Annotated in this window: 53 protein-coding genes, 1 tRNA gene and 1 riboswitch (2 of these 55 cut by a window edge); of the genes, 35 read left to right on the top strand and 19 right to left on the bottom strand. The window is 61.7% G+C overall.

Features of this window, described 5'->3' with window-relative positions; all coding sequences use genetic code 11:
- From Q1A52_RS02680 to Q1A52_RS02670, 3 genes are all read right to left on the bottom strand, one after another.
- Positions 1–430: the start of a CmpA/NrtA family ABC transporter substrate-binding protein gene (locus tag Q1A52_RS02680; protein WP_300010477.1), read on the bottom strand. It extends 938 nt beyond the left edge of the window; 430 of the gene's 1,368 nt are visible here — the first part of the coding sequence; its start codon is at positions 428–430; the stop codon falls past the left edge of the window.
- Between the two features lie 269 nt (positions 431–699).
- Positions 700–1,869: a CmpA/NrtA family ABC transporter substrate-binding protein gene (locus Q1A52_RS02675; RefSeq protein ID WP_300010474.1), complete on the bottom strand. Its 1,170-nt coding sequence runs from the start codon at positions 1,867–1,869 to the stop codon at positions 700–702.
- Complete coding sequence (locus Q1A52_RS02670; RefSeq protein WP_300010471.1) at positions 1,866–2,453, bottom strand: ANTAR domain-containing response regulator; 588 nt, start codon at positions 2,451–2,453, stop codon at positions 1,866–1,868. The genes Q1A52_RS02675 and Q1A52_RS02670 overlap by 4 nt, the downstream gene beginning before the upstream one ends.
- Positions 2,454–2,853: 400 nt before the next feature.
- On the opposite strand from Q1A52_RS02670, the gene Q1A52_RS02665 reads away from it, so the two are divergent.
- From Q1A52_RS02665 to rpoN, 14 genes are all read left to right on the top strand, one after another.
- Positions 2,854–3,792, top strand: coding sequence for a sigma 54-interacting transcriptional regulator (locus Q1A52_RS02665; protein WP_300010468.1), 939 nt, complete (start codon positions 2,854–2,856; stop codon positions 3,790–3,792).
- Positions 3,793–4,029: 237 nt separating this feature from the next.
- A complete protein-coding gene (locus Q1A52_RS02660; protein WP_299780582.1) occupies positions 4,030–4,404 on the top strand; it encodes a DUF3467 domain-containing protein in 375 nt (124 codons plus the stop codon).
- A 5-nt stretch (positions 4,405–4,409) separates the two neighbouring features.
- The gene (locus Q1A52_RS02655) at positions 4,410–9,188 is read left to right on the top strand and encodes a papain-like cysteine protease family protein (RefSeq protein ID WP_300010465.1); all 4,779 of its coding nucleotides are present in this window, start codon (positions 4,410–4,412) and stop codon (positions 9,186–9,188) included.
- 12 nt (positions 9,189–9,200) lie between these two features.
- Positions 9,201–10,292: a hypothetical protein gene (locus tag Q1A52_RS02650; RefSeq protein WP_300010462.1), complete on the top strand. Its 1,092-nt coding sequence runs from the start codon at positions 9,201–9,203 to the stop codon at positions 10,290–10,292.
- A complete protein-coding gene (locus Q1A52_RS02645) occupies positions 10,289–10,537 on the top strand; it encodes a hypothetical protein (protein ID WP_300010459.1) in 249 nt (82 codons plus the stop codon). The genes Q1A52_RS02650 and Q1A52_RS02645 overlap by 4 nt, the downstream gene beginning before the upstream one ends.
- Complete coding sequence (locus Q1A52_RS02640) at positions 10,534–11,361, top strand: hypothetical protein (RefSeq protein ID WP_300010456.1); 828 nt, start codon at positions 10,534–10,536, stop codon at positions 11,359–11,361. The genes Q1A52_RS02645 and Q1A52_RS02640 overlap by 4 nt, the downstream gene beginning before the upstream one ends.
- Positions 11,358–12,806: a S8 family serine peptidase gene (locus Q1A52_RS02635; protein ID WP_300010453.1), complete on the top strand. Its 1,449-nt coding sequence runs from the start codon at positions 11,358–11,360 to the stop codon at positions 12,804–12,806. The genes Q1A52_RS02640 and Q1A52_RS02635 overlap by 4 nt, the downstream gene beginning before the upstream one ends.
- Positions 12,807–12,862: 56 nt before the next feature.
- Positions 12,863–14,614, top strand: a complete 1,752-nt coding sequence (locus Q1A52_RS02630) for a hypothetical protein (RefSeq protein WP_300010450.1) — start codon at positions 12,863–12,865, stop codon at positions 14,612–14,614.
- Positions 14,615–14,635: 21 nt separating this feature from the next.
- Positions 14,636–15,667, top strand: coding sequence for a hypothetical protein (locus Q1A52_RS02625; RefSeq protein ID WP_300010447.1), 1,032 nt, complete (start codon positions 14,636–14,638; stop codon positions 15,665–15,667).
- 17 nt (positions 15,668–15,684) lie between these two features.
- Positions 15,685–17,064 (top strand): hypothetical protein, encoded by a 1,380-nt coding sequence (locus Q1A52_RS02620; protein WP_300010444.1) that lies wholly within the window; start codon positions 15,685–15,687, stop codon positions 17,062–17,064.
- A 12-nt stretch (positions 17,065–17,076) separates the two neighbouring features.
- Entirely contained in the window at positions 17,077–18,303 is a 1,227-nt protein-coding gene (locus Q1A52_RS02615; protein WP_300010442.1) for a hypothetical protein, read from the top strand.
- Entirely contained in the window at positions 18,303–19,334 is a 1,032-nt protein-coding gene (locus Q1A52_RS02610; RefSeq protein ID WP_300010439.1) for a hypothetical protein, read from the top strand. Before Q1A52_RS02615 ends, Q1A52_RS02610 begins: the two co-directional genes overlap by 1 nt.
- Positions 19,335–19,338: 4 nt before the next feature.
- Entirely contained in the window at positions 19,339–20,799 is a 1,461-nt protein-coding gene (locus tag Q1A52_RS02605; protein ID WP_300010436.1) for a hypothetical protein, read from the top strand.
- A gap of 64 nt (positions 20,800–20,863) precedes the next feature.
- Positions 20,864–22,117, top strand: a complete 1,254-nt coding sequence (gene rpoN / locus Q1A52_RS02600; protein ID WP_300010432.1) for an RNA polymerase factor sigma-54 — start codon at positions 20,864–20,866, stop codon at positions 22,115–22,117.
- Between the two features lie 22 nt (positions 22,118–22,139).
- Here the strand turns inward: rpoN and Q1A52_RS02595 are convergent, their stop codons facing one another.
- Positions 22,140–24,674: an HWE histidine kinase domain-containing protein gene (locus Q1A52_RS02595; RefSeq protein ID WP_300010429.1), complete on the bottom strand. Its 2,535-nt coding sequence runs from the start codon at positions 24,672–24,674 to the stop codon at positions 22,140–22,142.
- Between the two features lie 183 nt (positions 24,675–24,857).
- Between Q1A52_RS02595 and Q1A52_RS02590 the strand changes: the two genes are divergently transcribed.
- From Q1A52_RS02590 to Q1A52_RS02570, 5 genes are all read left to right on the top strand, one after another.
- Positions 24,858–25,232, top strand: a complete 375-nt coding sequence (locus Q1A52_RS02590) for a response regulator (protein ID WP_300010426.1) — start codon at positions 24,858–24,860, stop codon at positions 25,230–25,232.
- Positions 25,233–25,408: 176 nt separating this feature from the next.
- Positions 25,409–26,896, top strand: a complete 1,488-nt coding sequence (locus tag Q1A52_RS02585; protein WP_300010423.1) for an FAD-dependent oxidoreductase — start codon at positions 25,409–25,411, stop codon at positions 26,894–26,896.
- Positions 26,893–27,297, top strand: coding sequence for a hypothetical protein (locus Q1A52_RS02580; RefSeq protein WP_300010420.1), 405 nt, complete (start codon positions 26,893–26,895; stop codon positions 27,295–27,297). Before Q1A52_RS02585 ends, Q1A52_RS02580 begins: the two co-directional genes overlap by 4 nt.
- A complete protein-coding gene (locus Q1A52_RS02575) occupies positions 27,294–28,340 on the top strand; it encodes a hypothetical protein (protein WP_367277981.1) in 1,047 nt (348 codons plus the stop codon). Before Q1A52_RS02580 ends, Q1A52_RS02575 begins: the two co-directional genes overlap by 4 nt.
- On the top strand, positions 28,330–28,611 hold the full coding sequence (locus tag Q1A52_RS02570) for a hypothetical protein (protein ID WP_300010417.1): 282 nt from the start codon (positions 28,330–28,332) through the stop codon (positions 28,609–28,611). The genes Q1A52_RS02575 and Q1A52_RS02570 overlap by 11 nt, the downstream gene beginning before the upstream one ends.
- Before the next feature lie 75 nt (positions 28,612–28,686).
- On the opposite strand, the gene Q1A52_RS02565 is transcribed toward Q1A52_RS02570, so the two are convergent.
- The gene (locus tag Q1A52_RS02565) at positions 28,687–29,466 is read right to left on the bottom strand and encodes a LytTR family DNA-binding domain-containing protein (RefSeq protein WP_300010414.1); all 780 of its coding nucleotides are present in this window, start codon (positions 29,464–29,466) and stop codon (positions 28,687–28,689) included.
- A 93-nt stretch (positions 29,467–29,559) separates the two neighbouring features.
- On the opposite strand from Q1A52_RS02565, the gene Q1A52_RS02560 reads away from it, so the two are divergent.
- Positions 29,560–30,771 (top strand): serine hydrolase, encoded by a 1,212-nt coding sequence (locus Q1A52_RS02560; protein WP_300010411.1) that lies wholly within the window; start codon positions 29,560–29,562, stop codon positions 30,769–30,771.
- 89 nt (positions 30,772–30,860) lie between these two features.
- On the opposite strand, the gene Q1A52_RS02555 is transcribed toward Q1A52_RS02560, so the two are convergent.
- The 3 genes from Q1A52_RS02555 to Q1A52_RS02545 all read right to left on the bottom strand — a co-directional run bounded on the left by Q1A52_RS02555 (position 30,861) and on the right by Q1A52_RS02545 (position 33,905).
- Positions 30,861–31,163 carry a chorismate mutase gene (locus Q1A52_RS02555; RefSeq protein ID WP_300012138.1) on the bottom strand — a complete coding sequence of 101 codons (303 nt, stop codon included), beginning with the start codon at positions 31,161–31,163 and terminating at the stop codon, positions 30,861–30,863.
- Between the two features lie 399 nt (positions 31,164–31,562).
- Positions 31,563–33,074, bottom strand: coding sequence for a methyl-accepting chemotaxis protein (locus tag Q1A52_RS02550; protein WP_300010408.1), 1,512 nt, complete (start codon positions 33,072–33,074; stop codon positions 31,563–31,565).
- A 9-nt stretch (positions 33,075–33,083) separates the two neighbouring features.
- The gene (locus Q1A52_RS02545) at positions 33,084–33,905 is read right to left on the bottom strand and encodes a hypothetical protein (RefSeq protein WP_300010405.1); all 822 of its coding nucleotides are present in this window, start codon (positions 33,903–33,905) and stop codon (positions 33,084–33,086) included.
- 410 nt (positions 33,906–34,315) lie between these two features.
- Between Q1A52_RS02545 and Q1A52_RS02540 the strand changes: the two genes are divergently transcribed.
- Entirely contained in the window at positions 34,316–35,857 is a 1,542-nt protein-coding gene (locus Q1A52_RS02540) for an ankyrin repeat domain-containing protein (protein ID WP_300010402.1), read from the top strand.
- An 18-nt stretch (positions 35,858–35,875) separates the two neighbouring features.
- Here the strand turns inward: Q1A52_RS02540 and Q1A52_RS02535 are convergent, their stop codons facing one another.
- The 7 genes from Q1A52_RS02535 to Q1A52_RS02505 all read right to left on the bottom strand — a co-directional run bounded on the left by Q1A52_RS02535 (position 35,876) and on the right by Q1A52_RS02505 (position 42,220).
- Positions 35,876–36,643 (bottom strand): LamB/YcsF family protein, encoded by a 768-nt coding sequence (locus Q1A52_RS02535; RefSeq protein ID WP_300010399.1) that lies wholly within the window; start codon positions 36,641–36,643, stop codon positions 35,876–35,878.
- 10 nt (positions 36,644–36,653) lie between these two features.
- Positions 36,654–37,676 (bottom strand): biotin-dependent carboxyltransferase family protein, encoded by a 1,023-nt coding sequence (locus Q1A52_RS02530; RefSeq protein WP_300010396.1) that lies wholly within the window; start codon positions 37,674–37,676, stop codon positions 36,654–36,656.
- On the bottom strand, positions 37,673–38,404 hold the full coding sequence (locus tag Q1A52_RS02525; RefSeq protein ID WP_300010393.1) for a carboxyltransferase domain-containing protein: 732 nt from the start codon (positions 38,402–38,404) through the stop codon (positions 37,673–37,675). Before Q1A52_RS02525 ends, Q1A52_RS02530 begins: the two co-directional genes overlap by 4 nt.
- 1 nt (position 38,405) lies before the next feature.
- Positions 38,406–39,332 (bottom strand): hypothetical protein, encoded by a 927-nt coding sequence (locus Q1A52_RS02520; protein ID WP_300010391.1) that lies wholly within the window; start codon positions 39,330–39,332, stop codon positions 38,406–38,408.
- A complete protein-coding gene (locus Q1A52_RS02515; RefSeq protein ID WP_195819537.1) occupies positions 39,333–40,640 on the bottom strand; it encodes a TRAP transporter large permease in 1,308 nt (435 codons plus the stop codon).
- A gap of 4 nt (positions 40,641–40,644) precedes the next feature.
- Positions 40,645–41,169: a TRAP transporter small permease gene (locus Q1A52_RS02510; protein WP_300012135.1), complete on the bottom strand. Its 525-nt coding sequence runs from the start codon at positions 41,167–41,169 to the stop codon at positions 40,645–40,647.
- A 70-nt stretch (positions 41,170–41,239) separates the two neighbouring features.
- Positions 41,240–42,220, bottom strand: a complete 981-nt coding sequence (locus tag Q1A52_RS02505; RefSeq protein ID WP_195819539.1) for a TRAP transporter substrate-binding protein — start codon at positions 42,218–42,220, stop codon at positions 41,240–41,242.
- A 204-nt stretch (positions 42,221–42,424) separates the two neighbouring features.
- Between Q1A52_RS02505 and Q1A52_RS02500 the strand changes: the two genes are divergently transcribed.
- Positions 42,425–42,940: a winged helix DNA-binding protein gene (locus tag Q1A52_RS02500; RefSeq protein ID WP_300010387.1), complete on the top strand. Its 516-nt coding sequence runs from the start codon at positions 42,425–42,427 to the stop codon at positions 42,938–42,940.
- On the opposite strand, the gene Q1A52_RS02495 is transcribed toward Q1A52_RS02500, so the two are convergent.
- Positions 42,934–44,148: a crosslink repair DNA glycosylase YcaQ family protein gene (locus Q1A52_RS02495; protein WP_300010384.1), complete on the bottom strand. Its 1,215-nt coding sequence runs from the start codon at positions 44,146–44,148 to the stop codon at positions 42,934–42,936. The genes Q1A52_RS02500 and Q1A52_RS02495 overlap by 7 nt on opposite strands.
- Positions 44,145–45,188, bottom strand: a complete 1,044-nt coding sequence (locus Q1A52_RS02490; protein ID WP_300010381.1) for a LacI family DNA-binding transcriptional regulator — start codon at positions 45,186–45,188, stop codon at positions 44,145–44,147. The genes Q1A52_RS02495 and Q1A52_RS02490 overlap by 4 nt, the downstream gene beginning before the upstream one ends.
- A gap of 121 nt (positions 45,189–45,309) precedes the next feature.
- Here Q1A52_RS02490 and Q1A52_RS02485 point away from each other — a divergent pair.
- The 4 genes from Q1A52_RS02485 (at position 45,310) to Q1A52_RS02470 (ending at position 47,141) form a co-directional block, all read left to right on the top strand.
- Positions 45,310–45,386, top strand: a tRNA-Arg gene (locus tag Q1A52_RS02485).
- Between the two features lie 155 nt (positions 45,387–45,541).
- Entirely contained in the window at positions 45,542–46,324 is a 783-nt protein-coding gene (locus tag Q1A52_RS02480) for a hypothetical protein (protein ID WP_300010378.1), read from the top strand.
- Positions 46,325–46,392: 68 nt separating this feature from the next.
- Entirely contained in the window at positions 46,393–46,866 is a 474-nt protein-coding gene (gene mobC, locus Q1A52_RS02475; protein ID WP_300010375.1) for a plasmid mobilization relaxosome protein MobC, read from the top strand.
- A complete protein-coding gene (locus Q1A52_RS02470; protein ID WP_300010372.1) occupies positions 46,860–47,141 on the top strand; it encodes a hypothetical protein in 282 nt (93 codons plus the stop codon). The genes mobC and Q1A52_RS02470 overlap by 7 nt, the downstream gene beginning before the upstream one ends.
- Here Q1A52_RS02470 and Q1A52_RS02465 read toward each other — a convergent pair.
- Positions 47,138–47,305 (bottom strand): hypothetical protein, encoded by a 168-nt coding sequence (locus Q1A52_RS02465; protein WP_300010369.1) that lies wholly within the window; start codon positions 47,303–47,305, stop codon positions 47,138–47,140. The two genes, Q1A52_RS02470 and Q1A52_RS02465, sit on opposite strands and share 4 nt — an antisense overlap.
- Positions 47,306–47,371: 66 nt before the next feature.
- Here Q1A52_RS02465 and Q1A52_RS02460 point away from each other — a divergent pair, with 66 nt between their 5' ends.
- From Q1A52_RS02460 to cobJ, 8 genes are all read left to right on the top strand, one after another.
- Positions 47,372–47,527 (top strand): hypothetical protein, encoded by a 156-nt coding sequence (locus Q1A52_RS02460; RefSeq protein ID WP_300010366.1) that lies wholly within the window; start codon positions 47,372–47,374, stop codon positions 47,525–47,527.
- A gap of 48 nt (positions 47,528–47,575) precedes the next feature.
- A riboswitch (cobalamin riboswitch) is annotated at positions 47,576–47,784 on the top strand.
- Positions 47,785–47,878: 94 nt separating this feature from the next.
- A complete protein-coding gene (locus tag Q1A52_RS02455) occupies positions 47,879–48,277 on the top strand; it encodes a DUF1636 domain-containing protein (RefSeq protein ID WP_299859431.1) in 399 nt (132 codons plus the stop codon).
- A complete protein-coding gene (gene cobW / locus Q1A52_RS02450) occupies positions 48,270–49,328 on the top strand; it encodes a cobalamin biosynthesis protein CobW (RefSeq protein ID WP_300010363.1) in 1,059 nt (352 codons plus the stop codon). Before Q1A52_RS02455 ends, cobW begins: the two co-directional genes overlap by 8 nt.
- A gap of 6 nt (positions 49,329–49,334) precedes the next feature.
- Positions 49,335–52,628 carry a cobaltochelatase subunit CobN gene (gene cobN / locus Q1A52_RS02445; protein ID WP_300010360.1) on the top strand — a complete coding sequence of 1,098 codons (3,294 nt, stop codon included), beginning with the start codon at positions 49,335–49,337 and terminating at the stop codon, positions 52,626–52,628.
- Positions 52,625–53,758: a cobalamin biosynthesis protein CobG gene (locus Q1A52_RS02440; RefSeq protein ID WP_300010358.1), complete on the top strand. Its 1,134-nt coding sequence runs from the start codon at positions 52,625–52,627 to the stop codon at positions 53,756–53,758. The genes cobN and Q1A52_RS02440 overlap by 4 nt, the downstream gene beginning before the upstream one ends.
- Entirely contained in the window at positions 53,758–54,387 is a 630-nt protein-coding gene (locus tag Q1A52_RS02435; protein WP_300010355.1) for a precorrin-8X methylmutase, read from the top strand. Before Q1A52_RS02440 ends, Q1A52_RS02435 begins: the two co-directional genes overlap by 1 nt.
- Positions 54,384–55,112: a precorrin-2 C(20)-methyltransferase gene (gene cobI / locus Q1A52_RS02430; RefSeq protein WP_300010351.1), complete on the top strand. Its 729-nt coding sequence runs from the start codon at positions 54,384–54,386 to the stop codon at positions 55,110–55,112. The genes Q1A52_RS02435 and cobI overlap by 4 nt, the downstream gene beginning before the upstream one ends.
- Positions 55,109–55,861 (top strand): precorrin-3B C(17)-methyltransferase, encoded by a 753-nt coding sequence (gene cobJ, locus Q1A52_RS02425; RefSeq protein WP_300010349.1) that lies wholly within the window; start codon positions 55,109–55,111, stop codon positions 55,859–55,861. The genes cobI and cobJ overlap by 4 nt, the downstream gene beginning before the upstream one ends.
- Here cobJ and Q1A52_RS02420 read toward each other — a convergent pair.
- Entirely contained in the window at positions 55,834–56,589 is a 756-nt protein-coding gene (locus Q1A52_RS02420) for a cobalt-precorrin-6A reductase (protein ID WP_300010346.1), read from the bottom strand. The two genes, cobJ and Q1A52_RS02420, sit on opposite strands and share 28 nt — an antisense overlap.
- Between Q1A52_RS02420 and cbiE the strand changes: the two genes are divergently transcribed.
- On the top strand, positions 56,588–57,363 hold the 5' portion of the coding sequence (gene cbiE / locus Q1A52_RS02415; protein ID WP_300010344.1) for a precorrin-6y C5,15-methyltransferase (decarboxylating) subunit CbiE. 424 nt of this gene lie beyond the right edge of the window; only the first 776 of its 1,200 coding nucleotides appear in the window; the start codon lies at positions 56,588–56,590; the stop codon falls past the right edge of the window. The two genes, Q1A52_RS02420 and cbiE, sit on opposite strands and share 2 nt — an antisense overlap.

Raw genomic sequence — 57,363 nt, 5'->3', positions numbered from 1 at the left:
CGGCGGAGATCGGGTGCTGCGGGCGGCCGTCTTCCATTGACGGTACATGCGGGCGCATCGCTTCCCAGACGTCGTTGGACACGGTGATCCCGTTGCCGTTCAGATCCATCGAGAAGGGCGTGATGATATGCGCTTTGGTGCCGTAGCCGATGGTGGCTGCCAGCGGTTGCCCGGCCAGCATATGGGCACCGTCCAACTGCCCGTCGATCACGCCATCCAGCAGCACTTTCCAATTGGCCTGAGCCTCAAGGGTCACAAACAGCCCTTCGTCATCGAAGTACCCCTGCTCGTAGGCAACCGCCAGCGGGGCCATGTCGGTCAATTTAATAAACCCGAATGTCAGTTCATCCCTTTCCAGCTCCAACGCCTCAGCAAAGGCCGGAGAGGTCAGCGCCGTGGACGCCAAAGCCGCAAGTACAAGCTTTTTCATCATGAGTATCCTTTCGGTGCGTGGCCCGGGGTTCGGGCAACAAAAAAAGACCGCCGACGCAGTTCACCGGGAGGAGGTGAAAAGGTCGAGCGGCCTTGCTCTGGGTATTCCCTGTCTTAGGGAGAATTCCTGGGACGGGCACCGTTGCCTGTCTGTACAGATACATTCCGACGTGGTTCGCGATCTGCCAAGTCTCAAGAGTGGAAATCCGATAAAGAATGCTGCGACGCGGCGCCTGATTGCTGCAGCCGCACAAATTTTCGGCAGAATTATTCCTGTGGCTCAAAGATGCGCCCATCGAAGAACGAATCCCTGTAGAGAATCACGCGCCCTCCGGCAGAGGCCACGGCGGTATCGGCGCTCAGGGAGCCTTCGACCTTGCCGGAAGCGCCGGGCAGATCGGCCTCCGTGTGATGCATCGCCTGGCGGTAGAGATCGGGGCGAAACACTGCTGCGGCTGCGCGCGCGATTTCGGGTGGTTTGCCTGATCGGCGCGCCAGTCTGTCCGCGATCCACGCGGCCTGGCTGCGCCATGGGAAGGTGGTTGATCCGTTGTGGAACTCCACAAAACGGTCTGCGTGCCGTTCTTCGCCCTTGCGCGAGATGACCAGTTGACCGGACAGCGCCCGCTCCAGCACTTCCGCCGAGAGGTTCAGGTATCCGGGTCGGCTCAGCATTTCAGCGGCGAGCAGGGCGCTTCCATCCTGAGCCAGCCACCGGCCCGCGCGCCAGACCGCGCGGATCAGTCGGAACAAGAGCGATTGTTCCGTCTCCGCCCAGTCGGTGCGAACCGCCAGCACCTTTTCCGGCGCGAAGTTCCAGATCGCAGATCCCGGCAACAGCAGCGCGGCGCCGTTCTGATCGACCGCGCGGGACCCCCAGGGTTCGCCCACGCAGAAGGCGTCGATCTCGCCCGCCGTGATGGCATCCCCCATCAGCGGCGGCGGTACGGTGCGGATGTCGAGGTCGCCCGACAGATCCCAGCCCAGCGATTCCAGCCAATAGCTCACCAGTTCGCAATGCATCGAGAACGGGAACGGCACCCCGATCCTGAGCCTGCCCGTCTTGGCCTTGAAGAGTGCGGCCCCGGCGGCACGCGGATCGCGAAAGTCGAAATCATGCCCGAGATCACGCAGTTTGCGTTCCAGCTGGTCATTTACGCCAATGACGTTACCGTTCACCGACATGACAGAGACCGCCGCCAGGGCAGTACCCACGCCCCCCAGCCCCATCGACGCCGCAATGGGCACGGGCGAGAGCATATGCGCGGCATCCACCTGCCCGAAGCTGAGCATGTCGCGCAGGCTGGACCATGACGGCGCGGGCCTGAGGTCGAGCGCGATGCCTTCCTCTGCGGCAAAGCCCATCTCATGCGCCACGATCAAGGGGGCCGCGTCCACCAGTGGAATGAACCCCGCAGTCAGGGTCACCATCCTCATGACAACAGCCCTGCAGTGCTGACCAGCGCGCCCGCCACATCGGCAAGCCGCTTGTTCTGGTCCATCGCCGCCTTGCGCAGCAGCGCATAGGCCTCGTCTTCCGTCAGGTCACGCGATTTCATGATGATGCCCTTGGCGCGGTCGATCACCTTGCGTTCTTCAAGAGCGCGCTTGGTTTCCGCCAGTTCGTTGCGCATCCGCTGCATCATTCGGAACCGCACGAGGGCGGCGTCCAGAACGGGTTTGAGGCGGTCAGGCTGCAAGCCGTCCACGACATAGGCGGAAAATCCGGCCTCGATTGCGAGGGCCGTCAAACCTTCGGTGCTTTGATCCACGAACATGGCCACAGGGCGTTCCGTCGGGCCGGAGGCCAGCGCCAGTTCCTCCAGCATGTCGCGGGACGGATCGGCCATATCGATCAGCACGACATCGGGCTGCAAGACCTCGATCTGACGCGTCAGGCTGCTGGGTTCAGCCACCACGTGGATCACATGGTCGATGCCCGCCTCGCGCAGGCCATCGACGATCTGCAAGGCGCGATCCTTGCTCGGTTCGACAACAATGATCGTAAGCGCGTCTGACATCCGGACAGTTAGAGGCGTTTCGCCGGGATTGAAAATCCTGGACACGAATGCCCCTTCGCATTTTTAGTCAGTCGCACAATTTTTGATCACCCAAAGAGGTAAATTCCGTCCGCGCATGTGCGGAGTCTGGGCAACAGGAGAGATTTTGCCGACTAAGCGGACCTTTGCCGCCCTGACCGCCGCATCAACGAATTCCTCAAAAGCGTTATGTTTCGTGCTAGGATTGAAAATTCATTTCAAACATTAGACTAACATTCTTGCGACGGGGACATAGAAGCGCACAACATCGTCTGGACAAAAGGGGCGCAAAGCCCTGCCAAGCGTCGTTGTCGGGTAGCACCTACCCACCCATCTAAACCGAAAAACGCGCCATTCCCGCTCGGATTTGAGGGACACTTCGATGGATGCTTTGGCTGCCATTCAGGGGGAGAGTTCGTGGGCGGATACGCTGCGGACCTATCTTCCGAAGGTGGCGCGCAGTCAGGCGCCTGTCCTGATCACCGGAGAAACCGGGACCGGCAAGGAGCGGATTGCACAGGCCGTGCATGACCTGAGCCCGCGCAGGCGGCATAGGTTTGTGGCGATCAATTGCGCCGCGTTGCCCGAGGGTCTGATCGAGACGGAGCTCTTCGGCCATGAGCGGGGGGCCTTCACCGGGGCCGTGACCCGCTACGACGGTCGCGCCGCACAGGCGGATGGCGGCACGCTGTTTCTCGATGAGATCGGCGAGATGAGCCTGACCGGTCAGGCCAAGCTGTTGCGATTTTTGGAGGCGGGCAAGATCGACCGGATTGGTGCTACGCAGGAAACCACGGTTGATGTGCGGTTCGTCGCGGCCACCAACCAGGCGCTGGAAGAGCTGGTGGCAGAGCACCGCTTTCGCGCGGATCTCTACTACCGGCTGAACGTGGCGCGGATCGAAGTGGACCCCCTGAGGGCGCGGCCTGATGACATTCGCCTGCTTGCCGAGGGTTTCATTGATGAGTTGAATAGGCGCGACGGCCGTGCGGTCGCAGGCCCGGACCGGCGGCTGGCGCGGCTCTTCGAAGGCTATGCCTGGCCCGGCAATGTGCGCGAATTGCGCAATATGATCGAGGCAGTTTTCATCGACCCGCCCGAAGGCGAGATCACAGTGTCTGACCTGCCGCCGACCTTTCAGACATTGATTTCCGGCCATCGCACCGTGTTGTCCACTGAAAAGGATGACCTGATCGAGGCGTTGAACCGCACCAAGTGGAACAAGGCGGAGGCGGCGCGGCTGCTGAACATGTCCCGCATGAGCGTCTACCGAAAGATCGAGAAGTACCGCATCGCGCGCAGCCCACTGGCACCCCGGTAACCCGGCGGCGTGGCCGCGCCTTGATGCATCCTGACCATCATCGATCCCGCTTTGGTGCCCTAAAATTGGTCGGTATCCGGAACCTGTCACACTGTCCGCGTCGCGCTGTGACACTTGCCTGTGACGGATGTGACAGGTGTTCGAATCTCCAAGCTATTGTAAATAAAGGAACTATCTAAAATTAGGGCCGTGGCATGTTTCTTGCACCTATTAGAGGGAACAGCGGGAGAACTGCCAATGGCTGACGGTCATGCGCCTCCGAGTGACGGGCGAACGCTTATCGCCGGATATGCGAACTACTTCGAAGTGGGGCACAACCCTTACGAGTTCCTGATCGATTTCGGTCAGATTGACCCGCAGCGCGGCACGGCAACAATCAACAGCCGGCTGGCGCTTGGCCCGACCCATGCGAAACTGCTGATGCGCCTGTTGTCGCGCTCCGTCGAACAGTTCGAACGTGACTTTGGCGCGATTGCGGATGTTCGCGAGGACGACCCGCTGGCCAGCATTCTCGACATTTCCCCAGATTTTGAACGCCGAGCTGCTGCGGCCCGGCGCAAGCCCCGATCCACAGGATCGGGATCCGCCCTCGACGATCCCAAGGACAGGTGACACCCATGCGCTCAGACATCAGCCCGAACCGTATTTCGATCAGCGACCGCTATCCCATGCTGGGCTTCACCATCCGAAGCCACGGGATGCCGCAACTTGCAGAAGTCACGCTGGCAACCGACCCGGCCCTGTTTCTGAATGCGGAGAAACGGTCCCCTGATAACTTCTTCTCCACGGCGTCGATGGGGCCGCTGCAGATCCTGGAGGGCGAGGCCGTCTATATTGTGCCCGCTGAGGTGCTGGCGCGTTTCGTTGGCAAGGAGAAGCTCTATTTCGCGCTGGCCACGCGCCCTGCGGATCAAAGCACGGGGTATCAGGTGCAGGTCATGCCGGATGCCGACAGCGTTTATATCACGCTTGCGGGGTTGACCGGGCGCAGCCTGCGGCGTGTGCGGATGTTCCCGAACCGGGCACAGCAGCTGCCGGGATACGGCAGCAATGGTCAGGCGGGTCTGACTTGGGCCGGAGATACCGCACAACCCAGCACGGATGAGGTGGAAACCCCGCAGAACGGTCGAACCGGGCAGAATGGGCAAAACGGGCAGGCGTCGCAGCCGCCCGACGGTCAGAACGGCAATGGCGCACCGGCGGCCAAACCTGCGCCCTATAACGATGGATTTGGTGATCTGCCGCCGTTGCCGGAGGACGCACCGCCTGCCGCGCGTGTCGTGCCCGGACCGGAAGAAGAGATCGACGCCGACGATGTCGCCGAGAATGAGGATGATGACGTCAGCGCCGAGGAAGAGGCCGAGATTCAGGCGGAGGAGGGGACCCCTCCCGAAGATGCGGCGATCGCAGCAGCACTGGGCGATACGCAGCCCGCTGTGCGCGACGTGCGGGTCGGTGAGAAAATCGCGGCACAGGCACCCGAAACGAGCCCGATGGGCACAGCGCTAGAGCTTGCACTTGATGCGGCAATCATCGCCAATCCCCCTCTGGCGACCACGGTTGCGGCTATTCGACTTGCCAATGCACAGGGCCTGTCCGTCGGTCTGGGTATTGCCGTTTCAGGTGGGTTCGCCGCTGGCGGGGCCCTGGGCACCGGTGTCATCTTTGCGCCGGGCAACAAGCTGGGCGTCTACGGCGTGGGCGAGCTTGATCTCGGGGCGATCTTCTCGATCAGCGGCACCATTCAGATGACGGTTCTGAATGGCGGTGTTTCAGCCTTCGAGGGGATCACTTACGTGGCTGGTTTCTCTGCGGGCGAGGGCCTTGTGGGCGGCGGTGCTGCGATCTTCGATACCAACAACGAATTCATCGGCGTATCTGTCGAGATCGGTCTCGGCATTGGCTCGCCCCTGGATGTCTATGCGGGCGTGCAGCGCGGCGTGTCCCAGAGCCTCGGTTTTGCGGCAGCTTTCGGGGCCAATCCGGTTCTGGCCGAACCGATGCTTCGCGACAGCAGCGCCGACGCGCGCCGCTATGCGCCCCGGTGGCGGCATCTGCTGCGCTGGCGCGTGCCCTCCGCCATCCGTTCGGAGGTCAGCAGACGCGGGTTCAGTATTCAGACCTTCGCCAGCGCTCGCGGTGATCTGAACCTTGATCTGCTGGAGGTGAAAGTCGGCCGCCTGCCGTCCGGCCAATCCGCCGAAGACCTGATCCGGCACATCCGCATCAACATGGCGCGCTTCGTCAATCCGACGCTGACCCGGTTTGACTTCTTCTCTGCAGCGGATTCGCGCAAATGGAGCGGGTCGAGCCCCGAAGGTACCATGTTCAACCTGCGTATCCCCGGCGATAACGCGGCGGTCGTGGCCTCCAAGGTGGAGCCGCGCAAATGGCGTTTTACCACCATCGAAACCCCAACAACGGGCACACATCCCGTCTCCGGTCACCGCGAATTCGGCATTCGGGAAACGGACGACGACGGCTATATCATCTACACCCGCGGTGCGGATCGTTTCACTTATCCCAGCGCGATGGGCGCGCTTGAAACGCCTGCTTTCGCCGTGGCGGAACGGCTGTGGCGCAGTTTCCAGGAAAAGGTGGCTGAACACGTCAATCGCAACGGGGGATCGGCCCGTGTTTTGACCCCGTTCCGGCGGCATTTTTCCTGGCGCGACACGACGCGTGCGCTGGCGGGCTCGGGCCGCAGCGGGTCGCAGGCCTTGAGCGCGAACAGCGATCCCTACACGCTCGAAATCAAATACCGCATGTTCATTCCCTCCCCGGCGATCACCGGACCGTTCAGCGATGATTACGGCGGCGACGGGCGTGGGTTCTCTTATGATCAGGGCAGCAGCCGGGGCGAAATCGTGGCGTCGGTCAAGCTGACCCGTGGCATGGGCATCGAACGCCTGCGCGTTCTGCGCCGCCACTGGAGCGAATCCAAAGCCTATGACAGCGATGATACCTATCCAGTCAGCGGCAAACCGGACTGGTGGCTGGGCAGACGGTCAGGCGCCACGCCGACCGAACGCAAGACGCTGCGCGCCGATGACGACAATCTGAACGTCGAGATGGGCACCTCCGGGCGCTGGGCGATACAGGCGGCGCTGGAGAATGCCTCCGTTGTCAGCGTGAAGGCCGAAGGGGCGATGCCGCTGTCGCGTGTCGCCCCCGACATCGACGCCGATGTCGCCGTCTTCATCCGCATGCACAATGGCCAGATTCAGGTCAGGGCTGGCGGGCGGCATGACGGCTTCCCCTGTCATGAGCTTTATGTGAATGGTCGGTCGATCTATCGCTATGACCCGGTGGCCGCCGGGAACGGACCCAGCTCGCTTGCCGGATGGGGAGATACCGAGGTCAACACGCGTTGGGTCACCGTCGCGCGCCCCGGATCAAGTGCCCAAGCGCTTGCGATCAACGAGAGTTTCACCATCAACTGGGATGATGTCGATCAGGTGGCGCAGCCGACCAATGCAAGCTGCTGGGCGGCGGCGGCCGCCATGGTTGTCGGCTGGCGGGACAAGATCAGCCTGTCGCCGAGCATGGTCGCTGAAATCGCGGGCAGGCCGATCAAAAAGGGCCTGAACCCGGATAATGTGCAGGACCTCGCAGAGGCTCTGGAGCTGACGGCAATGGCGGGACAAAGCTTCACCGCCCAAGGGTTCCGCGATCTGCTGGAAGACAACGGCCCGCTTTGGGTTGGCGTGGCGCTGCCCGGATCGCTGCACGCGGTTGTCGTGACCGGCATGTACAACGATGAAAATGGTGACCTGATGGTGCGGATCACGGACCCTTGGGACCGGATCGTCGGCACGCCTGGCACGCCTGGCAGTCACAAATCCACCCATCTTACCGGCAGCCGCTACATCATGACATGGCCCGCTTTCCAGCAGGAATATGAGCTGATGGGGGCGTCGACCACCGGGCGATCCTTCCAGATATTGCATGCGGGCGGGCACCACGGTCATACGCTGAACCGAGGCACGCAGGCACCGCCCCCGGGCTATGCGGCAGCGCTGATGAAGGATGCGGCATCTGCGCCGCCTGCCGCCCCCTCCCCCACACCTAACGGTGCGGCGACGCCTGCAGCAATTGCCGTCACGATTTCGGAGGAGGTCGCGCCGATTGCGCCTGCCGCCGTGATCCCCGTGAGCGGTCCGAACGGCGTGCCGACCGAGACACGCTGGACCAGCGCCGTGACAGAGATATTGGGCGCAGATCATGTGGCGGCTCTAGCGCAGCTTCCGGCATTGGCGGCCACACGCGGCTGGACCATCGCCGTGGGGCTCGACACCCCGCAAAGCTACGGTGCGCCGGGCGTCGGCGTTGCTCCCGGTGGTACGATCTTCCGCTATGGTGGCGATCCCGCTGCTGCTGCGGCAAACGCTGCGGACCCGGCCAAGCTGCTGGTGACAATTGCCGAAGGGGAGCCGCAACTCTTCACGCAATGGGCCAAGGCACGCTCTTTCGCAACGGATACCCAGGTGACCGGGGCCGTGCTGCTGGATGCCGCTGACCTGCCGCTGGCACTGGCCATGCGTCTTGCGTCAGGCCCGACACTGCCGAGCCAGATTGAGGCGATTTCGATGGCTGTCACAACCGCCTTTACCCCCAGTCCGGCGGCACCTGCACCTGCGCCGGCGGTGCCTGCCGTGCCCCCGCCCGCTGCGCCTGTGGCGCAGCCACCGGCAGCAGAGGGTGCACCACAGCACCCGGGCAACGGTGCAGCTGCGGCCCCTGCGGTTCCGCCCGCCGCCGCCTCGGCGTTGGCTGCGATGATGCAGGCGAGCGCGGGCACGCCCGCACCCGGCCCTCAGAATGGCGCGATGCCGCCCCTACCCGGACAGCCGGTGCCGCCCCCCATCGAACCACCGATCATGCCACCGCAGCCAACCCCGCATCCCGACGGTGATTTCCCGCCGCCGGGCGTGACGATCCACCGGTCGGACGTGGACCGCAACGGCGTGCGCTATGCGCTCTTCCTGATGGACGGCAGCGTGTATCCCGACATGCCGCCTGCCGTTGCACAGCCACTGATACCGGGGCAACAGGTCGTGCTGGACGACTGGCCTTATCTTGACGGGGCATCGGGCCGCAGCAAGGGCGGCGTCGTGCTCGACTGGTCCTACGGCGGTGGAGCCGTGGGCAATGTCCGGACAGCCCCCGGCAGCCCGGCTGTCCACGATGGATGGGCCGTGGCCGTCACCACGGACGTAGGACCTGGGCCATCGGATTCCGATGAGACCAAGCTGCAGGTCACCGTCCGCACGGCCTTCACCAAACAGGGGGAACAGACCCGGACCGGCGTGTGCCACGTGATCCTCTGCGGCTCCGGCAAGCATGAGGTCAGCCACGCGGATGAGAGCCTCACCCCGCAAGCGGCCATGGCATAGGGAGCCGCGCGCGTGACCGGTAAATATCATCAGGGACTTCCCCCGCCACCGCCTGCCCCGACACGCGCGGTGGCGGCACCGCTGGCACGGGACATCTTTGGCAATGAAATCCCGCCACAGCCCGGCGCGCAGCCTCAGCAACCCTTTCAGGACCCGGCCGCGGAGAAGAAACCGCCCCGCGAAAAGGCCACCGATGCGCTGGGGCGGCGCACGGGCGCGCTGCTGGATGAAATCGACTTCCCGGCCTTTGTCGCCTCCCTCGTTGACGGCACCTTCAACGGTATCACCGACAGCGCCATCCGACAGATGGAGGCCTACGCCGATCTGGTGGCCGCTGTTGCCAAGCCGCTTGACCAGTTTGCCCGCGAAAACGTGACCCGTAATCAGGCGCGAGACTGGCTGGCAGAACAATACCCCGGTGACGTACAGCTGGTGAACACCGGCAATGAATACCAACTGACACCGCGCCAGGCCTCCGAAGAGGAGTTCACCGAGCCGCCCAGCTGGCTGGCGGATTTCGGGCTGGACGGCAATGAGCTGTCGGGCGAGTTTCTGGAACAATCCGTGCTGCCCGCCGCGCGCGAACGGGTGGCGCAACAACGGCTGTCGACACTGGCTACCATGGTCTTGACCGGCATGAACCGCGTCGTGGTCAAGGACGGCACCATTGGCGCGCGGCTGCGGTTCCGCGCTGCGGCTTCGGACAGCGTTGCGCTGGATTTCGCGACCTCGAACGATCCCGCGTCGGGCCAAACGCAATGGGGGCGGCGGGGCACACAGCGTGGGTCCGCCGTGACCAAGGTATCGACTATCGACGTGAACGCGCAGTCGGATTCCGAGCTGGAAGCGCGGCTCTATGGCGATGTGAAAATCAACTTTGCCTCCGAGACCCTGCCGCTCGACCGTTTTATGGATCAGGCAGAAATGGCTATTCTGGAGCGCCACTCCCGCAATCGGGCCGCCATCGCGCGCGCCGAACAGCAGCCGATTGCACCGGCACCAACCCCGGCACCGGTCCCTGCGCCGGTCGCACCACAACCGGCTGCACCGGCACCTGCGGCGCTCCCACCCGCGCCTAGCCCGCAGGGAGGCGGCGGATCATGAGCCTTCTGCGTCCCCTGCATGAAACCCTGACGGATATCGCCGACGGCGCGATGACCGAAACGCTGGTGGCGGCGGGCCAGTTGCCGCTGCGCGTTACCTCGTTGGAAATGTCCGTGCCGCTAGATGTCCGCTGGGCGGGGGATGAGGGTATTTTTCAGGCCGATTTCCCACTGTTTCGGCGCCGCACGGCATTTGATCCGGAACCCGCACAGCTGACCATCACGCTGGGGGAGGTGCCGGTATGAACGCACAGGCAACCCTCCCGCTCGAAAACTTCATCCAAGCGGTTCAGAGCCAGCTGGACAAGGCGCAATCGGCCATGGCCGTCAAGGCGCGCAACCTCAACCTGCCGATGACCTTTGCCATCAAGGACATCAACCTTGATCTGCGGGCGCATGTGGAATTTGCCGCCGGGGAAATCCGCATACGGCCCGCAGGCGCGGATGAGAAAGAAGCCAGCGTGTTTCACATCGTCTTTACCGCCATCACCCGCCCGATGATTGAGGAAAACGCCGCTGCCTTCGCCACGGACCCCGATGATCAGGCGCTCGATACGCTCGATGAGGACCTGACCGAGGAAGAGCGGCGCAAGCTGGAATGGGTCGGCGTGCGCACCGTGGGCAAGCTGCGAGAGTTAGAACGCGAGGGCATCGGTGGTGAAATCGGGCGGGTCACCAACCTGCCCGTGGATCGGCTGCGCAAGGCGCTGCGCCGCGCGGCATCGCCCATGGTCGAGGACGTGTCACCGGTGGACCGCGACGATGACACACCCGGGCAGCTGCGCCGCATCCTGCGGGTGCGGGGCCGGAACCTGACAGAGGAGGGGCGCACGCCCGCCGTCCGTATCGACGGGCGGCCCACGCCGATCCTCAAGGCAACACCGCGAGAGATTCTGCTGGCGCCCGAGGCGGACCAATGGTCCGGCGAAATGCGGGTGGAAGCGGCCCCGGACCTGTCCACTTCCATGAGTTTTGATCTGTCGGCTTTTTCCGCACCCGTCGCGCCTGTTTCATCGTCGGAGAATGGCTCGGCAGGGACCCTGCCGCCCGCACCGGAGGGCGTGTCATGAACCTTCTGATGCCCTGGGCCGACCCCGATGACCGGGTGTATTCCTCTCCCACCAGCCTGCTGGTCAAGATGCGGCTGGGGGAGGCGCCCGACCATGCGCCGGCGCTGCTGGATGTGCATGACTGCTGCCATGATCCCGCGCATCATCTGGATCGGGGCCCGGTAGACCGCATCCTGTCGCGGTATGCCGGGGCAGTCCGTGCCGCGCGGCTGCATTGTGCGGCCTGCAGCCAGCAGCATCGCGGCCATCGCCATCGTGGATACGATGATGTGGAACAGGTCACGGGTGTTGCACGGACCTTTTTTGTCAAAGTGCCGCGCGGTGCGCCGATTGCGCGGATATGCGACCGGTTGCGCCAGATTGCCGCCGTCGAGGCGGTCACGCCCAACTACATGACCGCGCAGAACATGGATGTTGAACCGGGGCTGGAACGACCCCGCGCGACCAATGACGCGACCGCATGGCACCCGCGCAACATGGTGGGCGCTGCGGAGGCTTTGGAGCACGAGCCCGGCGATCCGGGCATCCTGATCGGGGTGATCGACAGCGGCGTCTCGCAGGGGCATCCGGAACTGGCGGGCCGTGTGCGGGAGGGCGGATTTGACACCGTCAAACTGCACAGCACCGACGTCGCCCCGGGGGTGCATCTGCTGGGCGACTACACGGAGAATGACCCGCATCCGGTGGATGATTTCGTCGGGCACGGCATGGGGTGCGCCGGGATCATTGCCGCCCTTGGCCTTGATATGCCGCCGGGAGTGGCCGGACAGTGTCGCGTTTTGCCGATGCGCGCGCTGGGGGCCGCGAAACTGCCGGACAAGGTCCTGCCGGTCGGGTTGGGCGCGCTGTCGGATCTCGATCTGGCGATCACATTGGCGGTCAATCTGGGCGCGAAGGTGCTGAACCTGAGCTTTGGCACCAGCGACGCCGCACTGGCCCCGAACAGCCCGCGCCCGCACGAAGATACGATCCGATACGCCGCTGCGCGGGGGTGCGTGATTGTCGTGGCCTCTGGCAATTCCGGACGCGAAGAGCGTTTCTGGCCCGCGGCGTACCCCGAAGTCATTACCGTTGGTGCCGTGGATGCGACCGGCCAGCCAGCCGCCTTTTCCACACGTGGTGATCACGTGACGCTTTCAGCACCTGGCGCGCGGATACTGACGACGTCGCTTGGCAGCTACCAGTATGCCACGGGCACCAGCTTTGCCGCGCCCTTTGTCGCCGGTGCTGCCGCCCTGCTGGTGTCCCGTGCCGCGCGCATGTCGCGCCCGCTGGACGGCCAGCAGGTGCGCGACATTCTCACCCGCTCCTGCCAGCCGTTTCCCGGCGGGGCAACTCATTCCGGTGCGGGGGCGGGTATTCTCGATGCCGCCGCCGCACTGACCACCCTGGACGAGATGATCGTCCATTCACCCGGAGAGATGGGAGGGCAGCATGTGCATTGAGCTGATCCTGTTCCCCCGTCCGATCCCGCCATCGAGCACAATCAAGGAGACTTGACATGGCACTTTACAAAACCCGTTTCCGCGATATTGCATTGCGGGAGATCAAGGAACACCTCAAACTGACCAACCGCAAAGCGCAGTTGGACAAGAAGATCGCAGACAAGCTGCAACTGGCGCAGACCGAGCAGGAGGAGCTCGACCGCATCAACAGGGTGCTGAAGGTCATCGACGCGGCCACGGACCCCAAGGAAACCGCCAACCCGCTGTTCGCCGCCTTCCGCTACCTGATGCAGGACGAGGATTGCGCAAATAAGGAAACGCTTGTCGCGCATGATGACGGCAGGCTGAAGTTTGCGAAACTGGCATCCGACAGTTCCAAGACGCCCAAGATGTCTGCGGTGTCATCGCCCAAGGATGAGAACATCGTTCTGGCGGCCCTGACCCTTGGCATCCTGGAACTGGAAGGCACGGAGGCGCCACAGATCATCGCGGCCTCCAGCCCGGTGCCTGCAGGGTTCTGCATTGTCCCGGACCGGTCGGACACGCGCTGGAACAGCGTCTCGCAGGCCTTTTATTCAGCTTTGGGCGAAACCAAGGGCATGGAAGACCTTGCCCGTCTGGTGCTGCCGATCCTTGCAGAGGAGGGTAATGCGGACGGTCGCGGCGGTCGTGACCCCGAGGTGATGGTCCGCGAGTTCGCGGAAATCATGCGCGAACTGGTACGGCGTGGCGTGTCGGCGGATGAAATCCAACTGCGCCGCCGCGTGAACGAGGCGCTGAACCGCTTTCAGCACATTGACGAGGCCGGGCCCTATACCCGCGTCGCCACCCGCGACAACGGCATCAACCCGCCCGACCTCGAAGCACTGGACCGCTACAACCTGGTGCCGGAAAACATCCGGCTGATGGGCGTGATGTTCGTCTCGGCCATGTTCGATGAAATTCGGGCATTCCAATGCCTTGACTACTGTGTCGAGGCCAGCCAGCGCGGTGAGATCGTGCTGGTCGGCAACAACGACGTGGGCCAGTGGCTGTTCAACTACTGGCGTGACGCGCCCAACCGGCTGAGCGATCTGGAGCGGCGCACCTTCCTGTCGCAGACCATCGGTGTACCGGGTGGCGAGCCGGGATATTCGCGGAATGAAAATGCGCAACCGCTGATGCTGCATCTGTGCAGCAATGTCTCGAAGCTGATCACCCAGTACCGCGAGGCGGAAAACGTGTCGTTCATCTTCCAGCAACGCGCCCGCAAGGCCGCGCGCGATCTGGCGGCGAACCTGTCATTGCACGGCTACGGCATGGCCTACTACGCCGCAGGCGAGTTGCAGAAACAGCTGAACTTCGTGATCGATGTGCTGAGCCATCCGGAAATCCGTGCAAACTTCGGGGCGCGAGACATGTGGCAGGTCTGTGACCAGATCAACACGCTGCATCTGCCGGGTGGACCGAAAAACACGCTGAAGTATCAGACCCTTGCGACCTGCGGGACGATCATCACCGCCTGGCTGGCAAACAACGCCCATCACATCATGTCGAGCACGGGCCAGCTGCTGGATATGGGCGAAGTGCGCAACCCGTCGCCTTATCCGCCCGGGCAGAAGGCGATCACGCATCCCAATGATTTCGACTTTGTGAATGCCTGCGAGCTTTACCTGTCGGAATACGCGATCCCGGATACGGAGACCAACCAGTATGCCGCGATGCGTGCCGCGGAAGAGCAACCGTCCCGGCCCATTCAAATGCCCTCTGTTGTGCAGGAGATCGTGGGCGACATTGGCGACCTTGGCATCGGTCTGAGCCGTCACTGAAGCCCAGAGAGGAGACATGTTATGTTTACGCATCCACTGGCCAATCGTGTCAAACACAAGCTGTCGCGATGGGCCGATCATCTGAACACAGCCAATCCGGCGGGGGATCTGGAGCCGCTGCTGGAACGGACCTTTGTGCGGGATGATCCCGCTGCCTACGGGCGCAACATGCTGATGCCCATGGCCCTGCCGGTTGAGCCGTCCTTTGCGGAAGATCAGCCGGACAAAATGCGCATCACGTTGCAGCCGCTGCCGCCTGAAGCACCGGGGATCGACCGGCGCGACACGGTCACGGCTGCGATGCGGTCTTTTGTCAATGGGCTGGCGGGGCGCGAGGCGGTGCGCTGGTTCGATCAGGCCTCAGAACCGCACCGGGGGTTTCATGGCAACGCTGCGCTGAACTATGGGGCCTTCTTTGGCACCGCGCATGATCGCAACGGGCTGCACACCACCAAGGTCTACTATGAGACGCCGGAGGGGCAGGGGGCCATCGACGGGCTACCGCCCAGTCTGGTGCGGGTTGTGATGACGGCGCTGCAGGGCATTCCGGGCCTCAAGCCGCTTTTCACCACCATTGCCGCGCGCCGTGACGCGGGCGAGCAGCGCCTGACTTTCGCCTGCACCACACCGCTGAAGCTATCGGATCTGCAGCCGACGCTGGATGTGCTGGGGTTGGGGCACCGATTGGGCAGTATCATGCAGACGCTGGGTCTGGTTCTGGGGGGCAAGTTCGACCTGCCCGCGCACAGTACGCTCCTGGCTTTTGGCCACGGACCCGCCGGGCCGGATTTCGAAATCTACGTGTTGCTGAGTGCCATTGACGACGTGCCGCCCAGCTTTCTCAGCCTGTTGACGATGGGGCTGGCGGAACGGCCCAGGTCACTGCGGGCGCTGGAACGCTGGATGGGTGCGCTGACCCCGGACGATGACTATTGGCCAGGGCGTTTTTCGATCGTCAGCCTGCGGACCAACCGCGTCAGCCCGCCGCGCGTTAGCCTCTACCTGCGCCCCGCGGAATTCGAACTTCCCACGCCCGAGCAGACAGCCGCCTGACATAAGGAGCGCGTCCCATGTTTAATATTGCCCCACCGGCTCCTGCCGCCGCCCTGCAGAAAGGTAACGCACCGAACATCCATGTGCGCCGCAAAGTGCGCGATCTACTGGAGAAGTCTGAGGCTTTTCAGGCGCTGGATGACAAAGAACGCCAGACCTTTGCGAACAACATGACGAAAGTGGCCGATTTCCTCGCCAGCCCGATGGGCTTTCCCGGCAATACCATTCCCGGTGGGGTGGGCACGACGGCCAGTGCGCTTGAGGACGATCCGCAACCGGTGCAAGAGGCGACCTTTCAGGAACGCATGGATGCGGTGGAAGACGTGGCCGCAGGTCCCTTCCGGGCCGAAGCCGCCCGTGAGGGTGCCGAAGTTGCCGGGCTGCTGCTCGACCAGGTTCGGTTCGATGATTTCGTTGGTGGGCTGATCCAGAATGTTTTCCAGAGTATCGTGCAATCGTCCATGGAACAGATGGAGCAATATCAGGAACTGATCGCTTCTGTCGCGCAAAGCCTTGATTCCTTCATGGATCAGCATGTGTCCGAAAATCAGGGTCGCGACCATATGGTCGACAAGTTCCCCGATCTGTTCGAAATCGGCATGGATGACTGGGGCGGTTTTGACGACGGCCCCGCGCAACCCAAACTCAAGCTGCGCGAGGGGGTTGAGGAAGATGCGGCCCTGCGCAAGGTCAACAATTCGATCAGCTTTGAAAATGGCGAGCTGAAGACGCTCGATCTGAGCGATGAGAATGTCGAGAAGGCGCTGGTGCACAACGCCCGCCTGCAACTGGCCAAGCAGCGCCAGCAGATGATGGCCTCGCTGATCCTGATGGGGATCAACCGGATCGTTGTGACCGATGGTCGGATTTCGGCGAAAATCCTCTATGATTTCCGCGCCGGGGATCGGCAGATTTCACGTCGGTCGGCGACGGCGATGGACGTGGCGCGGGATGCCGATGGCAATGTTCAGACCGTCAGGTCCGGCGAAAGCGAAATGGAAATCGACTCCAGCAGCGAGCGCCGGGGCCGCAGCTATGATGGCGATGGCGGGTCCGAAGGCGGCACACGGAATGCCGAGTTCTATCTCAAGGGCAAGCACAAGTATCAGGACAAGCCGGTGATCACGGCCTCGGCCAGCGCCATGACCGGATCGGAGACGCAGATCCAGACCAAGGTGCAGCTGGCGGGCAATGTCTCCGTCAACTTCAAATCCGACTATCTGCCGCTGGAGAAGATGGCGACGCCGGGCATGATCGCTGCGATCCAGGGCAACTCGTCACCGGTTGATCCGAACGTTCTGCCCTCTGCCAGACAGGTGGCACCGGCCCCAGGCGAGACTGCCAACTCAGGGCAGACCACACCAGGCACCGGGGCACTCCCGGCACCACCATCTTAAAGGGGCCAGGTGATGCAGCCCGCACATCCTCCTGATTGGACAAGCGCCGAAGCGCTGGATGCCGCGCGGCGGCAGACCCGTGCGTTTCTGGAGGCGATGCCCAACTACGAGGCGCTGAGCCAGACCGAGAAACAGGCAATGGCCCGGAACACGGCCAAGGTCCTGTCCTATATGACCGACCCCGATGGCGTGCTGTCCGAGATCGGTGACGGCGATGTAGCACCACCGCCCGACAGATCGCCACCCGCCGCGGCCCTGTCTGACGCGGCGGTCAATGCCACCAAGGAGGCATTGTCTGAGAGCCCCGGTTTTGCCGGGCAGGATTTCGTTGCCGGCGCGGTGGAGCAGGGCGTCGAGCAATACGGCGAACTGATCCAGAAGGTGGATTTCCCCAAATTCGTCGGCGGGCTAATCACAAATGTCTTTCAGGCGATGGTCGAGGCCAGTATCGAGCAGATGCGTGCCTATGGCGAATTGATCGCGAATGTCAGCAAGACCGTCGATCAGTTTATGGCGGACAACATCGGTCAGTCCGCAGGGCGTGACTATCTGGCCGAAAAATACCCCGGCGAACTGGGGGTTGGCTTCTTCTCCAGCGCTGACAGCTTCGCCGAAGGCGACGGGGAAGTCGGTGCAGAGACCCAAGCCCGGCTGGAAGCGCGCGGCGAGGACCCGGAGGTTTCACTTGCCCGCATCAGCAAGGAGATGAACGTCAACCCGCCGATATCGGACATATCGGACGCTGATGCGGAACTGCGGCTGGTGACCGCTGCCCGGTTGGAGATGGCCCAATCCCGCCAGCAACTGCTAAGCTCGATGGTCATGCTGGGCATCAACCGCATTGTCGTGACCGACGGGTCGATCCGCGCAAAAGTCATCTTTGACATGCGCGCCCATGACACTGCCGGGCGGCAATACACCGCATCGATGCACGACAAGAAAACCGATGCCTCTTCGTTCAGTGCGCGCGCGGGCTATGGGTCGTGGTATTCGCCGGTTTCTGGTTCCATTGGCACCTCGACCAGCAGTGAACATGTGGCGACCGTCGGCTCTGCCGTGGACGAGACCTCAGAATCCAAGGCCGAGGTCAAATCGCGGCTGTCGGGCGAGGTGCGGGTCAACTTCAAATCCGACTACCTGCCGCTTGAAAAAATGGCGACGCCGGGCATGATTTCTACAATCCAGGGCAATTCCAGCCCGTTCAATCCCAATGCAGACCCAGCCGAGGGAGGCGCGTGATGATACATCAACCGCTCTTTGCTTATGCTCATGCGACCCAGCCGCCGCCCGCGCCCGAAGAGGTGCTCGACCAGCTGCTGGAAGATGGCAGTCGCCACGCCGCCGCAGCACAGGCTTCCGTCTTCGCGGTTGGTCTGGATATGCTCGGCGATATCGAACTGCCCCCCAGTGCTGCAACCCAGGTTGACCGGGCGCAGATGCGAGCGCTCGGGGCGCTCTATCTGGCGGCTGATCTGGAGCCTGCGGGCATCATCTCTTCGGCGGAAACGCTGTCGTCTCTCGCCTCCTCCGGGGCGCTTGGGATTGATCTTGGCCCTGTGGCGGGACCCCTGCACGCCTTCTGGCGCAAGCGTCACCAGCGGCCTGATCCGTCCGAGCGCAGCGCCTTCTATGCCCGCCTCTTTGGGGTCTCTTACGGTCCGATCCCGGCGGATGGTGTGGCGAACATGGCGTTCGAGGCGCGGATGCTGGAGCTCTGCGAGGCAATCTACCGGCTGGACGAACAACAGGCGCGCTATTCGAACGATGCGCCCTCTGCCAATACGGCACGTATCCGATCCGCGGCACGCGGCATGTTGGGCAACCTGTCCCGTGCGGGCGGCGGCATTACGCCGTTTCTGGCAACCGAGCTGATGGCGGCGCTCAAAGAAGCGCTCGCGATCCTCAAACACCCGCATCTGCGCGGTCTCTTTGCGGCACGGGACGTCTGGGACGTAATCGCAGGCATCCGCAGGCGCGCGCGGATGACAGGGGGCGATCCGCGCATGTTCGTGGATCGGGGTCGTGCGGGCATGACAATTATTGTCTGGCTGGCCGATGCTGCAGAAAGGTTGCGGCAATATGGTCAACCGATTGTCGGGCGCGGTGATCCGGTGATCCCGGCTGCCGTGGAGTGGTTGCAGGCCTCGCTGACCATCAGCGAGTTGCATGCGCGGACCCAGGCACCTGCACCGCCACCGCCTGGACAAGGGGGGCTCTGGGGTCAGGGGAACACCCCACCGGCGTCGGATTGGGCCGACCTGGGGGTGTGACGCCATGAGTGCGGTCGCCGCCATCCACGCAGCGCCGAACCGGCCCCGCAATGATGTGCGCCACGGTGTCCGCGCTCTGCTGACTGCCGCCGAAGGGTTTGATACGCTCGATCCCCAGACCCGCCAGGATGTGGCCAAATCGCTTGTGCGTATTTCCTCAACGGCACTGACACTGGCCGAGGAGGCGGGATCCGATCCGCCCTCGCCGCTGCCCCGCAAACGCCGCGCGCCGCTGGCAGAGGGGCAATCTGCCGGGCGCGCCTATTCCGGCACCGCTATCGACCAGATCGCGCCCCAGACAGAGCGCATTCTGAACGCGGTATCCTTCCCGCGTTTCGTCGGTGAGCTGATCACCGGTGTTTTCAAGGCTATGAATGAATCGAACGAACAGCAGTTGGAAAGCTATGTGGAGCTGATCCGCAACGTTGCTGCGAGTACAGATGGTTTTGCCGACGCGAATATCGGAGATATGGGCGCGCGCCAGTGGCTGATGGAACGGTTCCCCGGCACGTTTCGCATTGAGGGCGACAGCGATGAAGGGTTTGACAACCCCGAGGAGATGAGCGCTGACGAACGGGCCGAATGGATGGCCGAGCGGGCGGAGAACCAGCGGCTTGAACTCAGCCCCGGTGCAGAGATGCCGTCCGAGGACGCGTTGCGCACGGCCTTGGGCGCGCCGCGCGGGTCATCGCTGCCGTCGGGCAACCCAGAGGCACTGATCGGTCCGGTGCGGGCGCTTCTGGCACGTAACAAACAGCAGATGCTGGCGACCATGGTAATGATGGGTATGCAGCGCATTGTGATCGATTCCGGGCGCCTCAACGCCTCGATGCGGTTCCATATCGACGCCTCCAGTGCCGCCTCTGATGACCGCGGCTCCCGCTTTGATGTCCGCAACGAATTGCAGGCGGGTGTAAAGGCGCAGTTCGGGCCGTGGGGCGCGTCCGCGAAGATGAAAAACACCATCGGCTATGTCTCGACCGAGCGCACGCAGACCGAAGAGGAGGTCAATGCGGACCTCGAGCTCGACAGCGCGGTCGAGCTGATTTTCCGCACCGACTACGTACCACTAGAGCGGTTGGCGGGCACCGGCGACGTGAACCGCATTCGCGTGAACGCGCTGAATCCCACCGAAGAGCGCCGTTTTGCCGAGGAACGCAGAACGGCCCGAGAAACGCGGCGCACCAGCCAACGCAACCAACGCAGCCAGAACCTCAACCAGGGGCTGCAACCGACACAATTCACGCAAGGAGATGAAGAGCTGGAGGTGCCGGACCCGACCGGAACTGAAGAAGAAGCAGCAAACGAAGAAGCCGCCAACGTCGAAGAGAGCAGCGGTGAGCAGGTAGATGAAGGCGGCGGGGGCGAAGAATCTTCCAGCGAGGGCGAGGGTGGCGGCGACGCTGAGCCCACGGAGGAGGGCACCACTGAGGAAGGTGGTGAGACTGCCGAGGAAGCCGCGTGACTTGCCCCTCGACCCAAACGAATTGCCGTCCTAGACTGGAGCGGTCCGCAAGAGGACGATCATGATGCAACCAGACCTTCGCCTTGTTCCCAAACCAGCGCTCCATGTCAGTGCGCGGTTGTGCGGCATGGTCGGATTGCTGCGCATGAACAACGACGAGTTGACCCGCCATGTCGCTGACATGGCTACGCGCAATCCGCTGCTCGACCTTGCGCCGGGCAGGCAGGGCGGGCGTGATGCACATGAAGCGCCGGTTGTTGCCGCCGAGGCCAGTCTCTATGCACATGTCCTGAACCAGATCAGCGTGGCATTCGATGACCCGTTGCAGATGCGCATTGCGCAGGCCTTTGTTGAGGCGCTTGAACCCAGCGGCTGGTTGGGCCAGCCGGTGGCATCCATTGCTGAACATGCGGACGTGACCGTGCCGCAGGCGGAGGCCGTTCTGGCGCGTCTACAAGACTTTGAACCAACCGGGTTGTTCGCCCGTGATCTTGCGGATTGTCTGCGCCTGCAACTGATCGAGCGGGGGGATTGGGATGACGCGGCTGCGATTGTTGTCGCGCATTTGGGCATCATGCTCGAGGGTGGGGCCGACGCCTTGGCCGATGCCACGGATCTCGCGCCGGGCGTCGTTGCCGAAACGCTGGCCTCTATCCGAGCGTGTGATCCCAAACCCGGCGCTGCGTTTCAACACGAAGATCCCAGCTTGGACCGGCGCCCGGATATCATCGTGCGCAAGGAGGCGGGCGGCTGGCAGATCGAGTTGGATCGGTCGACAATGCCGAGTGTCAATCTGGCAAATACCGGCAATGCAGTTGACCCGAAGCTCGCCAAGCTGCGCCGTGATGCACGTTGGCTGGTCAACGCGGTGCGCCTGCGCAATCAGATGACGCTCGATGTGGCGCGGGTCGTGATCGGTCACCAGGTGGGATTTCTTGAACGCGGCGTGCGTGGGTTGAAACCGCTGCGACGCTGCGACGTGGCTGATCGACTGGGAGTGCATGAAAGCACAGTGGGCCGGGTTGCCACGGGATTGCTGGTGCAGACGCCTATCCAGATGCTTGAACTGACACGGTTCTTTTCCCGTGCGCTTGGGCGTAAACGTGGGCCGACGGCATCGCGCCGCAAGCTGAAGACGCTATTGCGCGATTTGATTGCCACTGAAGATCCAGACAACCCTCTGACCGATCAAATGCTGGCTAAAACACTTTCCGAAGGCGCGGCCATGGTGTCACGCAGGACTGTGGCAAAGTATCGGCAGGCTCTTGGCATTCCAGGATCACCAATGCGCGTACATATTGGCGCAAGTTCAATCTGATACCAATACGCTCAGGCGATGACTAGTCCAGCAGCCTGAAAAGCTGATCCTGAAGCTCGCGGTTTGACACCGGTTTGGTCAACAGAGGTACGTCTTTGAGCGTGTCGGGGAGGGCGGCACTCTTCCCATAACCCGTTACAAAAAAGAACGGCAATCTCATTTCATGCAGTTTCATTGCAACGCCGATGCTGTCCTTGTCCTTGCCAAGGTTGACGTCCAGAATTGCCAGCGCGACGTCTTCCATGTCCAGAAAGTTGAGTGCATCCGCTGAATTTGCAAAAATTTCTACTTCAGCAAAACCGAACTCTCGCATTTGATCGCTCATTTCTTTTGCGATGAGGTAGTTGTCTTCCAGCAGCAGAACGGTGCCGGACAATGCCTCGCCGGAAAAGCTTTCTGCGTCCGCGACATCGGAATCAGCAGCGTTTTCGGTGTCGGGTGAGGCCGCAGTATCGTCGAAATGCTGATCAGGCAGGGTGAATACCGCTTTTACACCACCCGGTTCAAACATTAGCTGAGTTGTCCCGCCAAGCTCATGAGGCACGGCATGCTCAATCATTGCTGTACCAAAACCCGTTTCGGCGGGTTTGCTTGCCGGTGGCCCACCGCGTTCCTGCCAGGTGACCTGCATCGCGCCGGGCAGACGCTCCAGGGTAATGCTCACCTCTCCCTTCTGGGTGCTCAGCGCGCCGTGTTTGACAGCATTGGTCGCCAGCTCATGCACGACCAGCGAGAATATCGGAGCGATCTGGACCAGTAGGTTTCGGTCGGGTCCTTCGAGGTGAAGTCGGGCGCCTGCAGTTTCCTTGTACGGATCGAATTCCCGTTTGATCAGGCTTTTGATCGATACCGGGCCCGTCAGCGAGCGCGCGTTCAACTCGTGCGATGCGGCAAGGGCGCGGATGCGGCTTTCGATTGCGTCGGCGTAGCCATCGATCGAGTTGTATCGCCTGCGCGACTGACGCGAGATGGAGCGTACCAGCGCGAGGATGTTGCGCACCCGGTGGTTCAGCTCGTCGATCATCAAGGATTGTTGTTTGTTCATCGTGTTCATCAGGGTCTGGCGTTCAGACGCATGCAACAGCGTTCGAACATGCCCGATGAAGTACTTGTCGTCTTCTGACCAGGCTTTGCTGCGGCCTCCGACGTTTTCGATATAGACGGAAAACGATCCACGGGGGGACAGACGAAGCTTTCCGTCAATCTCGGTGATGGGTTTGTCCGGCTTGCCCGCCCAAGCTACCTCCTGTGCGACTTCCCGGCGAAAGATGCAGATCGCGCTGTCTGGCAGAATGCTGGCGATCAGTGCGCCGGCACAGCCATTCGTCGCTTCCCCCAGGTCGGGAAAAGCATCACCCAGGTTATCAATTGCAATCACGGTCCCGGTTTGCTCACCTGCGTGGCGCTGAAGCCGCCGTAGCAACTCCGGTTGGGGTGATACGCCGAAAGAATAATCTGTGCCGCCGCTGATGGCTGCGATCCCGTCAGCACCGATCACCTCCATCACCAGTGGGGCAATCTCGGGCAGCAGTTTTTCCATGCGGAAATCCTGTGTGTGGTTGCTTACGATGCTCTCTTCGAGCCTTCTGATGCGACCAAGCGTTTCATCGTTCCGAATGGCCAGAAGCTTTGCCGAAAACACTGGCACAAAGCTCTTCAACACCTCGCGGAGCATTGCCGGGGGCACTTTTCGGCTGCGGTTATGCAGTGAAATGATGCCCCACAGGCGATCCTCAACAACAACGTTCAGGGTCATTGTCGCCTGACTGCCGAGGTTGGCTAAATACTCCATGTGAACGGGCGACACGCCGCGGCAGGCCGCGAGAGTGATGTCCAGTGGAGGCAAATCCTCGTGGGCAGCAACCAGAGGAATCGGCACCTGTTCAACGTCTTCAATGACCCTGACGGGCACTTTTTTCATTATCGCCCGCGCCTGCTCGGGAATATCCCAATGCGGAAAGCGCAACCCCTGAAAGGTCGGCATAGAGGGCCTGCACGTCTCGGTAATAACCTCACCGTTAAACTCATGGTCGAATTGGTAGATCATGACACGATCGTACCCTGTGAAATGCCGCATGAGATCGACGGTCAGCTGCAATAGTTCCTGTCTTTCCTCGCATCCGTGAATCTGCGTCATGAGGAAGTTCATGGACCGGAAAGCTTCGGCTCCACTCAGAATGTCGGTGCGCGCCTGTTCGAACTCCACAACGTGAAATCCGCCGCTTTCAAAAGCGCTGATGGCGCATTGCGTGCCGTTCAGTTCGTGGTTGAAAACCGAAAGATTTTCTCTCGAAAACTCGGTCCGTGAGGCGGCGTTTTGCAAATCGTGCCAGATTTCAGAGCCCAAAACCTCTCTGGCCGACGTACCGAGCAGGTCGCGCAGAGGCATCCCCAGTGCATCAGAGCAGTTTTCGCTCGCATAGCAAATCAGACTGCTTTTGGGATCATAGGCGAGAAGATGTCCGAAGGGTTGTACAATACCGGGAATGTGCACGGGCTCTGTGGCACAGTTATCGAGTGCTTGCTGCAATTCCGCATCAGTCAAACGCCGATCCATTTGTTTTCCCTGCTTGGCTGACGCGTTGCGTGTACATACACAAATCTCCCATAAGTTACGGGCGGTTATGTCTCGAACGGTCCAATATTGCTCTTCCCACTTGTTCTAACGTAGTGCATAAATACACGCTAGGGGCGAAAAATCAGCCAGCCAATGGAGGGAAAATTGGCACGAATTCTTCTGATGGAAGATGATCTGGCGCTAAGCTATCAGTTGTCGCAGAACTTGAAAGAGGCAGGTCACCATGTTCAGACCTGCAGTACGGCCTCCGCCGCACAGGAGGAGCTTTGGCGCGCAGAGTTCGACCTTCTGATTACCGACGTCATTGTGAAGGTGGATGGTCGATCTGTGCCCGACGGTGGTATTGGGTTGATTTCTTGGGTTCGGCGGACAGAGAAATGTCGCACCATTCCAATCATTGCGATTACTGGTACCGCCAAGTTTCCCGGTATGGAACACATCCTGTCGACCACCCGTCAGGTTGGCGCAGATGTCGGTATCGAGAAGCCGATTAACGTTGACCATATCCTTGAAGAAATTGACTTTCTAACATCCTGATGATGGGAAGTGCGAGGCACTTGGCTGTGTCTGCTTACGACCAACTCACGGGTGATTGCTGATTTGTATGCCTCATTTTTTATGTCTCGCAGATACGATCCATTTAGACCTTTTTGATTTTCACGGATAATCTTGGGTAGAAAGACACCAACAACGCGTTCCGGAAAGGAATGGGCATGAAGACATTTGGAAGGCGCGCCCTTTTGCTGGGAACCGGCGCTGCGGTAGGTGCTTTGGCCACCCGTTACCTGCACCCGAACCTGACGCCGATCACCGATACACTCTTGACCGACATGCCGCCCTCGGACCTGATGTTGAACGACGCCAGTGAGTTGAGCGCGACACCGGTTTACCGTCACATCACGATGACAGAAGACCCGACCAACGCCCTGGTTGACCGTCTGCGCGCTGAAATGGCCGAGGCCAAAAGCGGGGGCCGAGCGATCAATATTGGTGCCGCGCGGCATTCCATGGGCGGGCAGGCCATTCCAACGGGCGGTCACGCAGTTACATTCGACAACGGAATGGTCGACCTCGACAGCGCGGCAAAAACCTATCGCGTCCATGCCGGGGCGCGCTGGTCGCAGGTGATCGCAGCGCTCGACCCTATGGGGTTTTCGCCGCAGGTGATGCAGTCCAACCATGATTTTGGCGTAGCGGCAACCTTTTGCGTGAATGCCCATGGATGGGCAGTGCCTTTTGGCCCGATGGGGGCTACTGTGCGGAGCATTGATCTGCTGCTGCCGGACGGTGATCTGGTGCGCTGCTCCCGGCAGGAAAACCCGGAGCTTTTTGCCATGAGCATGGGAGGCTATGGGCTCACGGGTGCCATCGTTGCGATGGAGGTGGCGGCGGAACCGAACCTCAGGCTTGAACCGTCGTTTGAACGCATGCCCGCAGAGACATTTGGCGAGGTCTTCGCTCAGGTGGTCAACGATCCGCAGGTGAATATGGCCTATGGCAGGTTGAACGTGGATCACGGCACCTTTTTCGAAGAGGCATTTCTGGTCACCTATCGCCCGTCCGCAGATCAATCCGATCTGCCTGCGGCTGCAGGGTCCGGCGCCGTTTCTCGTCTGGCCAGCCGTGTCTATCGCGCGCAATTGGGCAGTGAACCGGGCAAGGCTCTGCGATGGGCCTTTGAGACAAAACTCGGACCCATGGTTGGTGGCGGGCCGACCACGCGCAATTCTCTGATCAATGAACCCGTAGTTACGCTGGATGACCGCAATCCCCATCGGGTCGATATTCTGCATGAATACTTCGTGGCACCGGAACGGTTCCCCGAGTTCCTGCAGGTCTGTCGTGACATCATTCCAGCTTCCTACCAGGAGTTTCTCAATGTCACGTTGCGCTTCGTGGATCGCGATCCCGAAAGCTGGCTCAGTTACGCGACCGTGCCCCGCATTGCGGCGGTGATGTCCTTCAGTCAGGAGAAAACCGCCCGCGGGGAAGCCGACATGCAGCGGATGACCCGGGCCCTTGTCGGGGCCATCACCGAAATCGGCGGCAGTTACTATTTGCCCTACCGTCCGCATCCGACCCTGGCGCAATTTCAAAACGCCTACCCGCGTGCCGTTGAGTTTGCTGCGGCAAAACGCGTGCTGGATCCGAGCGGGCTTTATCGCAGCGCGTTCTGGGACACTTATCTGGAGCCGCTATGAGCATCCTGCAAAAGATCTGCCTTGTCTATGTCGTCGTGCTGCTGGCCGCGGCCTCGCTCAACTACATCCCCGGGCTGACGGATGCGGAGGGACTGGCCTTTGGTATCTTTGCGCTCGATATCTTCGATGACGCCCTGCATGTCGCCTCGGCGCTCTGGGCGCTTTTTGCAGCGCTCTGGTCCAAGCAATCCGCCAGGTTCTTTCTCATCGTGTTCGGCGCGCTTTATCTGGGCGATGGTGTCTTCGGTTTCTTCACCGGCTATGGTTATCTTGATCTGGGCATCTTCACCAATGTTTCTGCTGGACTGTCATTCACCTTCCTGCGGCTTGCAGCGAACGTGCCGCACCTGCTGTTGGGTGCAGTCGCGCTTTGGGCCGGTCTGAAACTGGATCGCGCGTGATCTCCCTGTTGTGGCGCGTCATTCGAGGCGCGATCCTTCTTTTGCTGCTGCTTGTCGTTATGCTGCTGATTCCAGTTGCCCATAACGAGATTGCCTGCCGTGGCGAAAGCACTTCCAATGACTACGCGGCGATCCTGCCATCAGAGCATCACCGTCCGGAGAGCCGCACTTATCTGACCTATCCTGAATGGCATATCGTGCATGCCTATGACGACTATGCGCAGGTCATCGCAACCGGTGATCCGCATGATTTTGGGTTTCTGCAGGGTATTCACGGGTTCTGGGCCTCGCTATGCGACCTGTCGAAAACATCAGGCCAGCACGGTGGATTTCCCTGGGAGACCAAGCAAATGGTCTATGTGATCGGCATCAGTTTCACCGTCGAATTGGTGTTCAAGGCCGCCTATGAGGAAACCGTCGGGCGTGCCGTGGTCTGGTTTCGTGGGCCGACACGCGCTCCGCTGGACGATCTTTCCGCAAGCCAGGCGCGCGGATATGCGACCTTTCTGCAGCAGGTGCCTTGGTACCGGTGGGATTTTCTCTCTGATGCCGCGGCCTTGGAGGCCGCCGCCGCGACAGGTTTGCGGGACCGCGAACGGCAAATAGCCCTTGGTCTGGAGTATCGGACGAAGGCGGCCTATGCGGGGGTTATCAGCGCAGCAGTCGAGAATATCGGCCCCGATGCGTTAACCTTGCGTATGATTGTGACAGGGTATTCTGGCCCTGCGCAGGAAGGTGTCACCGTGGTTGCGCAACGCGATGAAGGCACGGAACTTGAAACGCTGCGGTACCGCGCGCTGACTGAACTGATGCTGAGCATGGCGCAGGACGGTACGGATTTTGTGGAGATTGCAGGAAATGATGACATCATGCTGACGGTTCTTGCCGATACTGCCCAATTTGAAGGTGCCCGCAGTTCCATGCGCCGGCAGGGGTACGGCGACTATCGGCATCTGGTCGGGCTCAAGGTGCGTGATCTTGGGGATCGGCTTCGTGCATTTCTGGCAGCCGGTGTGACCGTGGAGCACATCCATGACTATTAAATGGCTGATGGGATTGGGTGTTCTGGGTACCGGTTGGCTTGTGCTTCTGGCCTCGGTGATGCTGCTGTCGAGCGACGCGCCTGCGGCGCTGGTTCCGTTTGCGACAGCAGATTTTATCGATGCGTTGCCGGACCATATTTCGATTACAGACACCACGGCGCTTGGCACGGTGCTTGTGAGCGACGATGCGGATTTTGTCGCGCAGCTCTACCGGGCGGGGGCCGTGGTCGTGCTGCCCGCGGGGCTGATAGGCTGTGCCCCGCTGACCTGATCCAGAAGAGCAGCTCGAGACGCGCAAAACACCCCCATTGTGGCGGCCTCCGAAACACCAACCCAGAAGGTCACTCTACGTATCAGCCTTTTGCGCTGACAGCGCCGCGCGCACCTCTTTGCGGAAGGCTCGTCCGACAGGCACGGCCTCCCCGTTCTTCAGGAACAGTTTTCCGGCACCACCGGAATGGGTCAATCGGTCCATCTGATCCTGCGCAACCCACCAGGATCGGTGCACGCGCAGGCCATATCCTCTCAAGGCGGCATCAGCTTCTGACAGGGAACCCCGGATCAGGGTTTCGCCCAAGCGCGTACGGGCCAGAACATAGTGATCCTGTGCCTGCAGCCACAAAATCTCTCGGCCAACTTCCGCTGGCAGTTTGTTCAGCCAGTTCTGTCCCGCATCGGTCACTTTGGTCTTGTGACGCGCCGCAGTCCCAAAGCCCTCGTAAATCAAACCGACGATCACAGCGACGAATGATGCGTAAGGCGTGAGCATCCGGACTGACGACAAAAAAGGTTCGGCAAAAAACGCTACATCCAGCGCCGCGACAAACAGGGCGATTGGAACGCCCGCAATCATGCCGCCCAAGACGACTGACACGCGCGGGGACAGGTCCCAATCCTCTGCGTGGCTGGCACAAGTCATCGATGTCAAAAACCCCAGCCAGAAACTCCCCAGGCTGACCATGGTCCAATAAACGAGGCGTACGCCCAGAACCAAACTGTCGAACGTGCCAAAGGGTCCGGTGGCAAAGACCAGTGCCGTTATCGCCAGAAAGATAAGCCAAAACCGCGAACTGGCCGCAAGCACGCGCGCTTCGGCCAGCGCAAAGGCAAATGGGGTGTCGTTCACGAATAACTACCTGACGTTGGCGACACGGTGCTTCAGCCCTTCACAATGTCGGGCTAGCACACCGACAATTGCAACCATACGAGGACATCTTTGATGAGGATTGCAAGCCGTCTTGTGCGCGTCGCCCTGGGAATTCTGATCTTGCTGGTCTTGGCAGGGGGCGGTGGTTTTCTATGGCTTTGGACCTCGCCGTATTGGGCGGGCATCACGCTTTTCTCTGACGATAAGTGGGTCGAGAATTTCCGAACCATGGAACGGGTTTTCCCCTATCGCGATGTTGCGGCTAGCGGGTCGGTTTGGGCGTTTACGTCCGACCCCCGCCCGTTATCGCAAACTTATAGGTACAATGGTGAACTCCGCGACACCGCGACGTTCCTCGACGAGACGCAAACGACTGGACTGATTGTGGTTCACGACGGCTCAATAGCCCATGAGGAATACCGGCTGGGCGCGACTGAGACTTCACGTTTCACCTCTTGGTCTATGGCAAAATCAGTTTTGTCCGCACTGGTTGGCATAGCTGTCGAGGAAGGACATATCGGCAGTCTGGCCGACCGCATCGACCAATACGTGCCTGAACTGGCGGGGTCGGGATATGATGGTGTCACGATTGAAGACGCGCTCACCATGTCTTCCGGCGTGTCCTTCGATGAAGACTATGGCAATCCGTTTTCGGACGTGAACATGCTGTTTTTCAAGCTCGCTGCGGGTGCCGACATGCGGGACACGCTGGTGACTTTGGTCAATGACAGACCGGCTGGCACCTATAACAACTACATCAGTTCAGACAGCATCGCGATTGGTCTGATGCTGGAGGCAGCAACAGGTATGCCGCTGGAGAGATACCTGGAGGCGCGCCTCTGGACGCCTATGGGCGCCGAAAGCGATGCGTTCTGGAACACCGGGCGCGCGGGTGCCGTTTTGCCGTTTTGCTGTCTGAATGCGCGATTGCGCGACTACGCGCGTTTCGGTCGCCTCTACCTGATGTCTGGTAGGCGCGGCTCTCACCAGATCGTACCCAGCGACTGGGTCACAAACTCAACGCGGCCAATCGGGCCGCATCTTGAACCGGGCGAAAACCCGGCATCTTCCTGGACCTTTGGGTATGGGTATCACTGGTGGATACCCGAGGCGCCTGAAGATGAATTTCTCGCGATTGGGATTTGGGGGCAGTACATCTATGTTGATCGTGTTCGGCGGATCGTGATCATAAAATCCAGCGCCGATCCTGATTTTGACACCCGTGATCATGAGACTGTCGCTGTTTTCCGAGCGATCTCAAAGAGCATCGTTGATGGTCGATAGGCTTGGCCGAATGGAGTTGTATTCCATCTTACATGGTTTCCCATGGTCTACTGACCTTGTGTCTTGCAAGAAGCCGCAACGTATCAGAGTCACGCGCCGAGGTGTTCCGCTTCACGGTCAATAGACCACTCGATCAAGCCGCGCCAAATGTTCTCTACAAGGACCGGATCCAAGCCCTGTGCGCAGGCGCGGGTTGCCACATTGCTTACGACTTCTTCAACCCGGTCCGTGATGCGTGCGGGCAAGCCCTCTGCTTCTTTGAGGACGACAGCGCGATCAATGTACCGGCTGCGCTCCGCAAGAAGATCAATCAGATCGGCATCAATAGCATCTATTTCAACGCGAAGATCCTGCATCTTTTCGCAGAGGTGTGGCGGCTTTCGGATGCTCATCGCGCTTCCTTCTTTGTGATTTTGAGGTCTGACGTGCTCGCCCATCGGCGGTTTTCGCTTATATCCGTCAGATATATTTGTACCTCCCGAAATCACAAGACGGCACTGTGCGGCCTCTTGTCCCTTGGCTCCTGCTATTATGTGGAGTTGAGAGGGCTCTGGCCGCGGGTCATCTGGATGCGTTTTGAACAGGTTGTCGTACTCACTGGGAATGCAGCCCCAAAAGAAGGAGGTGTGGATACGATCTCGCGCAGAAGTCGACGCACAACAATCGCAAAATCCTTGTTTGAGTTGATGCGACTGTGCGACCTGAGAGACGAACAGTTGGGCGTCTTTTAACGATTGTACCGCGCAACGGGTGCGCGGTACATGATTTGGTTTGGTTTGGTTTGGTTGTGTTCAGTTCAGTGCCGCTTGCGCATGCGTTTCGGCACCAGCGCCTGTTTTGAAGCACCCGCTGGTTTCAATAAGCGCGTCGGTTCTCACCTTGAGCGCGGCGGTCGATGCGGCAGTTTCCTCGAACATCGCAGCATTCTGCTGGGTGACGCCATCCAATTCACTCATTGCGCCACTTACCTGTGTGAGGGCTGCCGTTTGCTCAACCGTCGCATTGGCAACGGAGTGCATGGCTTCGTTCAGACCTTCAATAAAGTCGGAAATCCTGGAAATCGCATCGCCGGTTTCATCCACCTGCTTGGCGCCTTTGGTTACCTGTACTTCGCTTGTCTCGATCAGGGTGTTGATCTCGCTTGCAGCGGTTGCCGCGCGTTGCGCCAATGCGCGCACTTCTGAGGCGACGACGCTGAAGCCGCGCCCACTTTCTCCGGCTCTGGCCGCTTCAACACCCGCGTTGAGCGCAAGCAGGTTCGTTTGAAATGAAATATCATCGATCAGCGAAGTGACCTTCGAGATTTCCTTGGATGCATGTACAATTGCAGCCATGGATGCCACTGCTCGCTTTACGACATCCCCGGTCTTGTTGGCGATATCCAGCGCTTCGTTGGTGAGGTCTCGCGCTTCACCCGCCTGCGTGGAAACGGACTCGACAGACGCCGACAGTTCCGCCACCGCGCTGGACGATTCCTGCAAAGACGCCGCCTGCGACTCGGTGCGTTTGGCCAAGGATTGGGTGGCATTGGCTATCGCATCCGTATCAGCATCAATCGCTTGCGCGTTTTCAAGCACAGCATCCACCAGTTTCGCGATCTGCATCAGCGAAGCATTGAATGATTTTTGCAAATCGAGAAACGCGCCTTTGAAATCACCGTCCATACGCGCGCTCAGATCGCCGTCATGCATCTTGCCCGTGACCCTAAAGATTGCTTCAAGGCCTGTCTCCACCGTCTCTAGCAAGTCATCTACATGGCGTCCGACCAGAGCAAGATCCTTGTGTTTGGATGACATGGACACACGTGTCGAGAAATCTCCGTTACCTGCAGCCTGCGACACCTGACCGATTCGCTCCTGCAGGGCATCCTGCTCCTTCTGACGCTGGGTTGCTTCCGCTGCAGCACGCTCGCGTTCCTCATGGAGCGCCTTTTGCTCCGCAAGCATTCTCATTTGCTCTTCCGCCATGACGCGATGCTCTTCTGCAGCCTTTTCGGCCGCTTCCGTCAGTTCAAGATTTCGGATCAGTGAGGATCGAAAGGCGCTGGCCGCTTCGGCGATAGAGCCAATTTCTGTTTCTCCCGCTAGGTCGCTGAAGGTCACTGCGGTGTTGCCCTGCGACAATGCCGAGATGCGCTCAGAAAGATCTTTCGCCGGTACAACGGCAGAGGTTTTGAGTATGCGCCCGATTCCGAGCGCTAAGCCAGCGCAGATCAATGCGGTTGCCGATGCAATGATCATCCCGATGTATTTTGAGGAACGTATGTCGTTATCCAGGTCCCTGGTTTGTTCGTAGAGGCTCACGTTGATTGTCTAATCAAGCTGTGCAAGTGCCTCCAGGGCTGGGCCGTCCGACACCTTGACGAGCGCGTCGATCTCCATTGCTGAAAGACCTTCCGCCACCGCTCTTCTGGCTTGCTCCAAACCTTGTTCGTATTCTGAAACAACTTCTCTCAAGGCGTCGAGTGCTGCGATCTCGGTGGCATTGTTGGATAGGGATGCGTAGAGTTCGATATCAAGCTTTGCACGCTCCAGTGATGCCGTGATTTTTTCGACGCGCGGAGCGTCCTTGCGCAATACGTAGTTCTTGAAATGGTGGATCATGCCGCCATAGCCAAGTGCGCTTCGCAGGTCGCTCAACAGTCCGGATTTGCTCTTGCTTCCTTCTTCCGCAGAGAGGCCTGTGGCTTCCACATACGCAAGCTGTTGAGCGGCGGAGATGGCGGCAAGAGCGTCGAGTGCTGGGGAATCGTCAATCTTGACGACGGCATCAATGTCCTCCGGCGTAGCCCCTGCTTCCAACATGGCTTTGACGTCGTTGGATTTTGCCAGATAGGCAGCAACGACGGCGGTGATGTTCTCTGCATGTACCTTGTTTTCGGGGCTGGTTCTGGCCAGCCGTTCCAGCGCAATTTTCGCAGCGTGGGCGTCATCAGAGATATCGTCGAAATGCCGTTCCGTGCCTCTGAGGACATAGTTTTTGAAGGAGTGGATCAAACCGCCGTACCCGACCGACGTAATGACCTCGCCCAGCTCAATGCCAACCGGGTCGGCAGAATGCGACAGGATGCCTGCATCGCGTTCGGATTCCATCAAAAGATAGACGATGACGGCAGCACAGGCCGTCAACAGCAAGCCCGCAGATGTCAGTGCCGCGACGATCATGCGGAAAAGAGTATCAAGCGAGGTATTTTTGAGCGATTCCGGTAACATATCGGCCTCCTAGCGAGTGGTCGGTCCCGATCTGTATGCCTTGGGATACCCTAACAACCGGTTAGCTTTGAGGCAAAATTTGCACTTTTCTGCATACTCGGAAAAACCTCAAAGATCAGAACATGTTGCGCTGCAGAACCGGCGAAACTGGTGGCCTGGCTGCCTTCCCTCTTGGCATGAAGCGGGGTGTTGGGGTATTCTGTATTAGCCGACTGAGGGCGGCAACCAGGTCCGCGGAAAGCCGTCATCGGCACCCTTTCATATCGCTTAGAACACTTTGGTGTTTCTCATGCCCGATCCAGCGGACCGAAGGGCAGGATATGAGGAAACCCATGACAAAATCCCTTGATCAACTGCGGCGTGACGCAAAGGCATTGCGCAGGGCTTATGAAGCGCACGAAACCTATGCCCGGCAACGTGTTGCCAACCACCCGCCGCGCCCCGATGGCACCCTGCTGAAACATGCTGATTTCCTGCATGTCATCGCCCGTGAAAATCAGTTTGAAAGCTGGCCCGCCCTGAAGCTCGCTGCAGAGCTGCAGGGGCTTGATCGCGCGGCCCGGCAACAACGGCTCAAAATCGCGATCTTTCAGGGTCAGAGCCACGTGATTGAAAGGCTGCTCGCCGATACACCTGATTTGGCGGAGGGGCTGTTCGGATTGCGGGTGGCATTGTATGATCTGGCAGCTGTGAAAACGGCATTGGCGGACGATCCGCAGGTCGCCGTCCGCCCCCATGGTGCGCGGACACCCATGTGTCACCTAGCCTTTTCCCGGTACATCCATCACCGCCCTGACCGTGCGGACGACATGATCGCCATTGCCGAACTGCTTTTGGCCCATGGGGCGTCCGTGAATGACTCCATGCCGGTGGCGCCGGACAATGATCACCAGCTATCCGCTCTCTACGGCGCTATTGGCCACGCGAACAACATGATGCTCGGGAAGTGGCTGCTGGAACGCGGTGCGGACCCGAATGATGACGAGTCGCTCTACCATGCCACGGAACTTGGACACCACGAGGGGCTTCGGTTGCTGTTGAAACACGGGGCCGATCCGCGCGGCACGAATGCGTTGCTGCGGGCCATGGATTTCCATGATGTCGAAGCGGTCAGGCTGCTGCTGGCGGCGGGCGCGCAGCCCAATGATTTCAATGGCACCCATGTGGGGGGAGAGCGCCCGTGGGTCATGCCGGCCTTGCATCAGGCCGCACGCCGGATGTCCGGCCGGGAGATGGTAGAGCTTCTGCTGGCGGCGGGGGCGGACCCTGCGGACACCTACGAAGGGCATTCGGCCTATGCTTACGCGCGTGTGTTCGGCAATCAGGTTCTGGCGGATGCAATCGAGGCAAAGGGTACTGCGCCACGTCTGAGCCCGGTAGAGGAGCTGCTTGCCAACGAGGCGTCAGGCAGCGATGTCGGGGGTACACGGATTGATCCCGCACAGTTGCCCGGGGCCTACCGGGATATCATCCGCATGATCCTGCATCTGCCGGGCAAGGGCGATCACATCAAACGGCTGGTGGGACTGGGGGTCCCCTTCGATGCGCCTGATGCCGAGGGCCTGACCCCGCTGCATGTTGCGGGCTGGGAAGGTCTGCCCGAATTGATGACGTATTTCATCGAGCTCGGTGCCGATCTGGATCATCAGAACGGCTACGGCGGTACGCTATTGTCGACGATCCTGCACGGTTCCGAGAATTGCCCGCAACGGGCAGAGCGTGATCACGCGGCTTGCCTGGTGGCGGCGCTGCAAGCGGGGGTGCCCGTGCCACGACGCGCGCCGGATGCGGCTGGTGACCCGGCGCTGGCCGATCTGCTTGCAGACTGGGTGGACCGCCACCCGGAGCAGGTGGTGGACGGCGGGCCGCTCTGATCCCCAGAAAGGCCCTGATCAGCGCCGACCGTCAAACTGTGTGACGGTCACCCCAGCTGTCTCCAAGGCCCCCCGCACGGAGCCGGCAATCTGTACGGCGGTCGGCGTGTCGCCGTGCAGGCAGATGGTGTCAATGTCGGTCTCGATCTGCTTGCCGGAAGCAGTGATGATCGCGCCTGCCTGCACCATCTCGACCATGCGCTGGCCTGCGACGTCCGGATCGTGGATCACCGCGCCCGGCAGGCTGCGATCCACCAGGGTGGCATCATCATTATAGGCGCGGTCAGCAAAGATTTCGCCCGCGTAGGCGCAGCCCAACGCCCGCACGGCCGCCTCCTGTGCCGTGGCGCAGAGCACCATGACGATCAGCTCGGGATCGACCGAGAGCGCCGCCTCGTAGCAATCCCGCGCCAGCTGTTCGTCTTCCGAGGCCATATTCGCCAGCGCCCCGTGCAGTTTCAGATGCCGCACCTTGGTGCCCATGGCGCGCGCGACCCCCACCGAGGCCGCCACCTGATAGCGAATGGAATTCTGCAGCTCACCACGCGGCACGTTCATGCGCCGCCGCCCAAATCCCTGCAGGTCGGCAAAGCCGGGGTGCGCGCCGATGCCCACGCCGTTTTCCATCGCGATGCCCATGGTGGTCGCCATCACCTGCGCGTCCCCCGCGTGTGCGCCACAAGCAATATTGGCGGAGGTCACGATTTTCAGCAGGGCGGCGTCATCGCCCATTTTCCACGGGCCAAAGCTCTCTCCCATATCAGCATTCAGGTCTACGCGGGTCATGGGGTCTCCTTCAGGGGGCAAATGGGTCGGCGGTGGCCGACACGGCGCCGCTGACCAGTTGGTAACTAAGCAAGTCTGCGATGTCATGCGGATCGCGGACGAGCGGTTCAACGCGCGATGGCAGGGTCTTGATCTCGGCGCGGGTGCGTTTTTCGATCTCGATGGCTTCTTCCACCGTGACGGTCTCGAAACGCAGCGGGGCACCCGCCGGCGCCTGCGCCACAAGAGGCAGGTCCGCCGGGATCACCGTGCCGATCCGGGGGTACCCGCCGGTGGTCTGGCTTTCGCACATCAGCACATAGGGCGCGCCGTCGCCTGCGATCTGGATGTCGCCGGTGGTGATCACCTCAGAGACGATGCTGAGCCCGCCCTCTGCGTGAAACCCTTCGGCATCGCTCTCCAGCCGGACCCCCTGACGGTTGGCGCGGGGGTCGCGCCGAAACTCCGTGCGGGTGAAACGCGCCCGGGTGTCCGCCGAGAAAAACGTGGATTGAAAGGAGTCCACGATGCGCACCGTGCCACCGCTGAGACGGTCTTGCGGGGTCAGGAAGACGCCTGACGTCGTGTGTGGGTCCGGCGCAATGGGCAGCGTGTCGCCCGCCTTGAGCAGCGCGCCGATCCCGGCGGCCAAATGGGCGGCGCGCGCGCCCATCTCCGCCGGCGTCTCGAAACCACCTGCGATATGCAGATACCCATAGGTGCCGGATTGTGCGCCACCAATGACCAGCTTCGCACCGGCGGGCAGGGCGTGGCTTGCGTTCCAGATCAGCGGCGCGCCTTCCAGCGTGGCGGTCATCCGCGCGCCGGTGAGGGCGATGACCGTATCGAGGTCTGCTTTGAAACTGCCGCCCATGCCCATCATCTCTATGGCCGCGCAGGTCGCGTTTTGGCGCAGGAGTGCGGCACCCTCCTGCAAGGCAAGCACGTCGGCAGCGCCGCTGCGGGTCAGCCCGTGCGCCAGGTATCCCGTCCGCCCCATATCCTGCAGGCTCAGCGCCGGACCAGCCGACAGAATGCGTAGCGCGGCCCTCATGAAATCGCCTCACGCTCAGCAGCGCCATAGCTGTGTTTGGCAACCAGTTTGTCAAACGCGCTGCGCTCAATCACGGGAAAAATCAACTCATCCCCAGGGACCAGGGCAAAGGGATCTTCTGCGAGCTGGTTGAAGTTGCGAAATGCTGTCTGACCGACATGTCGCCAGCCGGTGGGCGTGGGAGCTGTGAAGATGATCAGCTGCCTGATGGCGGTTACAAGCGCCCCGGATGGCACGCTCTTGGTCAGCCCCTGCTGGCGCGGGATGTTCCAGACCTCGGGCAACTCGCCCAGGTAGGGCTGACCGGGCGCGAACCCGATGGTAAGCACACGGACACGCGCGGTTGAGAGCTGCGCAATGGCCTCGTCCGGGTCAAGGCCCGCAACGCTTGCAGCCTCCTCCAACTGCGGGGCCAGATCTGTTCCATAGACCGTTGGGACGTGCCAGAGAGTGCGGCCCTTGGGCAGAGGTGCCGCGTACCAGTCCTGCCGGGCCAGCAAGGCCCGTAGCCGCTCTTCGATGTCATCGGCAGAGACGTCGACCAGATCGACAGCGACAAAGACCGACACCAGCGACATCATGGTCTCGGTCACTTCCGGCCAGACCTCGGCTTCCAGCACGGCGCGAAAGGCGAGGGCGGCGCGGTTGGCCGGTTCGCTCATGGCGTCGCCAAAGCTGACCAGCAGACCGGAGAGGCCGACACGTCGGATGCAGGGCATCTCCGTCATCTCAGCCCGCCAGTCTGTAGAGCCGCGGCAACAGGATCGGCGTCAGGTACATGGGCAGTTGCCAGCAGGCGACAAAGATCATCACCGGCGCCATGACCTCTGTTGGCAGGGAGACAAGGAAGAGGGCGATGTTGCGGTTGCCAGCCGCCAGTGCGAGAGGGCCGCTCACAGGGGCCAAGGCGGAGCGGCGGAGCAGCAAAAGCGTCACGGCCTGCAAACCGAAAGACAGTGCAAACGCCGCCAGCGCCCAGAGCAGCGCGGTCACCGGATCGCTGCGCAGCATCGGCCCGAGGGCGGCCATCAACCCCACGACGATGATCGCGAAGAAGAGGATCGACGCCCCGTCCATTGCCTTGATCTGTCGCGCGTCCGGTGTGCGCAGCATCCAGTGGCGCAGTGCAAACCCTAAGGCGGCGGCTCCGAGGATGATCACAAGGGCACGCAGCGCAATGCCCATGAGGAATCCAATATCCACAGCAACCGGTACTGCCACCAGAACGGGCAAAATGGTGAGAGGGAAGATCGCGGTGCCGAAGACCAGGAACTGCATCATCCGGGCCGGATCCTGCCGCAGGATGATCGCCAGCGACGCCCCGCCTGAAATTGTCGGAGCGGCGCAGGCCAATACCAGCGCCAAAGCCAGGGGCGTGCCCGCCAGCCCGGCGCCTTTGAGCAGCACGATGAGCCCGAGCGGCAGTGCCAGCTGCAGGATCAGCACGGCAGGCAGGCTCCACCGCAGGTCGCTGAGCGCGCCAAAGGCAGCACGGTGCCCAATCCGAAAGGCGGTGACCACCAGCAGGATCGCCACCATTTCCGGCAGCCACGGCGCCATCGCGGCGGCCAGGTCGGGCAGGCCGACACCGGCCAGAAGACCAAGGATCAGCAGGCTGCGGGAGTAGGAGGCACATAAGCCAAAGGCACCTATCATCTAGGGGGTGTTTCGGATGTTTTCGGGCAGCCATGTGGCGATATCCGGGAACCAGATCAGGACGAAAACCATCAGCACCATGATCGCGAACATCGGCAGCGCGGCCTTGGTGATATAGCCCATTTCGTGCTGCGTCATGCCCTGCAATACAAAGAGGTTGAACCCGATGGGTGGGGTGATCTGCGCCATCTCGACCACAACCACCACGAAGATGCCGAACCAGATCAGATCAATGCCTGCCTCGCGCACCATCGGCTCCACAATCGCCATGGTCAGGACCACCGCCGAGATGCCGTCGAGGAACATGCCGAGGATGATGTAGAAAACCAGAAGCGCCATCAGCAGCTCGAAACGCCCCAGCTCCATTGCGGCGATGTTATCGGCCAGCGCGCGGGGCAGGCCGGTGAACCCCATCGACAGCTTCAGAAAGGCTGCCCCCGCAAGGATCAGCGCGATCATCGCCGAGGTGCGCATCGCACCCATCAGGCTCTCACGAAAGGAGGTCGGCGTCAGCGACCCTTGTGCCGCCGCGAGTGTCAGCGCACCGATCACACCGATGGCCGCCGCTTCGGTGGCCGTGGCATAGCCGCCGTACATCGAGCCGATGACGACGAAGATCAGGGCCAGCACAGGCACCAGAAACCGCGAGTTACGCAACTTTTCCGCAAAGCTCATGCCGGTTTCCATGGTTGGGTTCCACGAGGGCGAGGTCTTGGACACCACGGCGACATAGGCCATGAACATCGCCGCCAGCATCAGGCCGGGGAAGACGCCCGCAAAAAAGAGCTTGGTGATGCTTTCGTTCACCGTCACGCCATAGACGATCAGGGCAATCGACGGCGGGATCATCAGCCCCAACGTGGCCGCACCGGCCAGCGTGCCGATCACCATCTTTTCAGGGTAGTTGCGGGCCCGTAGCTCGGGGATAGCCATTTTGCCCACGGTCGTAAGCGTTGCCGCCGAAGAACCCGAAACAGCAGCGAAGATCGTGCACGAGACGATGTTCGTGTGCACCAGCCCGCCCGGCATGCGCGCGAGCCAGGGCGAGAGCCCCTTGAACATGTCTTCTGATAGTCGCGTGCGATAGAGGATTTCACCCATCCAGATAAAGAGCGGCAGGGCGGTGAGTGTCCAGCTTGAGGACGATGCCCAGATCGTTGTGATCATCGTGTCGCCGACAGGGCGCGTGGTGAAAAGCTCCATACCCACCCAGGCCACACCCATCAGCGCTAGGCCCACCCAGACGCCGGTGCCCAAGAGCAGGAACAGAACGACGAGAAAGAGGATGATCGCGTAAAGTTCGGTCATGATGTCATTCCCCGTGGCTCTGGTCGACGCTATCGCGCACGATACGGTGGTCGCCTTTGACGATCACATGGATGAGATTGTCTGTGAGGGCGATGGCCATCAGCCCACCGCCGATCACCATGACGGACTGGGGAATCCAAAGGGCCGTCGCGTCCTGCCCCTGGCTGACCTCGTTGAACTTCCAGGACCAATAGACAAACCAATAGGCGTAGTAGGTGAAATACCACGCCACCGCGGCGGCGATGGTAAAGCACCAGATCTCCAACACCCGTTTGGGGCCTGGGGTCATTGCATTGAGCAGGATCGACACGCGGATATGCGCCCCGCGATTGAGCGCGTTGGCAAAGGCGAGAAAGCTTGCCGCGGCCATCGCGTAGCCTGCGTAATCCGGCGCGCCGGGGAAAATCTCGCCGGTCCAGCGGGCCACCATCTGCGCCACGATCAGCACCAGGATGGCGATCAGACACAGGGCCGCCGCCACGCCGGAGGCAAGGTACAGAAAATCAAGCGTCTTGCGGATCGCAGTCACCAGCGCACCCCTTGTTCTCATGGAAGGTAGAAGGAGGGCGGCCTCGGAACCGTGAGGCCGCCCAGTGCGATTACTGCATCGCCTTGAAATCGTCGACGAGCGCCTTGCCATCGTCGCCTGCGGCTTCGAGCCATTCGGCGGTCATGGTCGCACCGATCTCGCGCAGCTCACCCATCAGGGCATCTCCGGCAGGCTGTACGGTCATGCCGCCCGCGGCCAGCCCGTCCATGGTAAACTGGGTGTAGTCCTTGGAGGCTTGCAATCCGCGCGCTTCGGCTTCGGCGGCGCAGGCCTGAATGGCCGCTTTGTTGGCGTCGGACACATCCGCCCAGACATCCTGATTGACCATCACGTAGTTGCGCGGCAGCCAGGCATCGACCTCGTAGAAATGCGTCAGGCTTTCCCAGACCTTGCGGTCATAGCCGGTTGCACCGGAGGAGACCATGGATTCCGCCACACCGGTGGCAAAGGCCTGGCTGATCTCTGCGGCTTCAACCGTCACCGGCAGCATGCCCGTCAGTTCGGCCAGCCGGCTGGTCGTGTTGTTGTAGGACCGGAACTTGACACCGGACATATCGGCCACGCTGTTGACTTCTTTCTTGAAATACAGGCCCTGGGGCGGCCACGGCACGGCGTAGAGCAGCTCCAGGTTTTGCTCATCCAGCAGTGCTTCGATCTTCGGCTTGGCGGCATTGTAGAGCTTTACGCTGTCGTCAAAGGACGGCGCGAGGAAGGGAATGCTGTCGAAGCCGAAGACGGCGCTTTCGTTCTGGTGGCCGGAAAGCAGGCGCTCGCCGATCTGCACCTGACCGGTCTGGATCGCACGCTTGATGTCGGCCCCGGCAAAGAGTGAGCCGCCGGCATGCACCTCGATGGTGATCTCGCCATTGGTGCCGGCGCCTACGCATTCCGCGAAGGTTACGCCGTTCTCGGAGTGGAAGTTCGAGGCGGAATAGGCCATCGGCATGTCCCACTTCTCTGCCGCGAACGCCGTTCCCGCCGTCAGCGCGACAGTGGCCGCCCCGGCCATCAGGTTTTGTGTCAGTCTCATGTGTCTCTCCGTATTAGACTTCAAATTATTGTTCAGCGCAGAGGTTTGTCCCCTGTCGTCTGCAGACCCTCCTTTGAGCAACTGGCGCAGTTCAATACACCACGGACCCTGCAAAGGCTGATTCCCTAGCGTTAATACTGCCTAACTTTTACAACACGTCAACAAAATGTTGACAAAATGTCGATATCAGGCAGTCTGGTACGCATGTGTGATGGATTTCTTGGCCCCGTTGTGTCCTCCGCCCATCTTGCAAGCGGCTCGTTTGCAGAGATATCGGAGCTGGAGTTTGGTCTGACCCTTGCCAACAACGCGTTTCAGCGCTGGATGGTCCGCGCGATTGCCATGGCGGGGTACCCTGAGCTTGGCGCGCTCGACGTGCTGGTGCTGCATTCCGTGTACCACCGCGAACGGCCGAAGAAACTTGCCGACATCTGCCTCGTGCTGAACATCGAAGACACCCACACGGTCAACTATGCGATCAAAAAGCTGATCAAGGCGGGCCTGGTGAAAGACGGACGCCAGGGCAAGGAAAAGACTGTCGCTGCGACTGAAAAAGGCGCTGAAACCTGCGTGCGGTATCGCGAAATCCGCGAAGGTCTGCTGCTGCGGGCAGTGGGTGAGCTCGGGCTTGAGCCCGAGCAGGTCAGCCGTGCGGCCTCGCTTCTACGGCTGATGTCGGGGCAGTATGATCAGGCGGCCCGGGCTGCCACGACTTACTGAGGCGCGCGCAGCCACCCGTCCTCGAACTGAACCTCGCTGACGTTGGCAAGCCGGATCAATCGGTGCAACTCCCCCTCGAAGGCAGCGACCCGGCCCTTGCCCCAGCGGACTTTGGGTTCTGGCCAGAGCGCGCGGACCCGCAGCGTGTCGCGGTCCCGAAAGGCCTTCATGTCCACCCGACCGACCAGCCTGTCCCCTTCCAGAATGGGAAAGACATAGTAGCCATATTTGCGCTTGGCCTCGGGCACGAAAATCTCGATCCGGTAGTCAAACCCAAAGAGGCGCTCGGCCCGTTTGCGGTCGCGCAGGGCCGGATCAAACGGGCTGAGAACGCGCAAGCGCTGTGTGGGCTCGGTATCCAACGCGGGGTCGCCCATGACGTCGGTCCTTGCGTATGAGCTGCGCCTTGTGCCATCGGCACTGGTGATCTCAATCGGCTGAAGCGCCCCTTGAGCAAGTGCCTCGGCGCACCATTCCTTGGCTTCCGCAAGGGTGATGTGGTCCCAGAAAGCGGCGATTTCCGCGGGCGTTGCAAAACCCAGCCGGTCCAGCGCCCCCGCGCAGCACCAATCGATAGTCGCGGCATGTTCCTCCTCTTCAAGAGGATGGCAGAGGCCCTCGTCAATCACCCGCTCGGTCAGGTCATACCTCTTGCGAAAACCGTCCCGCCCCACCACGCAAAGCGCGCCGCTGCGCCAGAGATATTCGAGCGCGGTCTTGGAGGGATGCCAGTCCCACCAGCCGCCTGAGCCGCGTTTCTCCCCGGCCCCGACATCCGAGGAGCACAGAGGGCCCTGATCCCGGATCTGATCCAGCACCGTTTGAAACTGCGCTTCGAACCCATCCCGCCGCCAATCGCGCCACTGCCCCCGCAGCTTTTCCGCGTCCCTTTCCCGGCGCAACTGCCACCAACGATAATAAGCCATGGGGATCACCGCAGCATCATGCGTCCAGTGTTCAAACAGAGCACGATCCTGTTCATAGAGCCGCTTCAGCGCCTTGGGGCGGTAGCGCGGGCGCCGCGCAAAGAGGATAAGGTCATGCGCACGGGCGACGGTGTTGATGCTGTCGAGCTGCACGAAACCAAGGCGTTCTATGAGCGACAAGAGCGCCTCTCCACGCGCCTCGCCCTGGGGTGTTTTACTCAGCCCGTGACGGTCCAGAAACAGCCGCCGCGCAGCTTTGTTGCTGAGGACAGCAGTGTTCATCCGCGCTGGTTGCGGCGAAGCGTATCCCCGTAGGTGATCGTGGGGGTCAGGGTGATACGCTCAGGCTCACCGGGGTCCGCGTCTTCGGGCTGCGCACTGCGATCAAGAATGATCTTGGCCGCGGCGGCGCCGATTTCCGCCCGGCAGGCATCCATCGTGGCAAGCTTGCGCGGCAACCCCTGCAACAGTTCCACACCGTTGAACCCGGCCAGACCAATCTGTCCCGGCACATCGATCCCCTGATCCAGCAGGTACAGCAGACCGCCCGCGCCGATCATGTCATTGGAATAATATAGGAAATCCAGATCAGGCGCACGTTCCAGCATGGATTGGGTCATCTCGCGCCCTTTTGCGAGCGCCGAGCCACCCGAATAAAAATCCCGCGCCTCAATCTCGATGCCGGCTTTGGTCAGCCCTTCGGTCAGCCCCTCGAACCGTTTGCGCGCACGGTGGTCGAGGGGCATTTTCGTACCCATGAAACCGATCCGCGTATAGCCTGCCTTAAGGATCGCCGCCGCCATCATCCGACCTGCGCGCCGATGCGAAATGCCCACCATGGCATCCACCGGATTGCCATCGGTGTCCATGATCTCAACAACCGGAATGCCAGCATTCTGCAGCATTGCTCGGGTGGCATCCGAATGCTCGAGCCCGGCAATGATCACACCAGAAGGACGCCAGGACAGCATTTCGTAGAGGACCTGCTCTTCTTTCTCGGGCATGTAATCCGTCACGCCGACCACCGGTTGCAGCGGTGTGTCTTCGAAGGTCTGGTTGATCCCGGTCAGCACCTCGGGAAAGACCATGTTCGACAGGGACGGGATAATCACCGCAACCAGATTGACCCGTTGCGAGGCCAGGGATCCGGCGATCTGATTGGGAACATATCCGAGGGACTTTGCGGCCTGTAGTACGCGTTCGCGGGTCGCGGCGGACACATCGCCCCTGTTGCGCAAGACCCGGCTGACGGTCATTTCCGATACGCCGCAGGCCTCTGATACATCGCGGAGGGTCAACGGGCGCTGCTTGGGTCTTGTCACTCTGAATTCCCTATGTTGCTGCACCTTCGTAGCGCAGGTGAACCCTCCCTATCAAGCACGGTTCGTCACGGTTTGAATATCGATGACAAGCACGGGAAGTTGTTCTAAACCCGAGTGTGTCGGTCCCGTGGCTCAACTGGATAGAGCAGCCCCCTCCTAAGGGGCAGGTTGCAGGTTCGAATCCTGCCGGGGTCGCCAAAACTGCCTGAAAAATATGACTTATTTTCAGCCTGTTGTGCAGAAGTGTGCAGAAACGCCCGTTTCGTTTTCCGCCGAATTCCCCGAAAACGACCGAAATCTCGTACAAAACCTGTACAAAATTCGCACGTCCGTGCGGCTTTTGGTGCGTTCTCATGAACTGGCGGGTGGCGAATGCGTGTGCCGAGCGGAAGTTCGGGAGTGCGACGCGCAAGCAGATCATCATGTTTCTTGCGGACAAGGCGAGCGATGATGGCTCGGGCATCTGGTGTTCGAAGGGAGCGATCCAGAGGCACACCGAACTAGGTGAGACGACCGTCAAACGGACGATCCGGGACTTTCTGAAGGAAGGCATCCTGGTCGAGACCGGTGCGCGGGGCTGCAAAAATGGATTCATGGTTGTTTACCGGATCGATCTCGCCCGGATTGAGGCGCTGGAATTGATCGCCGAACCTGATATCGAGACGGGGGCCACAGTGGACCCCGTCCAGACTGGACCCGGAACGGGGGCCACAGTGGCCGGGGTACCGGGGCCACCACGGCCCTCAAACCACCCTAAAACCATCCATAAACCTCCTACGCGCGAGCGCGCGGCGGTGGAGGATGAAGAGGCTGAGAAGGTTCTAGCCGGCTATCCAACGGACCGGCTGCGCGGGAAGGCGGACTGTCTGAGGCGGATCAGGGAGGCGCTAGACGAGGGCGTGAGTGCCGAAGACCTGACCGAAGCCGTGAAGACTTACGCGACCGAGAGCGCGGGCTTCACCCGCTCGAAGGTCTGTTTCTCGGACAACTGGTTCAAGTCCGGGCGCTGGCGCACCCACGTCGAGGACATCGCCAACGGCCGAGAAGCGACGAAGGTGAAGGAAGCAGAAATGCTGGCTGGCCTAGCCAACTGGGTCACCGACCGTCATCCGCTCTGTCGCCACATCACACCCTGACAGATCGATGCGCTCTTGGCCGCCGAGCTGGTGACGCAGGCGCAAATCCAGGCGGCAGGCCTCAGATCATGAGCAGTACCGGACCGACTGAAGCGCAAACAGCAAGGCGACCCATGTCATACGGCTGCGCCGATGACACGGGACCTTGCGAGGGGCGGCACGCCTCCCCTTCGAACCCCACCAGCGCGGGCAAAGCCCTTGCCAAAGAGCCGCTGACCGAGACTTTCGTCTTCCGCTGCACCGCGTCCGAGAAGGCTCAGCTGCGCGCCAAAGCCCAGGCCGCTAGCCTGCCTGCCTCGACGCTTCTGCGCGAGGCACTTGGCCTTACCGAGGCGCGCCGCCGCAAGCCGATGCCGCGCGTTGATCCCGCGCTGGTGCTGGCCGTTGGGCGCATCGGGGGCAACCTAAACCAGATCGCCCGCTGGCTGAATCACGCCACGAAGGTCAGGCGCACCGATCTCGATACCCTCACCGTTGCCCGCCGTCTTGTGGTGATCGAACGCCAGCTCGCCGCCCTCCTCGATGAGGCGCGGCGGTGCTGATCAAGTTCTTCCCCAATGGCAAAGGTGCGGGCGCGGGGCCGGTCGGGTACCTCGTGGCCGCGCGCGTGCTGGCCTATGACGGTATCGCCTTGATGATGGCCGCGAGCTTCTACTGGACGGAACATCTGACGCGCTCGGAACTGACGGAACTGGGCTTGACGCGGATCGAGCGGCCCGAGGGGACATGGCTGATCCTGGACCCGTCGAAGACGCGGCTCAGGACCTGCACGATGGGCGGCCAGCACGTCACCTGCATTCGGATCGAGGAGGATTAGATGACCCAACTGACAGCCTTGGAACGCGACTTGCTCGCCTGCGTCGAGCGGTTGGTGACGGCCTCAGAGGCCTCTGCGAAGGATTTGACCGCCTTGGAAACACGCTCGACAGGCAGGATCGAGAAGGAAGTGGCTGGCTTGAAAGACTGCGTGACCTTGCTCATCCGATTGTACCGGGCAAGTCGATCGAGGCGTTGAAATACGAGCAGGCATTGCGGAGCGCCCGAAGATTGTCGGCGCAGGAAAAGGGCTTTGACGGTTGGCCTGCTGAGGAACAGCAGGACTGGATCGAGGATTGTGCCGCACAACTGTTGCAGGACATGCCGTCGATTTCTGGAATGCTCCGGCGCGGGAAACACAATAGGCCGGGCAATATGACCTCCTGATCCTGCCAGCGTGCCACCAGTTGCGCTTGACATCACCCTACATTCCGAAGCAACTGCTTTCCTGTTGGTGCTTGCTCAGGCAAGTGAAAAGGGAATGTGCAGCCGGACCTGACTTCGGTAAAGTACAGCCGCCCCCGCGACCGTGAACGGAAAGGTTCGCCAATGCCACTGGAGCCATGCTCCGGGAAGGCAGGCAGACCGCAGGCAGACGCCAAAATCCGTGAGCCGGGAGACCTGCCAGCAACGCGTGAAGAAACCGGACGGGGTGTTCCGGTGTCGGGAAAAGTCCTGAGCTGATCAGGCCCATCTCGCCATCTGACCCACGTCCCATGACATATGGGACATAAATTCATGACGACCAACGCCACGGCGCCTGACGGTCAGACCACGGAACTGCTGGTCTGCGTCAAATGCAGGCGCGGCCTCGAAATCCCGGAGGATGAGCGCCGCCCGGGCCAGCGGCTCTATGACACTTTGGCGCAAAGCGAGATGCCACCGGGGATTCGCCTCAAGGCGGTGGAATGCCTGCAAAACTGCGACTATGGTTGCACCATTGCCCTGCGGGGCGGGGATCGGTGGACATATATCTACGGAAACATCGACGAAGTGTCGCATCCGGACATCCTGATCGATGGGGCCGCCCGCTACAACGCCACGCAGGATGGGTTGATCCCGTGGCGCGAACGCCCCGAACACTTTAAACGCAACTGTATCGCGCGCATCCCGCCGCTGGAGAACGAACATGACTGATCTTGCAAAACTCCCCGTGACCGTGATCACCGGCTTTCTGGGCTCGGGCAAAACCACGCTGGTGCGCGAACTGATGCAGAACCCCGGCGGCAAACGCCTCGCCGTGGTTGTAAATGAATTCGGCGATGTGGGCGTCGATGGCGACATTCTGAAAAGCTGTGCCATTCCTGATTGCCCGGCCGAGAACATCATGGAGCTGGCCAATGGCTGCATCTGCTGCACCGTGGCCGATGATTTCATCCCGACCATCGAGGCGCTGATGGCGCTGGAACCGCGCCCGGATCACATCCTGATCGAAACGTCGGGTCTGGCGTTGCCGAAACCCCTGCTCAAGGCGTTTGACTGGCCCGATATCCGCTCCAAAATCACCGTGGACGGTGTGATTGCGCTGGCCGATGCCGAGGCCGTGGCCGCAGGCCGATTTGCCCCGGACGTGGCCGCAGTGGACGCGCAGCGCGAAGCCGATGAGAGCATTGATCACGAAACCCCGCTGTCAGAAGTTTTCGAAGATCAGATTTCCTGCGCTGACATCATCCTGCTGACCAAGCCTGACCTTGCGGGTCCTGAAGGCGTGGCCAAAGCCAAGGCGATCATCGCCGCCGAAGCCCCCCGCCCGCTGCCCGTGGTCGAAGTGGCCGAAGGTGTGGTTGATCCCCGTGTGATCCTCGGGCTTGAGGCCGCCGCCGAAGATGACATGGAGGCGCGCCCCTCCCACCATGATGGTCATGATGACCATGAGCATGATGATTTCGAAAGCATCGTTGTCGACATCCCAGAACAGGCGGATCCGGTAGATTTGGTGCGCGCGGTCGAAGCCTTGGCCAATGACCACAACATCTTGCGGGTCAAGGGCTATGCAGCAGTGGCCGGTAAGCCGATGCGCTTGCTGGTGCAGGCGGTCGGCGCCCGCGTGCGGCATCAATATGACCGCCCCTGGCAGCCGGATGAGGCGCGCCAAGGGCGCTTGGTCGTGATTGCCGAGCATGACGACATCAACGCGGACACCATCAAATCCGTTCTGGGCGTTAGAGCCGTCGAGGCGGCTGAGTAGCAATCAATGCACGTCGTTTTCCGCGAAAGCCACGGGTTGGAAGAGACCGAGACACCCACGGATCTGGGGCAGAGCCCGGCCGATCTGGTGGTGCTGTCCTTCTCCGACAGTGATCTCGGCGCTATCGCGGCGGCGTGGCGACGCGGGGGCGGCCCGGAGGGGCGCCTGCCCACGCTGCGATTGGCCAATCTGGTGGCTCTCAAACATCCGCTGTCTGTCGACACCTATGTCGAACAGACCCTTGAGGGCGCAAAGGGCATCCTGATCCGGCTCATCGGCGGGGTGCCCTATTGGTCTTACGGGCTGCAGCAAGTGCGGGCCTTGGCAGAGCGGAAAGGCATTGCGCTCGCCGTCCTGCCCGCGGATGGCCGGGTTGATACGCGTCTGGATGACTATGCCACGCTGCCGGTGTCCACCCTGCGCAGACTGGGGCATCTCTGTGATACGGGCGGTGTGGTGGCGGCACAGGCGGCGCTGGCCCAATTGTCCCTTGCGGCGGGGCTTTATGCCGGGCCGGTCAAGGGGGCGAAGGTTCTGCCGCCCTTGGGCGCCTGGACCCCGGAACATGGAGTCACCTGTCCTGTCATGGCGCAGACGCCAGAGGCCAAACTGTGCATTCTGGTGACCTTCTACCGGTCCTATCTGGTCTCTGCCGATTTGGCACCGATCACACAGCTTTTTGCGGCCTTCCGGGCGCGTGGGTATGAGGTGACGGGGCTGTTCGTGCCCTCACTGAAGGCTCCTGAAGCCGCTGGATGGTTGCGCAGGCAAGTGACGTTTCTGAAACCGGCGGCGATCGTGAATGCGACCGCCTTCAGTGGCAAAGGCGAAGATGGCACATCGCCGCTGGATGCGGGCGAAGTGCCGGTGTTTCAGGTCGCTCTGGCCACATCAACCCGAGATGCCTGGGCCGAGGCAGAGCGGGGCTTGTCGCCTGCCGATCTGGCCATGCATGTGGTGCTGCCGGAGGTCGACGGGAGGATCATGGGCGGTGTGGCGTCCTTCAAAGAGCCGGGTGTCCGTGACGCTGATCTGGAATACTCCCGGTTTGCTCATGCGCCCGACGCGGACCGGATCGACGCGATTGCAGATCGGGTGCACGGTTGGCTCAGGCTGGCAGGCACCCCTGTTGCCGAACGCCGCGTGGCCTTGGTGCTGTCGACCTATCCAGGCAAGGATTGGAACATGGGCCATGCGGTAGGCCTTGACGCACCGGAATCCGCGCGCGCCATCCTGCGCGACCTTGCCACCGAAGGCTATGATGTCTCCCCGGTTGTGGATGATCTTTCGCAAAAGCTGCTCGGGAAAAGCGAAACCTGGCCCGTCACGAACTACGAGGCGGCACTGGGGCAATTGCCGCAAAAACTGCGGCGTGACCTGACAGAGGCCTGGGGGTCACCTACAGATGATCCGGATGTGCACGATGGGGCATTCCATTTCTCTGTTCTACGTGAAGGATCGGCCGTTCTGGCGCTGCAGCCCGAACGGGGCAATCACACACAGCGCGATGACGACTACCACGATCTCTCGCGCACGCCGCGCCATGCCTATGTGGCGTTTTACCTGTGGCTCCAATCCCACGTGGACGCGCTTGTGCACATCGGCGCGCATGGCACGCTGGAATGGCTGCCGGGCAAGTCGGTGGCCCTGTCCGAGACCTGCTGGCCAGAGGCACTGACCGGGGCGCTGCCGGTGATTTACCCGTTCATCGTGAATGATCCGGGCGAGGCGGCACAGGCCAAACGCCGGATTGGCGCGGTCACGCTGGGCCACGTACCGCCGCCCCTGCGCGAAAGTGGCACGCCGGACCGGCTGGTGCGTCTGGAATCGCTGTTGGATGAGTTTTCCAATGCGGACGGGCTCGACCCTCGACGCAGAGATCGATTGCAGGAAGACATTCGCGCCGAAGCGCAGGCACTGGGCGTCGAGGAAGACCTCGGGCTGGACCGTGCCGGGTGCGACGCCGAGGCGATCACGCGGATTGACCGCTTTGTCTGTGACATCAAGGAAAGCCAGTTTGGCGAGGGGCTGCACATCTGGGGGCGACCCGTTAAATCGGAGACTACTTTCGAGACGACATCGTCAACCACGGCAGAGCGGCAATCCCTGCTTGATGCGCTGAATGGCCGCCGCATTGCCGCCGGGCCCTCCGGTTCCCCCTATCGCGGGCGTACCGATGTGCTGCCCACCGGGCGCAATCTCTACACCACGGACCCGCGTGCCGTGCCGACCCGGGCCGCCTATGCGCAGGGGGTGCGGCTGGCCGAGGAATTGGTGCGCCGCCATCTGCAGGAGGCCGGGGATTGGCCGCGTGGGCTGATCGTTGATCTTTGGGGATCGGCCACAATGCGCACGGCGGGCGAAGACTTTGCCATGGCGCTGCATCTGCTGGGCACGCGCCCGGTATGGGATGCCGGGTCCGAGCGGGTCTCGGGGATCGAGGTCTTGCCTATCACCGAACTGGACCGCCCGCGGATCGACGTTACGCTGCGGGTTTCGGGGCTGTTCCGCGATGTCTTTCCGACGCTGTCAGCGCTTTTTGGTCAGGCGGTCCGCGCCCTGGCGGCGCGGAACGAGGCCGCAGATTGGAACCCTTATGTCGGGCGCAGTGATCTGGCGCGGGTCTATGGCCCGGCGCCGGGGCGTTTCGGCGTTGGCATGACCGATGCAGCAGAGACCTACACGGCCGAGGGCCGTCAGCGCGCTGGTGAAGCATGGCTCAACGCCAGCGCCTGGAGGCTGAATGGCGACGAGGCCGAACGACACGAGGACGGCATTCGCGCCCGTGTGGCCGAGGCGGATGCCTTTGTGCACGCGCAGGACCTGCCCGAAACAGATCTGCTGCTGGCAGCTGACTACGCCGCGCATGAGGCCGGATTTGCGGCGGCGCAGGCGGTCACGGGCGGGCAGGCGGCGCTCTATCATCTCGACAATACCGATCCAAACCGCCCCCGGGCGCGGGCCTTGCCCGAGGAAATCGCCCGCGTGGTCCAGGCGCGGGCCGCCAATCCGGGCTGGGTTGCGGGCATGCGTGCGCATGGCTTTCGCGGCGCGGCAGAGATTGCGGCGACGTTGGATCACATGGCTGCTTTTGCCCATCTGGCAGGGGCTGTTTCACCGCATCTCTTTGACCTCTATCACGATGCAACGCTGGGCCACGCGGAGACGGATCAGTTCTTGCAGGATGCCAATCCAGCGGCCCATGCGGCCATGCTGGCACGGTTCGCCGAGCTGCATGCCGCCGGTCTGTGGCAGACACGGCGCAACTCGATCCTCGCCCAGTTGGAAGCCGCACAATGAGCGTGCAGCCCAGCGTGAAAGGATGGTGCCCGGGGGCATTCAAACCGATGATGTCGGGCGACGGGCTGATCGTGCGGGTGCGCCCGTTTCACGCCCGCCTCGATCGCAGGCAGGTGCTGGGTCTATGCGATCTGGCACAGACCTACGCCAACGGCTTTCTGGACCTGACCAATCGTGCCAATCTGCAGATTCGGGGGCTGTCGGAGCAAGGGTTTGAGCCGCTGCTTGCCGCGTTGAATGATCTGAACCTGCTGGACGCAACGCCTGAGGTGGAGGCGCGTCGGAACATTCTGGTGTCTCCCTTCTGGGACGCTGGCGATGACACCCATGACATCGTCACACATTTGCTGGAGGCGCTGCCCTCGTTACCGGACCTGCCCGCCAAGTTCGGATTTGCTATTGACACCGGGCCTGCACCGCTTTTGCAGGATGCCTCGGCAGATATCCGGGTGGAGCGTAGTGCGGAGGGGTTCATCGTGCGGGCCGATGGGTCACCCCTGGGGCAACCGGTGCCGTGCGGCGCGGTGATCGCGACCATCTTGGAGCTTGCCGCATGGTTCACGGCAGAACGCCGACCGGAGGAGCGACGGATGCGGACCCTGCTGGCACACACGTCCTTGCCGCAGGGATGGGGCGCGGCGGCGCCACTGGCTGCCGGGCCCCTGCCTGTGCCGGGACCCCATGCCGCCGGACTGATCCTGGGCGCTGTCTTTGGTCAGCTTGATGCCGGGGCATTGGCGCGGGTTATGGAGATCTCCGGCGCGCGGGCGCTGCGGGTCACACCGTGGCGGCTCTTTGTGCTGGAGGGGGCTTCTGCGCTCACCGATGCGGATTTTGTATCAACGCCCGATGACCCGATGTTGCATGCAGATGCCTGCCCCGGCGCCCCCTTCTGCGACAGTGCCAGCGTCGAGACACGCGGGCTTGCACGGGCATTCGCGCAAGAAATGTCGGGCACGCTGCATGTGTCCGGATGTGCCAAGGGATGCGCGCGCCGCCAACCGGCTGACGTGACTTTAGTTGGCAACGCGGGACGATTTGACCTTGTCCGGCAGGGATGCGCATGGGATGCCCCCGAGAAATCCGGGCTGGCGCCCAATGACCTTTTGGCGGAAGTGAAGAGCCATTGATGACCTACACCTATGAGACCAACGGGGCCGCGATCTACAAGCAATCCTTTGCCACGATCCGGTCAGAAGCACAGCTGGACCGGTTCAGCACGGATGAAGAGCAGATCGCCGTGCGGATGATCCACGCGGCGGGGCTTGTCGGTCTGGAAGAGCACATCAGGTTTTCCGCTGGTTTCGCGCAGGCCGCGCGGGCGGCGCTGGAGGCCGGTGCCCCGATCCTGTGCGATGCGCGCATGGTCAGCGAAGGGGTCACGCGCCCGCGTCTGCCGGCAGACAACCAGGTCATCTGCACCCTGCATGATGACGGCGTCCGCGACCTCGCGGCACAGATGCAGAACACGCGCTCTGCCGCCGCGCTGGAACTGTGGCGGCCCCATCTGGCCGGTGCCCTGGTCGCCATTGGCAACGCACCCACGGCCCTGTTCCACTTGCTCAACATGTTGCAGGACCCCGCGTGCCCGCGCCCGGCGGCGATCATCGGTTGTCCGGTGGGATTTGTCGGTGCTGTGGAGAGCAAGGATGCGCTCTGGGCGGATCAACCAGTGCCCTGTTGCATTGTGCAGGGGCGTCTGGGCGGCAGCGCGATCACCGTCGCGGCCATCAACGCCATTGCGAGCCGCGCGGAATGAGTGTCGGCACGATCTACGGCGTCGGCCTTGGTCCGGGTGATCCGGATTTGATGAGCGTTCGCGCGGACAGGCTGCTGCGGAACGGGCGTCATGTGGCGTTTTTCCGCAAGGCGGGCCGCTCCGGGCAGGCACGGCGCATCGTCAAAGGCATGCTGCACGACGAGGTGGTGGAATTCGCGATGGAATACCCGGTGACCACAGAAATCCCGGTCACCGACCCCGGTTACAACGCGGCCCTTTCCGCGTTCTATACAGAATGCACGGAGCATCTGCGCAAACTGGCCGAAGCTGGGGAAGATGTCGTGGTGCTGTGCGAGGGGGACCCCTTCTTTTTCGGCTCCTTCATGCATCTTTATACCCGGTTGAAAGATGTGGTGCCCGTCGAGGTCGTGCCTGCGATTACGGGTATGTCGGGGGCCTGGACGGCCACCGGGCAACCGGTCACCTGGGGTGACGATATCCTGACCGTGCTGATGGGGACCTTGCCAGAGGAGATGCTGGCTGACGCGATGCAGCGCAGCGATGCCGTTGTGGTCATGAAGATCGGCAGACACTTTGAAAAGGTGAAATCGGCGCTGGAACAGGCGGGCAAGTTCGATACGGCCTGGCTGGTGGAATACGCCAGCATGCCCAACCAGACTGTGCAGCGATTGGCGGAGGCGGGTGACAAAATCACGCCCTATTTCTCGATCATCGTGGTGCACGGGCAGGGGCGCAGACCATGAGCGGCTGGCTGGTCATCGCGGGGTTGGGGCCGGGTGACCCGGACCTTGTCACCCCGGAGGTGAGCCGTGCGCTGGCCGAGGCGACGGATGTGGTGGGCTATATTCCCTATGTGGCGCGGGTGCCCGAACGCGAAGGCCTGCGCCTGCATCCCAGCGACAATCGCGTGGAAATCGACCGGTCCAATCATGCGCTGGAAATGGCCGCCTCAGGGCGGCGCGTCGTGGTGGTGTCGTCCGGTGATCCGGGCGTCTTTGCCATGGCGGCCGCGGTGTTCGAAGCGGTCGACGCCGGGCCGCCGGACTGGCGCGCGCTGGACATACGGGTCACGCCCGGGATCACGGCGATGTTGGCCGCTGCGGCCCGGGTGGGCGCCCCTCTGGGCCATGATTTTTGTGCGATCAACCTTAGCGATAATCTCAAACCCTGGGGGCTGATCGAAAAGCGGCTGCGACTGGCGGCCGAAGCTGATTTTGCCATGGCGTTTTATAACCCACGGTCGAAATCGCGCCCCGAAGGCTTTGAAAAAACGCTGTCGATCCTCAAGGATGCCTGCCGCGATGACCGCCCCATCGTCTTTGCGCGGGCCGTCTCCACACCGGAGGAAAGCATCCGTATCGTGCCCCTGTCGCAGGCTACGCCCGATATGGCGGATATGCGCACGATGGTGATTGTCGGCTCCTCCACCACCCGCGTGATCGAACGGGATGGCGCGCCGATTGTCTATACGCCGAGGTCGGTGGAGGCATGACCCACCCAGTCCAATACGGCATGGGTATCATGCACTTCATGCCGGGGGGGCAAATCCGGGCGGGCGATCATGATGACCGGCAGCCCCAGTGCGCGCGCGGCGCGGATTTTGGCATAAGCCCCCGTCCCGCCGGAGTTTTTCGACACAACCAGCGAAATTGCGTGCTGGCGCATCAGGGCGAGGTCACCGTCAAAGCTGAACGGGCCACGGTCGACCTCGACGTGATGGTCGGGCAGGGCGGGCGGTGTTTCGGGCGGATCGACGAGACGCAGCAGGTAGAAATGCTGTGGTCGCGGGGCGAAAGCGGGCAGGTTCATGCGCCCGATGGCCAGCATGACGCGCGCGGCGGGCCGGTCCAGCGCGGCGACGGCACCGTCGATATCCGCAACATGGGTCCAATTGTCCCCAGGCTCGGGTGTCCAGGGCGCGCGGGTCAGTGCGGTGAGCGGCACGCCGGTTTCAGAACAGGCGGCAATCGCATTCCGGCTCATCTGCGCGGCAAAGGGATGCGTCGCGTCAACCACATGGGTGATGGCGGCTTGGCGCAGATAGTCCACCAGCCCCGCAACACCGCCGAACCCGCCAATCCGCTGTGGCAGCGGTTGTCGAACTGGCCGCGCGACGCGACCGGCAAAGGAGACCGTGCCCCGCACACCTGCATCGCTCATGGTGCGACAAAGCGCCGTGGCTTCGGTCGTGCCGCCAAGAACGAGCAGGTTTGGCTCCATGTCTGAGACCCCGTGGTTGACCATCATCGGATTGGACGAAGATGGCCTCAAAGGCCTCGGGCCTGCAAGCCGAACCGCCCTTGAGGCTGCGGAAATCGTCATGGCCCCTCCCCGCCATCTGACGCTGGTGGGTGATTTGCCCTGCGAGACGCGACGCTGGCCGGTTCCCTTTGCCGACGGCATCGACATCCTGTTGGGCCTGCGAGGCAAACGCGTGGTTGTGCTGGCATCGGGTGATCCTTTCTGGTTCGGCGCAGGGGCCACGCTGGCGCGCCATCTGGAGCCGGAGGAGTGGTTTTCCTTCCCCGGTCCCTCCAGCTTTTCCCTTGCGGCCAATCGCATGGGCTGGTCGCTGGAGCGGACGGTTTGCCTGGGCCTGCATGCGGCCCCCTTGACGCACTTGCGGCCTCATTTGGCACCCGATGTGACAATCATCGCACTGCTCCGCGACGGTGAAGCCGTTCGGGAGTTGGGGGCCTATCTGAGCGATGCTGGGTTTGGGGCCTCAGCCCTGACCGTGCTTGAGGCCTTGGGTGGGCCGCGCGAACGAAAAACGCACTTACGCGCCGATGCCGTGCGTGCCGAGCGCTTTCAGCACCCCCTCTGCATCGCTGTGGAGATTGAGGGGCACGGGGACGCCTTACCGCTGGCCAGCGGTCGGCCGGACAACTGGTTTGAAACGGACGGGCAGATCACCAAGCAGCCGGTGCGCGCGATGACACTCTCCGCGTTGGCGCCGAGACCGTTTGAGCACCTCTGGGACATTGGTGGCGG

This window comes from uncultured Roseobacter sp. (assembly GCF_947488185.1).
GTDB lineage: Bacteria > Pseudomonadota > Alphaproteobacteria > Rhodobacterales > Rhodobacteraceae > Roseobacter.
Note: the sequence above shows the minus strand (reverse complement) of the source record. Positions and strands in the feature narration are given on the sequence as shown.

What these genes read in the sequence shown, in the direction of transcription:
- Q1A52_RS02675 (WP_300010474.1), bottom strand. Translation starts at nt 1,869, where the DNA reads ATGAGGATGGTGACCCTGACTGCGGGGTTCATTCCACTGGTGGACGCG.
- Q1A52_RS02670 (WP_300010471.1), bottom strand. Translation starts at nt 2,453, where the DNA reads ATGTCAGACGCGCTTACGATCATTGTTGTCGAACCGAGCAAGGATCGC.
- Q1A52_RS02665 (WP_300010468.1), top strand. Translation starts at nt 2,854, where the DNA reads ATGGATGCTTTGGCTGCCATTCAGGGGGAGAGTTCGTGGGCGGATACG.
- Q1A52_RS02660 (WP_299780582.1), top strand. Translation starts at nt 4,030, where the DNA reads ATGGCTGACGGTCATGCGCCTCCGAGTGACGGGCGAACGCTTATCGCC.
- Q1A52_RS02655 (WP_300010465.1), top strand. Translation starts at nt 4,410, where the DNA reads ATGCGCTCAGACATCAGCCCGAACCGTATTTCGATCAGCGACCGCTAT.
- Q1A52_RS02645 (WP_300010459.1), top strand. Translation starts at nt 10,289, where the DNA reads ATGAGCCTTCTGCGTCCCCTGCATGAAACCCTGACGGATATCGCCGAC.
- Q1A52_RS02640 (WP_300010456.1), top strand. Translation starts at nt 10,534, where the DNA reads ATGAACGCACAGGCAACCCTCCCGCTCGAAAACTTCATCCAAGCGGTT.
- Q1A52_RS02635 (WP_300010453.1), top strand. Translation starts at nt 11,358, where the DNA reads ATGAACCTTCTGATGCCCTGGGCCGACCCCGATGACCGGGTGTATTCC.
- Q1A52_RS02630 (WP_300010450.1), top strand. Translation starts at nt 12,863, where the DNA reads ATGGCACTTTACAAAACCCGTTTCCGCGATATTGCATTGCGGGAGATC.
- Q1A52_RS02625 (WP_300010447.1), top strand. Translation starts at nt 14,636, where the DNA reads ATGTTTACGCATCCACTGGCCAATCGTGTCAAACACAAGCTGTCGCGA.
- Q1A52_RS02620 (WP_300010444.1), top strand. Translation starts at nt 15,685, where the DNA reads ATGTTTAATATTGCCCCACCGGCTCCTGCCGCCGCCCTGCAGAAAGGT.
- Q1A52_RS02615 (WP_300010442.1), top strand. Translation starts at nt 17,077, where the DNA reads ATGCAGCCCGCACATCCTCCTGATTGGACAAGCGCCGAAGCGCTGGAT.
- Q1A52_RS02610 (WP_300010439.1), top strand. Translation starts at nt 18,303, where the DNA reads ATGATACATCAACCGCTCTTTGCTTATGCTCATGCGACCCAGCCGCCG.
- Q1A52_RS02605 (WP_300010436.1), top strand. Translation starts at nt 19,339, where the DNA reads ATGAGTGCGGTCGCCGCCATCCACGCAGCGCCGAACCGGCCCCGCAAT.
- rpoN (WP_300010432.1), top strand. Translation starts at nt 20,864, where the DNA reads ATGCAACCAGACCTTCGCCTTGTTCCCAAACCAGCGCTCCATGTCAGT.
- Q1A52_RS02595 (WP_300010429.1), bottom strand. Translation starts at nt 24,674, where the DNA reads ATGGATCGGCGTTTGACTGATGCGGAATTGCAGCAAGCACTCGATAAC.
- Q1A52_RS02590 (WP_300010426.1), top strand. Translation starts at nt 24,858, where the DNA reads ATGGAAGATGATCTGGCGCTAAGCTATCAGTTGTCGCAGAACTTGAAA.
- Q1A52_RS02585 (WP_300010423.1), top strand. Translation starts at nt 25,409, where the DNA reads ATGAAGACATTTGGAAGGCGCGCCCTTTTGCTGGGAACCGGCGCTGCG.
- Q1A52_RS02580 (WP_300010420.1), top strand. Translation starts at nt 26,893, where the DNA reads ATGAGCATCCTGCAAAAGATCTGCCTTGTCTATGTCGTCGTGCTGCTG.
- Q1A52_RS02570 (WP_300010417.1), top strand. Translation starts at nt 28,330, where the DNA reads ATGACTATTAAATGGCTGATGGGATTGGGTGTTCTGGGTACCGGTTGG.
- Q1A52_RS02560 (WP_300010411.1), top strand. Translation starts at nt 29,560, where the DNA reads ATGAGGATTGCAAGCCGTCTTGTGCGCGTCGCCCTGGGAATTCTGATC.
- Q1A52_RS02555 (WP_300012138.1), bottom strand. Translation starts at nt 31,163, where the DNA reads ATGAGCATCCGAAAGCCGCCACACCTCTGCGAAAAGATGCAGGATCTT.
- Q1A52_RS02540 (WP_300010402.1), top strand. Translation starts at nt 34,316, where the DNA reads ATGACAAAATCCCTTGATCAACTGCGGCGTGACGCAAAGGCATTGCGC.
- Q1A52_RS02535 (WP_300010399.1), bottom strand. Translation starts at nt 36,643, where the DNA reads ATGACCCGCGTAGACCTGAATGCTGATATGGGAGAGAGCTTTGGCCCG.
- Q1A52_RS02530 (WP_300010396.1), bottom strand. Translation starts at nt 37,676, where the DNA reads ATGAGGGCCGCGCTACGCATTCTGTCGGCTGGTCCGGCGCTGAGCCTG.
- Q1A52_RS02525 (WP_300010393.1), bottom strand. Translation starts at nt 38,404, where the DNA reads ATGACGGAGATGCCCTGCATCCGACGTGTCGGCCTCTCCGGTCTGCTG.
- Q1A52_RS02520 (WP_300010391.1), bottom strand. Translation starts at nt 39,332, where the DNA reads ATGATAGGTGCCTTTGGCTTATGTGCCTCCTACTCCCGCAGCCTGCTG.
- Q1A52_RS02515 (WP_195819537.1), bottom strand. Translation starts at nt 40,640, where the DNA reads ATGACCGAACTTTACGCGATCATCCTCTTTCTCGTCGTTCTGTTCCTG.
- Q1A52_RS02505 (WP_195819539.1), bottom strand. Translation starts at nt 42,220, where the DNA reads ATGAGACTGACACAAAACCTGATGGCCGGGGCGGCCACTGTCGCGCTG.
- Q1A52_RS02500 (WP_300010387.1), top strand. Translation starts at nt 42,425, where the DNA reads ATGTGTGATGGATTTCTTGGCCCCGTTGTGTCCTCCGCCCATCTTGCA.
- Q1A52_RS02495 (WP_300010384.1), bottom strand. Translation starts at nt 44,148, where the DNA reads ATGAACACTGCTGTCCTCAGCAACAAAGCTGCGCGGCGGCTGTTTCTG.
- Q1A52_RS02480 (WP_300010378.1), top strand. Translation starts at nt 45,542, where the DNA reads ATGAACTGGCGGGTGGCGAATGCGTGTGCCGAGCGGAAGTTCGGGAGT.
- mobC (WP_300010375.1), top strand. Translation starts at nt 46,393, where the DNA reads ATGAGCAGTACCGGACCGACTGAAGCGCAAACAGCAAGGCGACCCATG.
- Q1A52_RS02465 (WP_300010369.1), bottom strand. Translation starts at nt 47,305, where the DNA reads ATGAGCAAGGTCACGCAGTCTTTCAAGCCAGCCACTTCCTTCTCGATC.
- Q1A52_RS02455 (WP_299859431.1), top strand. Translation starts at nt 47,879, where the DNA reads ATGACGACCAACGCCACGGCGCCTGACGGTCAGACCACGGAACTGCTG.
- cobW (WP_300010363.1), top strand. Translation starts at nt 48,270, where the DNA reads ATGACTGATCTTGCAAAACTCCCCGTGACCGTGATCACCGGCTTTCTG.
- cobN (WP_300010360.1), top strand. Translation starts at nt 49,335, where the DNA reads ATGCACGTCGTTTTCCGCGAAAGCCACGGGTTGGAAGAGACCGAGACA.
- Q1A52_RS02440 (WP_300010358.1), top strand. Translation starts at nt 52,625, where the DNA reads ATGAGCGTGCAGCCCAGCGTGAAAGGATGGTGCCCGGGGGCATTCAAA.
- Q1A52_RS02435 (WP_300010355.1), top strand. Translation starts at nt 53,758, where the DNA reads ATGACCTACACCTATGAGACCAACGGGGCCGCGATCTACAAGCAATCC.
- cobI (WP_300010351.1), top strand. Translation starts at nt 54,384, where the DNA reads ATGAGTGTCGGCACGATCTACGGCGTCGGCCTTGGTCCGGGTGATCCG.
- cobJ (WP_300010349.1), top strand. Translation starts at nt 55,109, where the DNA reads ATGAGCGGCTGGCTGGTCATCGCGGGGTTGGGGCCGGGTGACCCGGAC.
- Q1A52_RS02420 (WP_300010346.1), bottom strand. Translation starts at nt 56,589, where the DNA reads ATGGAGCCAAACCTGCTCGTTCTTGGCGGCACGACCGAAGCCACGGCG.